The following is a 57,236-nucleotide window of genomic DNA, read 5'->3' as shown; positions in this document are numbered from 1 at the left end:
GTTGCTTTACGGTTTTAAAGTAACTTGTTTTCGTTTTGAATCAAACGAAATGCCCAAATACCAAAGCCCGTACCGACAAGTCCGAGACAGCCCATTACCAACCAATTGGCATTATATCCAAAATCCTGAATGATTTGCATTCCCACTTTAGAACTGATCATGTGGGCTACACTGAAACTCATGGTATAAATGGCCATGTATCGTCCCACGTGTCCCTTAGGTGCGCGGCTCAGCGTAACCGAGTTTGAAAACGGAAATGAAAACATTTCTCCGAAGGTCATAAAAATCATCATCACAATCAGTATGCCTGCCCAGCCGGTCACCAGCATCAAAAAGAGACTGACCGCCATGAGGAAACAGCCGGTGTAAGTTAGCTTAACTTTGCTGATGCCTTTACGTTCTACAAAACTGACAATGGGCATTTCCAAGAAGAAAATCAGCAAGCCATTCATGGTCAGTAACAATCCTGTTTGGAATTCGGTGAGATGGAAATGCTCTCCCTGGTAGAGTGGAATAGCGGTAAATACCTGAAAGAAAAGAATACCGGTCACCAAGCAGGTCACCTGGAAAATCCAGAAAGGCTTGTCTTTAAATACCGAGACCGGCTTCCCGTCTGCCATATGTTCCTGATGGGGTAGAGGGCTTTGTTTTTTTTCTTTTACCTTCATCCAAAAAATAAGAATAGCTAGAATACAGGTGGCACCGTCAGCCCAAAACAAACCGCGGTACCCTATGCCCATAATAATTAAACCGCCCAAGGCCGGTCCGGCGGCAAACCCCAAATTTACAGCCAATCGAACCAAAGTCAGTGCTCTTGTTCGATTTTCGGGTTTGGCATAGGCTCCAAGAGAAACAAACATTGCAGGGCGAAACATATCGGCTATTACCATCAATCCAAACATTGCAAAGCACAATCCGTAAAAGCTGGTTACAAATTCGATTAAAAATAAAAGAATACCCGTGGTCAGCAGACTGAAAATCATGATGCGGTAAAAACCTATTTTATCAGAGAGTTTTCCTCCCAACCATGATCCGATGAGGGAACCGATTCCAAAACACAGCATCACCCAGCCCACCTGACTGTAGGTAAAATGCAGGTCTTCCCGTAAATATTTGGATAAGAAAGGCAGTACCATAGTACCGGCCCGATTGATAAAAGTGATGATGGTGAGTATCCAAATCTCCCTTGAAAATCCTCGGAAGTTGTTGATATAACGTTGAAAAGCGGTCGTGAGCATGATTGATGATTGATTGCTGCAAAGGTAACAAACCTAAACGGCTCTGTGTGTTGCTTTTTCTTGTATTTTTGTTAAAAAAAACGATGAGAAAACTACACCTCGTTTGGGCCTTACTGTTTTTTTGTTTGGCTTCGGCACAAGACAAAAAAGATACCGCTGCGGCTTTTAAATTTCAAGAGGAATTGAATAAAGAGTTTGCTGATAAAACGACATCCCCTTTGACTGATGAGGATTTAAAAACTTTTAAAGCGCTTCATTTTTACCCGGTTACCGAGCAATTTATAGTCACGGCTAGATTTACCAAAGCCCAAAATGAGAAGGTTTTTGAGATGAAAACCTCTACCACACGTCTTCCAAAATACATTAAATACGGCGAGCTGGAATTTACCCTCGAAGGGAGAGTATTCAAGCTCAATGTTTATCAAAATATTGAGTTAATTAAAAAAGAAGGCTATGCAGATTATCTTTTTCTTCCTTTTTCTGATTTGACCTGTGGGAAAGAAAGCTACATCGGCGGGCGTTATATAGATATGCATATTCCTCAATCCGATACGGAGGTCATTGATTTTAATATGGCTTACAATCCGTATTGTGCCTACAATCACAAATACTCCTGCCCGATAGTGCCTTTGGAAAATGATTTGGATATTGCCATTTTGGCGGGGGTGAAAAAGTTTCACGACTAATGTCTTACTACAATCTCCATACGCACAAGTATACCGGCAATCCAGATGTGATAGAGTTGGTTAATCAATATCCGTGGGAGTTTGATGCTACTATACCCCAATATTCTATAGGGATTCATCCATGGTATATTGATGAAGTACGTTTGGAGCTTGATTTGAAAATCATAGCCGAAAAATTAGCCTTGCCCGAATGTTTGGCATTGGGTGAATGTGGATTAGACAAAAGAATTACTGTCCCTATGGCATTACAGACTCGGGTTTTTGAAGAACAAATTGTTTTGGCTCAGGAATTTCAAAAACCATTAGTGCTGCATTTGGTTGCGGCATATGATGAACTTATAGCCATTAAAAAAAGGTTTCAGATTACGGTTCCCATTATATTACACGGATTTTCCAAAAATGAGCAGGTTGCCCGACAACTGTTGGATAATGGTTTCTATTTGTCTTTTGGAAAATACCTGTTACGTAATCCGGAACTTAAATCGGCTTTTCTGTCTGTTCCTGACGACCGCTTTTTTCTGGAAACCGATACCTTGGAAGAAGCTTTGACGGAAGTCTATGAATTAGCTGCTCTTTATAAGGGAATAACCGTGAATGCTTTACAAGACAGAGTAGCGCAGAATTGGACGAAAATTTTTAACCCTATCGTGTAAAAATGATGTAGAAATGCTTAGCGCGGTCATTGCTGATTTTTGTTTACTTTTGCAGCTTATTTTTTAGTCTAAATCTAATTTATTTAAGAATCTAATAATGGCGCAGTGGCAGGAAAGAGCGGAGCTTTTATTTAAGAGCGAAGGATTAAACAATTTGAAAAATGCCAACGTATTGGTTGTTGGACTAGGAGGGGTCGGTTCTTTTGCTGCCGAGTTTTTGGCTCGGGCCGGTGTTGGTACTATGACCATAGTAGACGGAGATGTAGTTGATATAACCAATATTAACCGACAGTTACCGGCTTTGCATTCTACAGTGGGACTTCCTAAAGCAGAATTGATGGCTGCCCGTCTGATGGATATTAATCCGGAACTCAACCTTACGGTGTTGCAGGAATTTCTCTCGCCCGAAAGAGCCTATGAATTAGTGACTCCTGAATACGATTATGTACTGGATTGTATCGACAGTGTAACACCTAAACTCAATCTAATCATAGCCGCCAAACGCAAACATGTTAAAGTAATCAGCAATATGGGCGCCGGCGGTAAATATGAGGCTTCTAAAGTACGAGTGACTGATATTCGTCATACCGATTATTGTCCGTTGGCGAAAGTTATTCGTAAACGACTTAAAAAAGAAGGGATTTCCAAAGGGATAAAAGTGGTGTATTCTTATGAAAGACCTGATGAGAGCAGTATTAAAACTACCGACGGGAAAAATTACAAAAAGTCATTCTATGGTACCAACAGTTGGATGCCTTGTCTTTTCGGACTTCATGCCGCAGAAACTGTTGTAAAACATTTGTTGAAAAAGCAAAAATAAATGGAGCCCTCCGAAAGACCTCGAATTCAATTGCAACTCAGTATAGCTGATAAGATTGTTGAAGTTCTGGCTATTTTACTTTTACTGTTTTTTTGGATTTACACTCTGAAACAGTACAGTAACTTACCGGATATAATTCCTACTCACTTTAGTGGTGATGGAACCGTTGATGGTTATGGTGTCAAACAAACCATGTTTATTATGCTGTTCATTGCCACCGGTTTGTTTGTTATGCTTACTGTTTTTAGCCGTTATCCGCACAAGTTCAATTATATGACGGTTATTACCGAAGCGAATGCCTTAACTCAATACACTCTTTCTACCCGTATGTTACGTGTGATGAAGCTTTCTGTTACCCTCGTTTTTTTAGCTCTCGATTTCAAAACGATAGAGACGGCCCATGGCCATGCAGATTCTCTGGGAGGTTGGTTTATGTTATTGATTATGGGCCTCATTTTTGTTCCTCTATTTTACTTTCTAATTCAATTTTCCAAAAACAGCTAACGTGATACAAACTGTAATTTTCGATATGGATGGTGTTATTGTTGATACCGAACCCGTACATCATTTCGCCTATGCACAACATTTCAAGCAGTTGGGAATCAACGTAACTCCTGAAATGTATGCTTCTTTTACCGGCAGTTCTACTAAAAATATTTATGCTTTTATTAAAGCACATTTTGGTTTGTCAGAAGAAGTACAAACTTTGGTTGAAGGTAAGCGCCGTCTTTTTAACCAAGCTTTTGATGATAAAGAAGATTTGTTCCTATTGGAAGGCGTGGAAGGTTTAATACAAGAGTTGTATGATAATGGAATGCAGTTAGTGCTGGCTTCTTCTTCGGCTAATGAAACGATAGACCGCATTTTTACCCGCTTCCAACTCCATCCGTATTTTAGCTATAAAGTATCGGGGGAGGACTTTCCGGAGTCGAAACCGCATCCTGCGATATTCCAACAAGCGGCTTTTTTGGCTCAAACTCCTGTGGAAAATTGCCTTGTAATTGAAGATAGTACAAATGGTATCAAAGCAGCCAAAGCTGCCGGGATTTACTGTATAGGTTATGACAGTGTAAATTCAAAACTACAAGATTACTCTTTGGCAGACCAAGTAATCACTCATTTTAATGAATTGAATTACCATAAAATTGTAAACATCAAGGGTTCTTAAAGTCGACCTCTGAATTCTAAAAAAGAATCAACCAACAGCCTGCTTGTAAACAACCAAACATTTTTCTCGTGCTGTTTTATGATCTACTATCGGTTTGGGATAAGCTGCTGTAAGCAGTTCAGGAACCCATTTTTTGATGTAGATTAAATCTTTGTCAAACTTTTTAATCTGCTCAGTCGGATTGAATATTCTGAAATAGGGAGCGGCGTCCACACCACTTCCGGCTGCCCACTGCCAATTTCCTACATTGCTGGCTTGTTCGTAGTCCAATAATTTATTGGCAAAGTAAGCTTCTCCCCAGCGCCAGTCAATGAGTAAGTGTTTGCACAAAAAACTGGCGACAATCATGCGCACCCGATTGTGCATGTGTCCGGTGGCGTTGAGTTCGCGCATGCCGGCATCTACAAAAGGATAGCCGGTTTTCCCTTCACACCATTTTTGAAACAGTACTTCATTGTTTTCCCATGATATGGCATCGTATTTTGGCCGGAAGCTTTTGTTGACAGTATGCGGAAAATGCCAAAGAATCTGCATGAAAAACTCGCGCCAGATTAGTTCTTTTAAAAAAGTTTCGTTCCGACTTTTAGAGGCTTTTGCCACAATTTTACGAATGGAAACAGCGCCGAAACGTAGGTGAACTCCAAGTAACGATGTTTTATTGAGTGCCGGAAAATTGCGCGTAGCCTCATAATTCTCTATCAGTGAATCAGAGGTGTCATACGACATTACCTTGATTTCTGAAGGAATAAATCCAATGTCATTAAGCTTTAGAAAAGGATAGGTGTGGGTAGAAAAATTAGCTATATATTTTTCTGAATCATAGTCAGCTATTTGCGTTTTCTTGAAATTCTCTTTCCATTTATTTGCATATGGGGTATAGACAACATAAGGTGTTCCGTCGTCTTTGACTACTTCACTTTTTTCAAATATAACTTGGTCTTTGCTGGTTTTGAAGGCAATATTATTTTTTTTGAATAAATGATACATCTCCAAATCCCGCTTTCGGGCATACGGTTCGTAATCATGATTCGTATATACCGTTTTAATATTGTGTGTGGTAATTAATTTTTCAAATACCTCTAAAGGTTTGCCATAGAATACCGCCAATGATTTTCCGTTCTCTTGTAATCGACTTTGTATTTTCTCTAATTGTTCACTAATAAAAGTAACCCGAGCATCATCTTTTGATAATTGGGATAGTATCGTTTCGTCAAAAATGAACACAGGCAATACGGGTTCGCCGCTTTGTAAAGCGTGAAAAAGTCCCACATTATCTTCTAAACGCAAATCGCGTCGAAACCAAAATACATTCATTTTTATTTGAATTATGTATTCACTAATAGAGTAGACATTCCCCCGTCGACATGGAAAACCTGCCCGGATATCCAACTGCTTTTATCACTTAACAAGAATGAGGCCATTTGTGCTACATCTTCTGTTGTTCCCACTCGTTTGAGCGGATGGCGCTGTGCCGATTTTTCTCTTTTTTCTTCAGAGCTCAAAAACTTTTCCGCCAGTGGGGTATCGGTCAAGGACGGTGCAATCACATTTACGCGAATTTTCGGTGCGTATTCGGCTGCCAGTGCTTTCGCAAAACCTTCGACGGCACCTTTGGCTGAAGCCACACTGGTATGAAACGGCATTCCCATGCTGGCTGCTACTGAGCTAAACAAAACAATACTCGATTGCTCTGATGCAGTCAAATTGGGTAATACTGTTTGAATCACTTTTACTAAACTGAAGAAATTAATCTGCATATCGGCTTCAAACGCTTCCGTTTTTAAAGCTTTGAAAGGTCGCAGATTTATACTTCCCGGGCAATATACTAAGCCGTCTATTACAGATGGAAGCAAGGAAGTATCTAAGGATCCTGAGACAGCATCGAACGTGATGTGAGTGACTTTTAATTCGGCTAAATTTTCATTTGATCTCGATGCTACAAATACATTATTTTCTTTTTGTAACTCAAGAGAAAGTGCTAAACCAATACCATAAGAACCCCCTATTAAAAGTATGTTTTTCATTTTGTTAGCTTTTAAATTCTCCGAATAATTTTATTAGTTTTTTTTGACGATACTCAAAGATTTCTTTGAGTTTGGGTTGTACCAAAAAAGGATGTAGCCATTGACCCAAAAGTCCCATAGGTATCTTATAATGAACGATATCTTCCATTTCTACACCGCCGGGAATTGCTCTCAAAAAATGTTTGTGATGCCAAAATGCATAAGGACCAAATCGCTGTTCATCAACAAAGTGCTTTTTATCCACTACATGGGTGATTTCTGTTACCCATTTGACTGGGATTCCCCAAACCGGTGTTACTATGTACTCAATAATCTGACCGGAAAACATTGGCCTGTCATCACCAGAAAGGGTTTTAAAACCCATGTAATCAGGCGTGATCTCTTTTAAGTTTTTTGGATCGGACAGAAATTCCCATGCCGTTTCAATACTGATAGGGAGGTTTTGCTTCAACTGTAATGTGTATATTTTCATAGTGTAAAAATACAAAAATGTTTAATAATTTTCATATAAGATTAAACAAAATATATTTAAGTTATTCTTAACATCCGTCAATTCATACTATTTGTAAATTTGGTCAACATCTAAAAACCCTTAACAATGAGAAAAATTATTTTTGTGATAGCAACGTTGATTGCTAATTTTGTGCTTCATGCTCAGGTCAAAACACCACAGGCCAGTCCGCATTCAGTATTGACCCAAGTGGTTGGATTGACCGAAGTGACCGTAGATTATTCCAGACCCAGTGCTAAAGGCAGAGTCGTTTTTGGTGATTTAGTTCCTTTTGGGAAACTTTGGAGAACGGGTGCCAACGCTAATACTACAGTTACTTTCAGCGATGATGTGGTAATTAAAGGAACGACTTTAAAGAAAGGTAAATATGCTTTGTATACAACACCCAAGGCCGATATGTGGGAAGTGATTTTTTATTCTGATACCGACAATTGGGGAACTCCTGAGAATTGGAACGTAAACAAAGTGGCATATACAACGAATGTAGATCCTATGACACTTGGAAATGCTGTTGAATCATTTACCATTTCCATCAATAATTTGACTAATGATAGTGCTACTTTAGATATCGCTTGGGAGAAAACCATGGTATCCCTGAAGTTTGAAGTACCTACACAAAAAACTGCTATGGCAACTATAGAAAAAACTTTGGCGGGACCTACTGCCGGTGATTACTTTGCTGCCGGACAATACTTGTATCAGTCTAACGGCGATATGAGCAAGGCACTAGAATATGTGAATAAGGCTGTTGCTATGGTTAAAGCCGGAGAAGAAGTGCCATTTTGGCAATTGCGTACGAAATCATTAATTCAGGCTAAATTAGGAGACAAAGCTGCGGCTATTGAAACGGCTAAAGCTTCTTTGGCCGGAGCCATTAAGGCTAAAAATGATGATTATGCTAAAATGAACAATGATAGCATTAAAGAATGGAGTAAAAAATAAACGTCCAAATTCTTAATTTAATTCAACCGCAAATTCTAATGGATTTGCGGTTTTTTTATGCGATTGCTTTTTCTTTAGTGGTAAAAAACATTTGCAACAGCATCGATAAGAGTACTGTTAATGTAGCTCCAATGAAATTTAACCACAGGTATCCCAGTTTTTCCTGTCCGGTTGGGTAAATATGAATGGTATAATAATATATAACAAAGATGGTTAATTGGCTGATTACCGCACTGCAAAAGATGGCATTGGCTTTGACATATTTGATATAAAAACCGACCAAAAATACACCTAAAACGGTTCCGTAGAAAATAGACCCCACAATATTAACTAACTGAATTAAATTTTCAAACAGGGTTCCAACACAGGCGAAAAGAATAGCGATTACGCCCCAAAGTAACGTGAAATATTTGGTGGCATTTACAAAATGCTTTTCTGATTTTTCACCTTTGACATTACGTTTATAGATATCAATGGCGGTGGTGGATGCCAAAGCGGTCAATCCCGAAGCAGAAGAAGACATGGCGGCCGAGAAAATTACTGCCAATAAAAGGCCTATCAAACCTGACGGGAGATAATGGAGTATGAAATAGATGAAGACATAATCTTTGTCATTTGTTTCGGCTTTTCCGTCTACTTTTTCGATGATTTCTTTGGCCTGATCACGCAAATCTTTTTCTTTTCCGGAAAGTGAAATCAGTTTTTTTCTCAGGATGGGATTGTCGTAATTTTGATTTAAGTGATCAATATAGAGTAAATTGAACTCCTTTTTTTCTTCGGAGAGTTCGGCTAATTGTTTTTCGAGTACATGGTATTTTGCAGCGTATTGTGATTTTTCGACACTATTTTGATTTATTGGATTGAAATGCAGCGGCACCGGGTTGAATTGGAAAAATACAAATACCATTACTCCGGTCAAAAGGATGAAGAACTGCATAGGTACTTTTAGGAAGCCGTTCATGATAAGTCCCATTTGACTTTCTTTGTCTGATTTTCCTGAAAGATAGCGGCCCACCTGTGATTGATCAGTACCAAAATAGGAGAGCATCAGGAAGAACCCTCCGGTAATTCCGCTCCAAAAGGTATAACGGTTTTCCGGATCAAAAGAAAAATCCAGGATGTTCATTTTCCCGTTGGCACCGGCTATATGCAAGGCATTGGAAAAAGTCATGTCATTAGGCAACAAATGTAAAATCAGGAAAAAGGTGATGAACATTCCGCTCATGATGATAAACATCTGTTGTTTTTGGGTTACGTTTACCGCTTTAGTCCCACCTGCAAAGGTGTAAATGATTACCAGAATTCCAATGATAACATTCAGTAACGTCAGATTCCAACCTAAAATAGAAGACAATATAATAGCCGGGGCATAGATGGTTAATCCGGTTCCGAGTCCTCTTTGTATGAGGAATAAAACAGCGGTAAAGGAACGGGTTTTTAAATCAAACCTTTTTTCTAAATATTCATAGGCTGTGAATACTTTCAGTTTGTGATAGATAGGTATAAATGTGATGGAAATGACCACCATGGCTATAGGCAAACCAAAATAAAACTGTACAAATCCCATGCCGTCGTGATACGCCTGTCCTGGAGTAGATAAGAAAGTGATTGCACTAGCCTGAGTTGCCATTACCGATAAACCGACCGTCCACCAAGGCGTTTCTTTATTAGCCAAAATATAGTCCTCTACGTTTTGACTTCCTTTGGTTTTTTGAACTCCATAGATGACAATAAACAATAAGGTTACCGATAAAACAATCCAGTCCAGTTGTTGCATATTAAAAGAATAATTGCATTAAAATAAAAAAGATGATAATGTAGACGATATTCATAATGAGTACCCAAGTATAGCTGTTTTTCCAGACCGATTTTTTTGTTTCCATACTATTTTCCTATTGCTAACATGTTGGCTAATAATCGGAACGCCCCCGGAACGCCTTCGGGTAATTCCCTGAAAAAACTCAGCCCGGTATAAATATAATGCCCTTTACCATATTTGGCGATGAGCAAAGCTCCGTTTTTAGGTGTTTCTCCTTTATCATTGGCTGAAAGGATAGGAGAGAAGTTTGAATCCCATTCGCTTGGATAATATAGACCTTGTTCCTGTTTCCAACCTTTAAAATCTTCAACGGTAATTTTGTTTGGATAGTTTAAAACCGGGTGTTTTGGGTTTAAAAAGCGGACTTCAGCCTGCTCTTCGGTTACCCTGTCTCGTGATATTTTCAATGGAAACGGAGCGATGTCTTTGGTTACCAAATCATCGGTGGTATTGTATTGTACAATCAGAGTTTTACCATTTTTGACAAAATCCAATAAAAAATGTTGTTTAAAGGCTAATGTGTTTACGACGTTATAGGCCCTGATTCCGGTCATGACAACATCAAAGCCGGCTAATTTTTCAAGAGTGATTTCCTCCGGTTTGATGAGGCTTACTTCGTAGCCCATTTGAGTCAGGCTCTTTGGGACTTCATCGCCCGCACCCATAATATAGGCGATTTTTTCGTTCTTTGTTTTAATTTTTAAGCGAATGCCCCGGGCTTCGGCAGGTTTCAATACCATTTGCTTATAAATATGCGGATAATTAATGTCGGTTTTATTTTTGTCATAAATCTTACCATCAATCGTTACGATGCTTTTAATGGTTATTTCGCTGGCTTCTTGAGACGGTGTGATGCTGAACACAGCCATAACTTCCTGGTCTTTTTTGTCAATAGAGAATGGAATTTCAGACGGTATAACTTCCCAGCCTTGCGGCAGTTCCAGTTTAACATTTCCGGTGATATTGTCTTTCCCTGCTTTTACTTTTACTGTTACTGTTTTGCTACGGTCATTGTTAAATATGTATACTTTCTCTGCAATAGAAGAAGTAGCCACCGGAACAATATCAAAGGGTTGATATACTTCACCTTTCACATCATCATTGTATTTGTAGACTACGTTTTTAAGAAAAGGAATGCTGACTCCATTGATCTCCATTATAAAAGTCACACTCACTTGTCGTAACACATCAGGAATCCCTATGTTTTGTTGGTCGTCTACGCGATACATGCCCACAGTTCCGGTTTGATTCAACCAGTAGGGATTGGTATACTCAATGTCATTAGGCAGTACTAATTCAATGGTTCGGGTTATTGCTTTGTTATCAGGCAAAGGTGTAATCTCCATCGAATTCATGGTATTGGGAACTGTTATTATTGCGTTCCATGATATAGGCACGTTACATCGGTTAGTGGCTTCTAATTTGACCTTTATCGTACTTCCGGGCGTGGCTTCCTGTACATCGGCAACGGCTTCTAAATACAATCCCGCACAAGCACTGATGATTTTTTTAATTTCTTCTGATTTAATCTCTCTCCAATGTGTATCTGTTAGTTTCTGAATCAAATCATACGCTTTGACTAAATCAGGCAGGGAAGCTGAAGGATTTTTAAAATCAAAATTTTTCTCCACACCTGAGAGTAAATCCCCAATAGGTTTTCCACCTGCAATGCGATTCCAACTGGTATCTATACCGTCAAAAATATTATTTTTGGATGCCGGAGTTTCTCCTTTTAAAAATTCTAAATATTCGATATCATCCCCTCGGGTTCCTGTAGACCCAAATCCTTGTGATTGATGGCGACTACGGCTGAGCGCGGCAATTTCCTGATTGGATTTGCCTAAGTCTGAATAATAAGTACCTATTTGCAGTGGAATCAGATTCGTTTTATCGGCGGCATCAAATTTTTCTTTACTGCCGTAAAACCACCATGAGGTATTGAAAAATAAGCGTTTGGGTTGCCAGGGTTTTACGTATAATAATTGATTAGGAAATACCGAGGGATCATTTACCTTGTCAAAAGCTTCAACACTCAGCATTGCAGAAGAAGTGTGATGTCCGTGAGTAGTTCCCGGAGAACGATGGTCAAACCGGTTAATAATTACATCGGGTTGGAATTTTCGGATGGCCCATACGACATCACTTAAGACCTGATTTTTGTCCCAAATCTGTAAAGTTTCCTCCGGATTTTTAGAGAAACCGAAGTCATTCGCTCGGGAAAAAAACTGTTCTCCACCATCAATTTTTCGGGCTTCAATTAATTCCTGTGTTCGGATAACGCCTAATAATTCCCTCAACTCCGAACCAATCAGATTTTGTCCTCCGTCACCTCGGGTTAGCGATAAATAACCAGTACGAGCTTTGCTGTTATTTGATAAATAGGCAATTAAACGAGTGTTTTCATCATCGGGGTGAGCAGCAATATAGAGCACTGAACCCAAGAAATTCAATTTTTGAATCTGATGGTAAATTTCCACCGCATTTGGTTTTGCCGGTTGTTGAGCCCTACCACTAAAGCTCATTAAAAATAAAAAGAAGGCAAACAGAGAGTAGCTTTTTTGCATGTTATTTACGTTGTAAGTGCAATAGCTTCAAATATACAGATTAAATAAAAAGTTTGATTTTATTTAATTTGATTTTAACGAAATATTAGGGCAAAAAAAAACCACTTTATTAAAGCAGTTTTTCAAGTTGTAAAATTTAAAATTTATTCGGTACCACCAATAGTAGCATAGGTGAATCGTCCTTTTGAATTATAGGGGTAGCTTTTTTTGTGGAGTGGAAGCAACTGCATCGGATTTTCATCGTCAAAATTGTTGATGACAACATGAGCTTTGTTATACAATGAATAACCGCCATAGTTTTCCGGAAGTTCAGGAGCAGAAGTCCATTCTCCTTTTTCTTTATAATAAAAAACCATTTTAAGATTGTCAAAATACGCTTCCAAATTAGGATAGTAATAATAGCGTATGTAACAGTTGGTCTTTTTGTCAATAGGTAAAGACTCTTTTTTTACAGAAGCTTGCTGAGCTAATAAAGCATTGGTAAACAATGCTATAAACAGCGCGATAATGATTTTAGTCGGTTTCATGTTTTTGTAGATTTGGGATTAACAAAAATATTTGTCGGCATTCTCAACATAAATTCGATACAAATATATACAAAGAATTTATTATTAATCAGTTAAGTTGTCAATTTTGTCGATGAAATGCATTAATTTAACATAATGATAAGAATTTTTTTAACATTAATACGTTGACTTTAAGAGTGTTACGAAGTTTTTTAACGAATAAAAAAAGCAAAGAAATTACTCTTTGCTTTTTACTATGATTGAAATCTTCTATTTTTTTCCTCTACCGTGTCCGTGGCCGTTACCTCTGCCATTACCATTATGATTTCCGTTGTCATGACCATTTCTTTTCCAATGTCCGTTCCCTTTGTATTTTACCTTGTGAACGTGATATAATTCATAAGGTCTGTTTCCTCTGTAATCAGTCAAATAAACAGTTCGTCCGTGGTATAAATCATATCCTCTGTAACGAGGCGGCAGCGCAGCAGCTCGACACCATCTGCCATTACTGAAATAAATGTAGGCTCTTCCGGGAACATCATAATAGACCTCGATGTCAGGAAGGTAATAATAATGTACTTCCACCGGAGCTTCCGGAGCCCAAACGGGAGGAGTACCGATGTTAACGTTTACCGAGACTTGTGCCTTACCACTCAATGAGACCGAAAAAAGGGCTGCGATTAAAATTAACTTTGTTGTTCTCATAATGTCTAATTTTAGATTGAAAGCCATATTAATTTAATACAACGTTCAATCGGTTACTATAATTTTTGTTTTTGTATAAGTCAAAGTTACACAGTCAACAGGCTTGCAGTGTTATATGATTTTCCGGAAAAATTATATAATTAGAATTTAATCAGTAAATTCTGTGTCATCAAATCTCGGTTTGATAATTGAAATTCCCTTTTGCAGCAAGAGATTATTAGGATAAGTGATGCGTTCTCCTTTGTCATTTTTCAGGTAAACATGAAAGGCTTTAATATCTTCAATTTCAGCTTGAATGGGAAAGTCTTTGTCGTGGACAATTATGATGTCACCAATTCGGAAAGGAAAAAAGAAGAACAATATAATACCGGAAGTGATATTGCTGAGTATTGACCATTGCGCAAACATGGCAACGCCCACTACGGTAGTTACTGATGATAAGGTTAACAAGATGTCCTTTTTTTGTACACCCCAAATCACAATTATTCCTACCAATGTCATGATGTTAATCAGGAGGTGAATGTATTTGATGACCAAATTGGTTCGGTGCTCCATGATGGAAGAGAGCTTGGCGTAACGCCTGATGAACTTAGCAATAATAATTCGAAGGAAAATAACCAGAATTAAAAGGACCAGAGTAGCAATTACTTCTTTAGTCAGATGAGAGAAGAAATTCATGGTGTTAGAATTAATTAAACAGTACTGTCATTGGTTGTTGAATTTTCAGATTCTTCACTTTTCGGAATTTCGTTACTGAAATTGATTGTGGAGGTTGAATTGTCGTAATTATAACTTGGAATTCTGATTTTGTGCCATTCGAAAGTTTTGGGTAAATCATCACCAAGCACATAACCCCAAGGTTCTAATGCATCAATTCGATCAAAAATGACTTTAAAAATAGCAATAATCGGTATGGCTAAAAACATACCGGTAATGCCTCCCAAGACATTCCCAATGATGATTCCTACTATGGAAACTAGAGCATTGATTTGAACTTTGGAATTGACAAATAACGGTACCAATACATTGTTGTCAATAAACTGTACAATGATATTTACAATAATTACTCCGATGATGACAGACAAATCGGTAGAGCCGGTGAGTGAAACCACTATAGTGAGTGCACCCGCAAATAAAATACCGATGTAAGGAATCATATTAAGGATTCCGGTAATGATTCCCAATAAAATAAAATACTGCACTCCTATAAGATAAAGTCCAAGTGTAGTAAGCACTGATACTGCAACCATTTCAAACAGCAATCCTACCACATAACTCTGTACAGCTACTTTGATTTGCACCAATATTTCGCGCAGTTTCTGATGGTGTTCCGGTTTGTATAATTTGATTAAGAAATTGATAAAAAGATTTTGGTACAACAAAAACAAAAATGTATAAATGGGAATGAGTGTCAGATTCAGTACCACATCTGTAAACGAACTCAATGTACTGCCTACAATCTGCTTGCCGGTTTTGATACTGTCTATTTTGGCACTGTCCAGAATTTCGTTCTGTTCTTTACGACTCAAATTAAAGTTATCTTTAATCAGATTTTGGAGGTGTTCGTAATGATAATATAAATTGTCCTTTATTTTATCCCAATCGCTGGCCATATTGGTAACTTGGAGTGAAATAAAATAGAAGATTCCTAAAAAAATTAATACAAACAAGGTAATAGCAAAGACCACCGCAATAAAGTAGGGAAAGCGCAGTTTTTTATTTAAAAAGGCCACGACCGGACGCAAGATGATGGCAAAAAGTAATGATAACATTAACGGAAAAATGATATCCTGTCCGAAGTAAACAATAACAAACAATCCCATCAGACAAACTAATATGGCGGCTAATCGGATAAAAAAAGGAAGTTTCACAATTTCAGTCATATGTCTGCTATTTTACTGAAAGGTACTGTTTTTTTTAATTCCCGCTGAAATAATCGTGTAAATAGCGATAGACTTTTTCAGTGGGTAAGCCCACCACATTGGTATAAGAGCCTTCAATTTTGGAAATACCCACTAATCCTATCCATTCCTGAATTCCGTAAGCACCGGCTTTATCAAACGGCTTGTAATTCTCTAAATAATAGTGGATTGCTTCATCAGTGAGGAGATTGAAGGTTACCTTGGTCACATCAAAAATAATCTCTGTTTTTTGCCTTGTTTTGAAGCAAACAGAAGTTATAACTTCATGTGTTTCATCAGACAAAGACTTTAGTATGAGAAAAGCATCATTGTAATCTTTAGGTTTTCCCAAAGCTTTATTGTTGAGCCAAACGATGGTGTCACTCGTTATCAGTAAATCATTTTCCAAAAGCTCCTCAGCGAAAGCATTTGCTTTTAATTCGGCCAGATAATTGGTGATTTCAACCCCTTGTAGGTTTTCCGGATAGATTTCTTCAATGTCTTTTAATCGAATTTCAAATGCCAAATCCAAATCCTTGAAAAACTGTTGTCTTCGTGGTGAGCCCGAAGCCAAGATGATGTTATAGGATTTTAGCTTTTGGCTAAGCATGGTATCTTATGTTTAAATTGATTACCGAAACGGAAAGGATTCCGAAAAAAATGACCCATTTCAGTAGGTTACTCAACATGTGAAACTCTTTTTTGTGTTGGGCATTCCATATTTTGACAATGAAAAAAATCATGGGAGCTACTACAAAAAGCAAACAGTAAATTACCGCATAATACAATTGGTTGTTCATCAGGTATTCATTGATATACCAGAGTAAAATTACTGTAGCAACCACACCTAATCCGAAAACAATTTTGGCTGTTCGGCTTATGCCAAGTGCTATAGGAAGCGTATTCATACCTTGGTTGTAATCGCCATCAACATCTTCCAGATCTTTAACAATTTCCCGTATAAAATTAAGGATAAAAGCAAAAATTGCATAATCCATAAGGAGTGAAAAATAGACTCCCATTTCTTTTTGATTGGTTTCGAAAGTCAAGGGAAGCAAGTCGTATACGCCGACTATTAAAATGCTTATGGCCAAAATCAAGGCTACTATAGCATTGCCTACCAAAAGCATACGCTTAAAAGTAGTGGCATATAAGTAAAGTAATGTAACGATAATGATAAAAATACCGGCAAAAGTTGGTTTTTGAATCAAATTTGAAAGATAAAATCCAATGCCAACTCCCGTAACGTTCATTACAAAATACAAATTGTATCCCATGGCTTCCGAAATACTTTTCCCGATGATAACTCTTTCGGGTTTGTTGTCTGCATCCGTTTCCAAATCCATGATGTCATTGATAATATAGCCAGCTCCGGCAATTAAAATTGTGGAAAGTATCAATAAGCCGTATTGCCAATCATTCAGAAACAAATAAATCGCCTGATGTTTTAAAAACCCGAAGCGAAGAATTAGCTGCATAAAAGCTAAGAGTAAAAGGTTTTGGTATCGTATAAGTTTTAAAAAGTTCATTCTTCTTTGTATTAAAATCTAAAATCAGTCGTGTTTTCCGTTATAGTACATATGCCATTTGCCTTGTACCTTCATTACTTGTTCAATCATTTCCCTCACCGCACCTTTGCCTCCTTTTTTATGCGAAATGTATTTGGAAATTGCCTTGATTTCCGGACTGGCATCTTGTGGGCAAACCGGCATACCTACCAACTGCATCACATGAAAATCGGGAATGTCGTCACCCATGTACAGCACTTCTTCGGGATTGATATTATAGAGCTCTGTATATTCTTTAAAGGTTTCTACTTTATCAGGTGAGGCCAAATGGATGTCGGTAATTCCTAAATTTCTCAGTCGTATGCGTACTCCTTCGTTGTTGCCTCCTGAAATGATACAGACATTATAGCCACTTTCTACTGCCGCTTTCATGGCAAAACCATCTCGGATGTTCATAATACGAAGCATTTCTCCGGTAGGGGTTATGTGTACCGAACTGTCGGTGAGTACACCGTCTACATCAAATATAAAAGTGGTAATGTTGTTTAGTACTTCTTTATAGCTTTTTCCCATTATCAATAATAGATTTTGTTAGCAATTTATAGATTTCTTTTTGATTTTCATCAGTCAAAAAATTCAGGTGTGTATTGATGGTTTGTGTATCGTGTCGTTTAGCCGGACCCGTTTGAGCTTCCTGTGGTGAAAGCGTCATAATTTTATTAGCAGTCTCCTGAATAAGCGGTTTTAAAATCTCGAATGGCAATTGGTTTCCTTTGCATATTTCGTTACCCATTTGGTACAAATGATTGACAAAATTTGATACAAAAACCGCAGCCACATGCAATGCCTTTCGTTGTTCGGAGTTTATGGCGTAAACCGAGTTTGAAATCGTCTTCGCCACAGTTTCGAGTATTTGATAATCGCTCTGATTGGCAGCTTCCAAACAAATAGGTATAGTTTTAAAATCAACCGCTTTGGATTTGGAAAAGGTTTGTAAAGGATAAAAGACTCCCCGTCGTGAATGGTTTTGTAAAGCATTCATGGCCACACTGCCCGAAGTATGAACGACCAGTTGATTTCCAAGAATCAGTTGCTGTGATACCTCTTTAATAGCGTCATCAGTAACTGCTATAATTGTGATATCAGTTTCTTGTAATTTTGAAAAATTGCTGATGATTTTTTCGGTCGGAATCAAATGGGAAACAGATTCGATTTTTCTGGAAAAAACTTGAACTAATTCAATATCAGCAGTTGTGCTGAAGGCTTGAATCAGATGTTGGGCGACATTTCCGGAACCAATAATTGACACTCGAATCATGCCGCTAAATTATCGAAAATTAATTTCACTTTTTATTTTAAATCAAAGATTCTCACAACTCTTAAAAAAGTATTAAAACCCAAAATAAATGCAGTTGAAATCTATTTATTTACGCTATTTTTGTAGCTCTTTTAAAAAAAAATTCCAACTTCTATGGAAAAAAAGATATACGCTTTTTTATTCTCTACACGATTAATGGCGGTTTTGTTTCTGGGTTTTGCCGTAGCCATGGCAGCCGGTACTTTCATTGAAAGCAAATACAATACGGATACAGCCCGAATTCTGATTTATAATGCCTGGTGGTTTGAAGGAATCATGTTGTTTTTTGTGATTAATTTCATCGGAAACATCAAACGATACCAACTCTACAAAAAAGAAAAATGGGCCACATTGTTGTTGCATTTGGCCTTTATTTTTATCATCGTTGGGGCTTTTATTACCCGTTACATCAGCTATGAAGGGATGATGCCCATTCGGGAAGGAGCCGTTTCCAATCAGGTGTATTCCGACAAATGTTATTTGACAGTCTTTGTAGACGGGGATTACCAAGGGAAATTAATGCGTCGTATTTTTGAGAAACCGATGTTGCTTTCACCCGCAACTACCAATGATTTTTCGATAAATGAAAAATTTGCGGATATCCCGTTTGAAATAGAATACAAGGACTTTCTTCTGGATGCCAAAGAAACCATCAAGGAAGATGAAAAAGGGGAGGTGTATCTGAAATTAGTTGAGTCAGGTGGAGGCATGCGTCATGAACACATGCTTAAAGAGGGAGATATTCAAGACATTCACAATGTGCTTTTTGCTTTGAACAAACCAACCAAAGGCGCCATTAATATTGATACAAAAAACAATACAATAACCTCTCCGTTTGACGGTCAGTTCATGCGAATGGCTGACAAATTGCAAGGCAAAGTGACCAAAGATTCTGTTCAGCCTTTGATGTACCGTTCGTTGTACAATGTTGGAGGAGCACAATTCGTAATTCCGGATCAACCTAAAAAAGGAATAAAAACCTTTGAATCGAGCGGGAATTATAAAAATAAAAAAGGGGAGGATGTTCTCATTCTGAAAGTAAGAACAGGTGGTAAAGAAGAAGAAATTACACTCAATGGATCCAAAGGCAAACCGGGTGAACCTAAAGTAATTAAAATAGGGAAACTCGAATTCACTCTAAGCTATGGCAGCAAAGTATACACACTTCCGTTCAGCATCAAACTAAACGATTTCATAGCTCAAAAATACCCGGGAACCGATAAGAGTTTTTCTTCGTTTGAAAGTAAGGTAACAGTACAAGATCCCGAAAAAAGCTTCGATGCCCGTATTTATATGAACCACATTTTAGACCATAAAGGGTTTCGTTTTTTCCAAGCTTCTTTTGATCCGGACGAAAAAGGAACGGTGCTTTCAGTCAATCATGATTTCTGGGGTACCACCATTACTTACATCGGATATTTTATTTTATTCTTTTGTTTGATGGCTATCATGTTTGTCAAAAAGTCACGCTTTGCCGACTTAAAACGCAAGTTAGATAATGTGAAAAAGAAGAAAGCCAAATTATTGTCTTTGGTCATTCTGTTCGTTTCGTTTAACAGTTTGGGTCAAAATCATGGGACTCATGCTAACAAAGGTTTGCCGACCCAAAAACAGATTGATTCGATTTTGAAAAAATATACCGTTCCCGAGAAACAGGCTGCCGCGTTTGGTCGTATGGTGATTCAGGACGAGGGCGGAAGAATGAAACCTATCAATACATTTTCTTCGGAATTGTTGCGAAAAGTAAGTCACAGTAATACCTATCAGGGAATGAATTCGGATCAGGCATTTATTTCGATGACACAGTTTCCTACGGTATGGTTTGAAACGCCTCTGATTTATATCAAAAGCGGTAACGACAGTATCCGAAAAATATTAGGGATTCCGGCAGATGCCAAATACGCTACTTTCCGTTCCTGCTTTGACGAAAGAGGTAATTACAAGCTGTCACCCTATTTGGATGATGCTTATAAGGCAGCCAATCCCAATCAGTTTGAAAAAGACTTTGTGGAAACCGATAAGAAAGTCAATTTGTTGAACGCTGCTTTGAGCGGAAAAATATTAAGAATTTTTCCAATTCCCTACGACAGCAATAACAAATGGGTTTCGTATTTAGAAATAGAGCATGCTACAGGTACCGCATTGGATACTATTAAAAATGCATTACCACTGTATCTCGATGAGTTGATGAAAGCCACACAAAATCATAACTACACCATGGCGAATACCCTTCTGATGGGGATGAATAATTACCAAAAGAAATTTGGTAAAGCCGTACGTCCTTCCGATGAAAAAATCAATTATGAGATTTTGTATAACCATTATGATGTGTTTCAAAAGCTGCCTTATGGATATTTGACTGCAGCTGCATTAATGTTTGTCCTGGTTATCATCCAAATTTTTAAAGACCGAAAAGTGTTGCGCATTGCCATCAATGGGATACACATTGTTATCGGATTGCTTTTTGTATTACATACTGCAGGCTTAATTGCCCGATGGTATATTTCCGGTCACGCTCCGTGGAGTAATGCCTATGAGGCAATTGTATATGTGGCTTGGGCCACGATGTTCTTCGGATTGGCTTTTGATCGAAAGTCAAAACTTACCGTAGCATCGTCAGCTTTTGTTACCGCCATGATTTTAACGGCGGCTTATGCCAATTGGATAGATCCGGAAATTGCCAACCTGCAGCCGGTATTGAATTCGTACTGGTTAATGATTCACGTGGCGGTTATTGTGGCCAGTTACGGACCTTTTGCATTGGGTGCTATTTTAGGATTTGTAGCCTTGGTATTAATCTTTTTCACCAATGAAAAGAATAAAGAGCGAATGGAATTGAATATCAAAGAGATTACCTATATCAATGAAATGTCTTTGACTATCGGACTCATCATGTTGACGATTGGTAACTTTCTCGGTGGGCAATGGGCTAATGAGAGTTGGGGGCGCTATTGGGGTTGGGATCCGAAAGAAACATGGGCATTAATTAGTATTATGGTGTATGCTTTTGTCATTCATGCAAGATTTGTCCCTTCCTTGCGAAACAAATGGATTTTTAATTTAATGGCAATGTATGCTTTTGTTTCCATTTTGTTCACCTATTACGGAGTGAACTTTCACTTAGTCGGACTGCATTCCTACGCCAGTGGTGAAGCCAAATCATTAAGTTGGATATGGGAAACTTTGGGAGGCATGACCTTAGTTGGTTTGTTGGCTTACCCGAAATATCGAAAACATTATAAAAGAAAATAACTAAAAAAGGTTCACAATTCGTGAACCTTTTTTAGTATCAAGTGAGAGTACTTATACTTTTCCTAAAGTATACAATTGTTCCATAGTTGGTGCTGCACTACCACCTGCAGGCTCCAGAGTAATACCGAAGGCTTCGGCTCCACTGGTTTTATCCACAGCAAATACTTTACTGGTGCTGGCTTCGAAATTAGTTAATAGTCCAATGCTGGTTGGAGTTAACGCCGGTTTTAATTTCAGAGACCAAATTTGATATACCTTGCCTTTTGGTGGTTCCGGTAATCCGCTGGCATCGACGTAAACTACTTGAGTTTGTTGGTTCCAATAAATCTTAGCTTTAGCATTAGGAGCTGCTGCCTGTCCGCCCAGGGTGATTACAGTGTTATTTTCATCCCGAATAACATTTAACACTGTTTCGGTGGATTTATTCTTGTTTTCTAAGGTTACTACTGTTTCCTGTAGTTTTGATTTTTGTTCTTCAATGATTTTAATTTGGTTGTTGTTTTCATTTAATTTTGAATATTGTAAACCAATACCAATCAACAAGGCAACGGACGCTGCCCAACCAATGTAAGTAGACCAGTTATTTCGGGTTTTTAAATCTACCACTTTGCCGTGTTTCAGTTCCAGTCGGGTCTTGATTTTTTCAAACTGACTGTGAGAAAGGAAAGGAGAAAAACTACTGGAGAGATTGACAATTGCCTTTTCTATAGCTATAATTTCTTCTTTCACTTCAGGGTGTTTGAAAGCCATAGCCGTAACTTCATCGTTTTCAGTTTCGCTGAGCAAACCGTATACGTAGAGTTCCAAAATTCCGGATTCGATATAGTCTTTAGTTTCCATTTACTTTTAAATAATTACGTAGGTCATTCATACACATTCTGTTTTGGGTTTTAACCGTTCCTAACGGAATGGCTAATTCTTCAGAAGCTTCCTGTTGGGTAAATCCTTTAAAGAACAAGAGATCAATCAGCTGAATGCATTTTGGTTTAAGTTTTTTTACAAACTCTCTTATTCCGATACTATCTATTAGGTGGGTTAACTTGTTGCTGTCATCCAACAGATGTACGAAATTATCAGAGGACAGGTTTTTTTGACTATTGTTGAATCCTTTTGACCGCAACTTATCAATAGCTGTATTTCGAGCGATGTTGAGCATCCAAGTGTATAGACGCCCTTTGCTTTGATTGTAAGTGTCAATGTTTTTCCAAATTTTCACAAAGACTTCTTGAAGCACATCTTCTGCCTCTTCGCGGTCTTTAATTAAATTGGTAATAATGGCAAACAGGCTTTTTGAATACATATCATAAAGCTGATTAAATGCCCTTTCTTCCTTTTGTAAAAGCAAGGGCAATAGTTCTTCTTGTGTCATACCTAATAAGTTTAATTAAGGTAAAAGTAGAAATCTTTTCATGGAAAAGCTACAATTAAGTTTCTTTTAAAAGAATTAACAATTGTTCAATTTACTACTGAATTTATTTTGTAAATACTTTTGTTACAGTAAAATTTCAGTGTTTTTCAGGAAAAAGTCTATTTGATTTTATGGAATGAAAAAGCAATGTATTGCTTATTTTGAGAATGATCACTGACCCTGCATTTTTAACAAAACATTATGAATCAACGCTTAGGGAAAAATAGTTTCGATTTGTTTCAATAGCAGAGTTAGGGAAGAGTCTTGCTATGAGATTGTTCATTTTGTTTTGGTTGGTAGAAAATAATTTTCTACTTGTTTGTTGGGAACTCAGCGATTGATTTAGTCGCTGAGTTCTTTTTTTAGTAAAACTTTAGGATATGTATAACGACAAACCATTTCGGAATTTGTAATTTTATAAAAAATAAAAAGTATGAAAAAAATCTTCCTGATCAGTTGCAGCGTCTTTCTATTATGGAGCTGCCAAAACAGTGCACAAACAAAACCGGTTACTACCACTCAAGAAAAAAGGAATACTATGAATACAGATGTTAAAACAGAAACCATTTACCAGTTTAAGGTAACGGATCTTTATGGCAAACCATTTGATTTTGCCAGTTTAAAAGGCAAAAAGATATTAGTAGTTAATACTGCTTCGGAATGCGGTTTGACTCCGCAATACAAAGATTTGGAAGCAATTTATGAGAAATACAAAGACAAAAATTTTGTGATTGTCGGGTTTCCTGCCAATAATTTCGGGTCGCAAGAACCCGGGAGTAATGAACAGATAGCTCAATTTTGTCAATTGAATTACGGCGTAACCTTTCCTATGATGAGTAAAATCTCGGTGAAAGGAAAAGACCAACACGAAATTTATCAATTTCTGACTGAGAAAAGCAGAAATGGATTGCAGGACAGTGAGGTAGAATGGAATTTTCAAAAATATTTAATCAATGAAAGAGGAGAGTTGGTTAAAGTGCTTTCACCAAGAGTCTTGCCGACCGACCCTGAAATTGTGAATTGGATTAACGGAAAATAGACTTTATTATCCTTTATACTATGCAACCTGATGAAGTATTTCATCAGGTTTTTTATTGATATTTTATCGACGAACGTCACTGCTGTCGTGATTTAAAGAGTTTTTTTTCCTTTAAACGATTTTTAAATTATTGCTGCCAAATAGTTAATAGCTTTGGATTAACAATAAATGCCACAACAGCCTATTTATGAAAGATATATTTAATCCTATCTACAGACAAGATTACTTAGAAGGATACACATACGGTCAAGACCCCTACGCAAAATTTGATACTAAAACCAAAAATGAAGCTTTTAATGATGGTTTCCATCAAGGGCGATTAAACTATGAAAGCATGAACGGGAGTGTCAGGTTTGGAATACCGCAGCTCATCGTAACAAACAAAGTGCTTGAAGATTTTTTGTTGGCCGGAATGCTCGGCATGAGTATCAGTGCTGAAGGATATTCCCCTTTTCAAATTGATGTCATCCAGAAATGGTACCAAAGCGGGGTAGAAAAATATGATGCCAACCAAAGTATCTATCTCTTAGCTATCTTAGAACAAAACGGAATAGAAATAATTTAATTCCTCTTACTCAATTACATAACCCAATTTTTAAAACCTGATGTCCCTACATCAGGTTTTTTTTATAGTGTACAGATTACTCACTTTTTGAAAGGAGAAGGTAGTGGGACAAATTCTTTTTCTCCCGGTATTTTGGGAAATCTTTGAGCAGCCCAGTCCAGTTTGGCTTGTTCAATAACAGCTTTGTCGGTGTGAACAAAATTCCAATAAATAAAATGTTCTTCAGGAAACGGCTCACCTCCAAAAAGATATAGTGTCGTATTTGCACCCATTTCAAAAGCACAAAGCGAACTTTCTTTAGCTACTAATAGCTGTTTGGTTCCATAAATATTCCCGTCATTTTTGATTGTTCCATCTAAAATATAAAGAGCACTTTCGCCAAAAATCTGATGACCTATTTCCAATACAGTTTGTTTAGTACTTTTGATTTCAATACAATACAGAGGGCTGTAAACCGGAACCGGAGCCGTTTTGCCAAATGCAGTTCCGGCTATGAGTTTAAAAGTGGCACCGTCTTGTTCCCAAGTGGGTAAATCTGGAGCTTCAATATGAGCAAAAGAAGGCTCCATATTTTCCAACGCTTTAGGAAGTGCCGCCCAAATTTGCAATCCGTGGAGCTGTTTGTCCGTATGCCTTAAATACTCGGGTGTCCGTTCTGAATGTACGATGCCTTTTCCGGCTGTCATCCAGTTGACGGCCCCCGGTTTAATTTCGATTTCAGTACCCAAGCTGTCTCGGTGCATGATGGCGCCTTCAGACAAATAGGTTAGGGTAGAAAGCCCAATGTGCGGATGTGGAGGAACATCCATGTTTTGATAGTCTTTTAATTGAGCCGGCCCCATATGGTCAATAAAGACAAACGGGCCTACGGCTCTTTTTTCCCGAAAAGGCAACAGACGCCCTACCAAAAAGTTTCCGATATCGGCTGCGCGTTCCTCTATAATCATTCCGATATTTGACATAATTGCAATGGTTTTAAAAAGAAGTACTAAGGTACAATTTCTCCGTTCATAAAAAAAGCCACTCTGATTGTAGAATGGCTTTGTCAAACAAAATAGTCTAACCAATTATTGTTTGATCATTTGTATTTCGGCGTTTAATTTAATTTCTTCTCCCACCAAAACGCCACCGGTTTCCAAGGCGGCATTCCAGGTTAAACCAAATTCTTTACGGTTGATTTTTCCGCTCACGGACAAACCGATTTTCGTATTCCCCCAAGGGTCTTTCATTAGACCGCTGTATTCGGTTTCCAGCGTGATGTTTTTAGTCACGTCTTTGATTGTTAAATCACCACTGATTTGGTACAATCCTTCGTTTACTTTTGTTACAGAAGTGCTTTTGAATGTAAGTTTTGAAAAGTTCTCTACATCAAAAAAGTCAGCGCTGCGCAAATGATTATCGCGGTCGTCATTCCCGGTGTTGATAGAATTTACTTCTGCGCCGAAGTTGATTACTGAAGTTTCAAAAGCATCGTCTTCGTTTTCGATAGCCGCATCAAACAAATTGAACTTTCCTGAAACGTTAGTAAACATCATGTGTTTTACTTTAAAACCTATTTCTGAATGTGTTGGGTCGATTGCCCAGGTTGATTTTGCCATGATTTTTATTTTTTAAATTTATTTTATTTTTAAATACATGACAAAGTTATGGTGGGTATGACTCTCTGGCACTTAACCTAGATTAAGAAATCTAAAAATGGAAGTATACCTTTAAAGTTCCTGAAAAAAAGACATTCAAAAAGACAAAAGGGAAGAAGGTGACTCATTCCAGTATCAACTGCATGAAAACAGAATGCAACCAGCGATTAAACTTGTAACCGCTTTCCCGAATAGTGCCAACAGTTTTGAATCCGAATTGTTCATGAAAAACGATGCTGCTTGTGTTTTCTGCATCGATGACTCCTATCATGGTGTGCAGTTTTTGTTGTTTAGCTAAAGTAATCAAGGATTCCATAAGGTGTCTGCCAATTCCTTTCCCGTGTTCATTCGGCATCACGTACACCGAATGTTCAACGGTGAATTTGTATGCTTCACGGAAACGGAATTCGCTGTAATAACCAAAACCCACCAAGCGGTCATCAATAGTAGCCACTATAATAGGGAATCCTTTGTTGAGTTTGTCTTCAAAAATAGCGTGCTGTTGTTCAAACGTGCGTGGTGTATAGTCATACAAAGCCGTCGAATTGGCGATGTAATAATTTAATATCGCCACTATGGGTTCCACATCTTCGGGACGGTAAGGTCTTATAACTGTTTTTGTCATATCAGAATTAAAAGTTAAATTTAAAAAATAACTTTGAACCTTTGTACCTTTGTTTTTTTGAAATCCAAAATAAATGATCTATCCCAAAATACCTCTGGCTCAAAGCATCATTGAGATATGCAACGCCAAAGGAGTTCATGATATCGTAATTTCTCCTGGCTCCCGGAATGCCCCTTTAACTATAGGATTTACCAATAATCCGAATTTTCGTTGTTACAGCATAGCTGATGAGCGTTGTGCCGCCTTTTTTGCTTTGGGTATTGCACAACAAATTCAGAAACCGGTAGCCGTGGTTTGTACTTCAGGATCGGCCTTGCTCAATTATTATCCGGCTTTTGCTGAAGCATTTTACAGTCAGATTCCGTTTGTGGTAATTTCCGCAGACCGTCCTCATGACAAAATTGACATTGGCGATGGGCAAACCATTCGGCAGGAAAATGTGTTTGTTAACCATTCGCTTTACAATGCTAATCTCCTCGAAGAAGCGTCCGAAGAAAATGATGTTTTTATCAATGAAGCCATTAATGTTGCTGTAGCTCACAAAGGTCCGGTACATATCAATGTTCCGTTTGAAGAACCTTTATACGAAACTACAACTAAACTGGCCGTAGATGTAAATGTTACCAACATATTTAAAGTTCAACGCAACGTGAGGGTGGAAGACATTATTGCCTTTTCTACGTTGTGGAATCACAGTCAGAAGATTTTGATTTTGGTAGGCGAATGCGCTCCAAATACGATCGAAAAAAAATGGCTGGATCAGTTGGCTGCTTTTCCTTCGGTAGTGGTCATGACCGAAACCACTTCCAACCTGCATCATGCCTCTTTCATTAATAACATAGATACACTGATTACTCCTTTTTCGGCGACCGAATTCAGCGAATTGCAACCGCGAATTTTGATCACTTTTGGAGGAATGATTGTGTCTAAAAGAATAAAAGCCTTTCTCCGAAAATACAAACCAAGACATCATTGGCATATTGATGAATTGAGAGCCTATGATACTTTTGGGATTTTGACCAAACATTTCCATGTTACTCCAAATCATTTTTTTGAACAGTTTCTGCCTTTTGTAAAACCGATAGAAAGTGGTTATAAATCTTATTTCGAATCTATTATGAGATTGCGAAAAGAGAAGCACAGCCAATACCTATCCAAAGTACCTTTCTCTGATATAAAAGCGTTTGAAATTGTACTGTCGGCTTTACCTGAAAACATTCAGTTGCAAATCAGTAACAGTGCAGCCATTCGTTATGCTCAGTTGTTTGATATCGATCAATCCATTGAAGTCTTTTGTAACCGAGGCACGAGCGGTATTGATGGAAGCACTTCCACTGCTATCGGCGCGGCGGTGGGAAGTGGTAAACCGACCGTTTTAATCACCGGTGATATCAGCTTTTTGTATGACAGTAACGCCCTATGGAACAATTATATTCCGAAGAACTTCAAGATTATTTTAGTGAATAATGGGGGCGGCGGTATTTTCAGAATTCTACCCGGTCATCAGGAAAACGAAACGTTTCATACTTATTTTGAAACTTCCCATTGTTTAACAGCGCAGCATTTGGCCAAAATGTACCGATTTGATTATGCCACTGCCAGCGATGCGCAGTCGTTGACCAAAGGACTGAAACAATTATTCCGCCAGAATGAGCAACCGATGATACTCGAAATATTTACTCCAACGCGTGACAATAATAAACTCCTGTCGCAATATTTCAGGGAATTAGTATAAATTTATACATTTACCAAAACCAATTCAGCTTTGAGTAGTACCAATAAACTAAAGATATTCAACGATCCGATTTACGGGTTCATTACCATTCCCAATTCGTTGATTTACGATTTGATTCAGCATCCTTATTTTCAACGCCTTCGTCGCATTTCTCAAATGGGATTATCGTATCTGGTCTATCCCGGTGCGCATCATACCCGTTTTCACCATGCATTAGGTGCCATGCACATGATGCAAAAAGCAGTCGAAGTTCTGCGCTTTAAGGAAGTGAACATTTCCAAAGAAGAAGAGAGTGCACTGTACATTGCGATCCTTTTACACGACATCGGGCACGGGCCCTTTTCACATGCCATGGAACACAGTATCGTAGAAGAGGTGAATCATGAAGCCATTTCGCTGCTGTTTATGAATAAACTAAACGAAGCCTTTGGCGGCCAGTTAAGTTTGGCCATACAGGTTTTTAAAGGAGAATACCATCGCAAGTTCATGTTGCAGCTGATTTCCAGCCAACTGGATATGGATCGCATGGATTACCTGAAGCGTGACAGTTTTTATTCGGGTGTGGCAGAAGGCAACATCAATTCCGACCGTTTAATTCAAATGATGAATGTGGTGGATGATGTGTTGGTGATGGAAGAGAAAGGCATCTACTCCATAGAAAAATTCCTGATGGCACGACGTCTGATGTATTGGCAGGCCTATTTGCACAAAACCAGCCTGGTAGCTGAGCTGACCTTAACCAAGACATTACAGAGAGCCAAAGAACTTTTTCACAAAGGAGTTGCTGTCGACTGCAGCAAACCTTTGAAATACTTTATGGAACACAAAGTCACTTTGGAAAGTTTCTCTACAGCTGATTTGGATACTTTTGCGCAACTGGATGATTTTGATATCATCAGTGCTTTGAAAAGTTGGCAGTTTCATGATGATTTTATCCTGAGCAGTTTGAGTAAAATGATTATCAACCGTGATTTATCCAAAGTAAAACTGAACAGCGAGAAATTCCCCGCCGAAGTTTTGGAGGAAATGACCGCTCGTTTTGTCAAAGAACATCACATCACTCAGCAGGAAGCCAAGTATTTTATTTTTAAAGGCAAGATCAAAAATCAGGCGTACAGCAAAGAAGCAGAGCCAATCCGTATATTGAAGAAAGACCGTTCGATAGAAGATGTGGTAGAAGCTTCCGATCAATTGAATTTGAAAGCGTTGTCCAAACCGGTGACGAAGTATTATATATGTTTTCCAAAACAACTTGCGGAAAATTAACATTAAAAATGATTTTTTTATACTTTTGTGCCAATGAAATTTACAGCAGCTCAAATAGCAGGAATTCTGGAAGGCGAAGTGGTGGGAAACCCGGAAGCCGAAGTATTCAAATTAGCTAAGATAGAAGAAGGAACCGAAGGTTCGCTGACGTTTTTGGCCAACCCTAAGTATGTAAATTACATTTATACTACCGACGCTACTATCACCATTGTTAATCATTCTTTTGAACCCGAACAAGCGCTTAAGACTACTTTAATCAAAGTGGAAGATGCGTATCAGTCGTTTTCCAAATTGTTGGAATACTACAATCAAGTCAAATTAATGAAGTCAGGAATAGAACAACCTTCTGTGATTTCGGAAAATGTGACTTACGGAGCGAATCTCTATTTGGGAAGCTTCAGTTATGTGGGTAAAAATGTGGTCATTGGAAATGATGTAAAAATATATCCGAATTGTTTTATTGGTGATAATGTGACGATAGGTGACAATACCATTTTGTTTGCCGGAGTGAAAATCTATTCAGAATCCGTCATAGGAGCGAATTGCACAATGCATTCCGGAGCCATTATCGGTTCAGACGGTTTTGGTTTTGCACCAACCGAAGCAGGAACTTATAATAAGATACCACAAATTGGGAATGTCATTTTGGAAGATTATGTTGATGTGGGAGCTTCAACCACCATTGACAGAGCTACATTGGGCTCTACCATTATCCGAAAAGGCGTTAAATTGGACAATCATATTCAGATTGCCCATAACGTGGAAATAGGCGAGCATACCGTGATTGCAGCTCAAACCGGAGTGGCTGGTTCCACCAAAATCGGAAGTCATTGTATGATTGGCGGACAGGTGGGTATCGCAGGACATTTGACCATAGGGAATCATGTTCGGGTGCAAGCACAATCGGGAATCGGAAAAAACATAGCCGACGGAGAAGTAATACAAGGCTCACCTGCCTTTAATTATGGCGATTACAGCAAATCCTATGTACATTTCAGAAATTTGCCTAAAATTGTTGCCGATTTGGAAGAATTGAAGAAGAACAATACTAATACAAACTAAACTAAAATAAGCATACTCATGGTTAAACAAAAAACCATCCAGAACGAAATTTCACTTACGGGCGTTGGACTTCACACGGGAAAAGAAGTCAAGATGACTTTTAAGCCGGCACCGATTAACAACGGTTATACTTTTGTGAGAGTAGATTTAGAAGGAAGTCCGGTGATTGAAGCGGATGCTAATTATGTAGTGAATACCCAAAGAGGTACCAATTTGGAAAAATTAGGCGTTAAAATACAAACTTCAGAACACGTACTTGCTGCTTTTGTGGGCTGTGATGTAGATAATGTGATTATCGAATTAAACGAATCCGAGCCACCTATCATGGATGGTTCTTCTAAGTTTTTTGTAGAAGCCATTGAAAAAGCCGGTATCGTAGAGCAAGATGCACCGCGTAACTATTATGTGGTTAAGGAAGTAATTTCTTTTATGGATGAAGCCACCGGAAGTGAAATTTTGGTGATGCCCGCTGACGATTACCAAGTGACGGCTATGGTCGACTTTGGAACCAAAGTAGTAGGTACTCAAAACGCCACCATGAAGAACATTTCAGAATTTAAAACTGAAATTGCCGATGCCCGAACTTTTAGTTTTTTACATGAGTTGGAAACGCTATTGGATAACGGTTTAATCAAAGGAGGAGACCTGAACAACGCCATAGTATATGTTGACAAAGAGATTTCACCTAAAACCATGGAGAACCTTAAAGTGGCTTTCGGTAAAGAACACATTTCGGTTAAGCCTAACGGTATCCTGGATAACTTAACACTGCATTATCCAAATGAAGCGGCACGCCACAAACTGTTGGATGTGGTAGGTGATTTGGCATTGATTGGAACGCGTATTAAAGGAAAAGTGATTGCCAACAAACCGGGACATTTTGTGAACACGCAGTTTGCCAAAAAAATGTCTAAAATCATCAAGATAGAACAACGAAATCAAATTCCGGTGTATGATTTACACAAGGAGCCTTTGATGGATATCAACAAGATCATGACCATGCTGCCTCACCGTCCGCCGTTTTTATTGGTAGACAAAATCATAGAAATGAGTGATGAGCATGTGGTAGGATTGAAAAATGTGACCATGAATGAAGATTTCTTCGTGGGGCATTTTCCGGGAGCACCGGTAATGCCGGGCGTTTTGATTGTAGAAGCCATGGCACAAACCGGTGGTATCTTAATCTTAAGTTCGGTTCCGGATCCTGAAAACTATTTGACGTATTTTATGAAAATCGATAATGTAAAATTCAAGCACAAAGTGTTGCCGGGAGATACATTGGTTTTCAAATGTGACCTGATTTCTCCAATCCGACGTGGTATTTGCCATATGCAGGCCAATGCGTATGCGAATGGAAAGTTAGTCGCCGAAGCTGAATTAATGGCGCAAATTGCCAAAAAAAATTAAACAGATACTTATGAATCAACCGTTAGCTTATGTGCATCCGGGCGCTAAAATCGCCAAGAATGTTGTTATAGAACCTTTTACTACGATTCACAATAATGTTGTCATCGGAGATGGAACTTGGATAGGTTCCAACGTAACCATTATGGAAGGAGCTCGTATCGGGAAAAATTGTAACATCTTCCCAGGAGCAGTTATTGCTGCCGTACCTCAGGATTTGAAATTCGGAGGAGAAGAATCCCTTGCAGTAATTGGTGACAATGTTACCATCAGAGAGTGTGTGACCATTAACAGAGGAACGATTGCCTCGGGTCAAACCAAAATCGGAAACAATTGTTTGATTATGGCTACCGCTCACATTGCCCACGATTGCCATATTGGTGATAATGCCATCATTGTAAACGGTGTGGCTTTGGCCGGACACGTGATTGTAGGCAACTATGCCATCATTGGAGGTTTGGCTGCGATTCACCAGTTCATCCATATTGGGGACCACGCGATGATTTCCGGAGGGTCTTTAGTACGTAAAGATGTACCGCCTTATACTAAAGCCGCTAAAGAGCCTCTTTCTTATGTAGGGATCAACTCGGTTGGATTGAGAAGAAGAGGATTTACTTCCGAAAAAATCAGAGAAATACAAGATATTTACAGAATATTGTATCAAAAAAATTACAATACGTCTCAAGCTATGGGCATTATTGAAGCGGAAATGGCTGCTTCGCCGGAACGCGACGAGATTTTAGATTTCATCCGAAACTCTTCAAGAGGAATCATGAAAGGGTACTCAGGTTCTTACTAAACAGAAAATGAATTAGAGAATAAAAAATAAATTAAAACAAACTACAATGGCATCTACATCAGATATTAGAAACGGATTATGCATTAAGTTCAACCACGATATTTATAAAATTATCGAATTCCTTCACGTAAAACCGGGGAAAGGACCGGCTTTCGTAAGAACCAAATTAAAAAGTTTAACCAACGGAAAAGTATTGGACAATACCTTTTCGGCTGGGCACAAAATAGATGTGGTTCGCGTTGAAACGCATACATTCCAATTTTTATATTCCGAAGGAAATGATTTTCACTTTATGAATACGGAGTCTTACGAACAAATTACCTTAAACAGAGACGTGTTGGACGCTCCGGATTTGTTAAAAGAAGGAACCAATGTAATGGTGCAAATCAATACCGAAACCGATATGCCATTGTCAGTAGATATGCCGGCTTCTATCATTTTAGAGGTTACTTATACTGAGCCGGGTGTGAAAGGAAATACGGCTACTAACGCCACCAAACCGGCCAAAGTAGAAACCGGTGCTGCAGTCAATGTTCCTTTGTTTATTAATGAAGGAGACAAAATCAAAATTGATACTGCCAGCGGTAAATATATGGAAAGAGTTTAATCCAGTCAGCAGTATGCAATGGTCAGTATGCAGAAATTAGTCAATACTGAGCACTGAAAACTGAACACTAAAATATGAAGTTCCCAAGAATCCATACTTTAAAAGAAATTGCAGCAATCATCGGATGCCAATACGTTGGTCCCGATGATTTTGCTGTTTATGGCATGAACGAAATTCATGTGGTTACGCCCGGTGATATCGTTTTTGTGGATCATCCCAAGTATTACGATAAGGCGTTGCAATCGGCGGCTACTATTGTTTTAATCAACAAAGAAGTCGAGTGTCCGGAAGGGAAGGCTTTGTTGATTTCGGACGATCCTTTCCGCGATTTTAATACCCTGACCAAGCATTTCCGCCCTTTTGTAGCGGCCAATGTAAGCATTGCAGCTTCGGCTGTTATCGGAGCAGGAACGGTGATTCAGCCCAATTGCTTTATAGGGCACAATGTCACTATCGGTAAAAACTGTTTGCTGCACGCCAATGTGATTGTGTATGACAATAGTGTTATCGGGGATAATGTGATCATTCATTCGGGTACGGTTTTAGGTGCCGACGCCTTTTATTATAAAAAACGTCCGGAAGGTTTTGACCAATTGCTTTCGGGTGGGAGAGTGGTAATTGAGGATAATGTGGGCATCGGAGCGCTTTGTACTATTGACAAAGGAGTTACCGGTGATACCACCATCGGCGCGGGAACCAAAATTGACAATCAGGTGCACGTGGGGCACGATACCGTTATCGGTAAGAAGTGTTTGATTGCTTCACAAACCGGAATCGCCGGTTGTGTAGTGATTGAAGATGAAGTTACCCTTTGGGGTCAGGTAGGAACTACCAGCGGAATTACTATTGGTGCCAAGGCAGTGGTTTTGGGGCAAACCGGCGTAACCAAATCAATTGAAGGCGGTAAGAGTTACTTTGGAACACCGGTTGAAGAATCGCGTGAAAAACTAAAGCAACTGGCCAACGTTAAAAGGATACCGGATATTCTTAATAAATTAAAATAAACTATGAGCGCTAAAGACATCGTTCAAAATTTTTACAAATCAGATGTGTTACTGGAAACCGACACCGTAAACGCATTTTTACACCCCGAAGTGGTTTTGGAATGGCACAGTACCAAGGGGTTTCTCAAACTGAATCACGATGAAATTATCGGACTGGCCAATGAACTGAGTAAGGCTTATGTCCGCTCGAAATCACGCATTTCTCATATTACGGAAGAAGGCAATACGGTTGCGGTACGGTATTCTCATTATGTAAAAACTATGGAAAATCCGAGAGAAGAAATGCTCTTGGCTCATTTTATGGTCATTTGGGAATTGAAAGACAACAAGCTTTATCGCGGGTATCAAATGAGTCAGCTATAACAAATTTGCAAAAAACTAACGGCTAATTACCAATTACTAATTACTATTTTCTACTTTTGCAACACAAAAAATAAACACCAATAAACAAACACAAACATGAGCGTTTTAGTTAATAAAAATTCAAAAATAATAGTTCAGGGATTTACAGGAAGCGAAGGAACTTTCCATGCTTCACAAATGATTGAATACGGTACCAATGTAGTCGGAGGGGTGACGCCGGGAAAAGGGGGCACTACCCATTTGGACCGTCCGGTTTATAATACAGTAAAAGATGCCGTAGAGCAAGCCGGAGCTGATACCACCATTATTTTTGTACCGCCGGCATTTGCTGCCGATGCGATTATGGAAGCTGCTGATGCCGGTATCAAAGTTATCATCACGATTACAGAAGGTATTCCGGTAGCGGATATGATCAAAGCGTATAATTTTATTAAAGGTAAAGACTGTCGTTTGGTAGGACCTAACTGTCCGGGTGTGATTACTCCGGGAGAAGCCAAAGTAGGGATTATGCCGGGCTTTGTTTTCAAAAAAGGAAACGTAGGGATTGTGTCTAAATCAGGAACATTGACTTATGAAGCGGCTGACCAAGTGGTAAAACAAGGGATGGGAATCACTACTGCCATCGGTATCGGTGGAGACCCAATCATTGGAACGACTACTAAAGAAGCGGTAGAATTATTAATGAACGATCCTGAAACAGAGTGTATCATCATGATTGGTGAAATCGGGGGTCAGTTAGAAGTTGATGCTGCCCGTTGGATTAAAGAAGACGGCAACCGCAAACCGGTTATCGGATTTATTGCCGGAGAAACTGCTCCGAAAGGAAGAACGATGGGTCACGCCGGTGCGATTGTAGGTGGTGCTGATGATACAGCAGAAGCAAAAAAACGCATCATGAGAGAAAACGGCATTCATGTGGTAGACTCTCCTGCTGAGATTGGTAAGAAAGTAAAAGAAGTGATGGGATAATCCCATTACCAAGATGTTAAATATAGAGCCTCACACTTTGTGAGGCTTTTTTGTTTAAAAAAATTCTTATATTTGAGATAAAAACTCTGCTATGAAAAAACACTACACTTTTTTTGCGTTATTTTTTATTGTTTTGGTTGGGAAAGCCCAAAATGTATCCTTTACAGATCCGGATTTAAAAGCAATACTACTTCTTGCATCCCCGGAATTACCTATAGCAAAGGATCTTTCAGATAATTTTTTTAAGATAGATGCTAATAATGACGGAGAAATACAGCTTTCAGAGGCTTTGCAAGTCAGTTATATTGATTTGCATGTTATTTCAGAAATTGAAGACATGAATGGGATAGAAAATTTCACCAACCTTAAAACATTACTGGCATCTAATAATGTAGCTGTAGTAAATTTAAATGGCTTGGTTAACCTTGAAACTTTTGATTGTACAAACAACCAATTGACAGCATTGGATGTCTCAGGGTTGCCCAACTTGAAAACTTTAAATTGTAGTTGGGGAGATATAGCTTCATTAAATTTTACTGGCTTGACGCACCTTGAGACCATTAATGCCTATGATAATGATTTAACTTTATTGGATGTGAGCGGTTTAACTAGTCTGCATACCCTAAATTGTTCTGAAAATAACATAACATCATTAAATTTAGGTGGATTGTCTCAACTTCAGGAAGTGTACTGTAATAACAATCAACTGACCGGTTTAGATACAACCGGTTTGACTAACCTTCAAATCTTACAGTGCTCTTCAAATTTAATGTCAACATTAAACGTTAGCAGTTTGTCTCAATTAACTAGTTTAGGTTGCGGAAACAACCAACTCACTTCGTTGAATTTGAATGGCCTCAGTAATCTTTCATCGATCGATTGTAACCAAAACCAACTGACAGCATTGGATCTGACGGGCCTGACCCAACTTACAGGAATCTATTGTTCACACAACCAATTGACTTCGCTGGATGTCAGTGCACTAAGTCAATTGGAAGGCTTGTTATGTTCTGATAACCAGCTCACTTCATTGGATGTTTCGGGCTTGAGTCACATGACCGCCTTAGAATGTGCTTATAACCAATTGACTACTCTAAATGTAGCCGACTTACCGCTTTTAAGTACCCTTAACGCTAACAACAATCAAATTGCTTCCTTAGATGTAGCAGACTCAGTTAACCTCCAATCCTTTTTGTGCAATGATAATTTATTGACTTCATTAGATGTGACTAGCTGTCATTCCTTGTCAGATTTATTATGCAACAATAATATTTTAACTACGCTCCTCATCAAGAACGGTACTTTTGAAAATATTAATCTCTCAGGGAACCCAACGCTTCAATATATTTGTACTGATGAAGGCTTTGAGACCGAAACTGTTCAAATGATGACTGCCAGTTTGCCTAACTGCCATGTCAATTCCTATTGTAGTTTTACACCCGGAGGAACATTTTATACTATTCAAGGAAATGCGCACTATGATGGTAATAACAATGGATGCGATGTAAGTGATTCTAATTATCCTAATTTAAAACTCTCTTTTTCGGATGGCATCAATACAGGAAATTTAATAGTAGATACCTCCGGATCGTATCACTATGATGTACAAGTTGGTACGCAAACGGTAACCCCGGTTTTAGAGAATCCTGCTTATTTTACCGTTACGCCAGCTTCAGCAACCGTTGATTTTCCAACGACTACCAGTCCGTTTGTTCAGAATTTCTGTGTGTCAGCCAACGGAACGCACCCTGATTTGGAGGTTACTTTACTGCCAGCTGCTGCAGCCCGTCCCGGTTTTGATGCTAGTTATATAATCATTTATAAAAACAAAGGGACCTCAGTACAAAGCGGAACCGTTGCACTTTCTTTTGATGATTCTAAATTGGATTTGGTTTCTGCTGCACCAACAAATACCAGTTCTTCAATTAATGAGATAGTATGGGCTTTTTCAAACCTTCAACCGTTTGAAACCAGAGAAATTATGATTACAATGAATATCAATTCGCCAACCGAAACCCCTGCTGTTAATGGCGGTGATGTTTTGCCATATACCGCTTCGGTAAACGGCGCTACCGATGAAACCCCAACAGATAACACATCAACATTGAATCAAATAGTCGTAAATTCCTTTGATCCAAACGACAAAACTTGTTTGGAAGGAAATACCATTGCTCCTGATATGATTGGCAAGTATGTGCATTATACGATTCGCTTTGAAAATACCGGAACGTTTCCGGCACAAAATATCGTGGTAGCCGATGTGATTGATGCGGCTAAGTTTGACCTTTCTACTTTAGTACCTCTAAGCAGCAGCCACGAATTCTTCACCAGAATCAATGGCAATAAAGCCGAATTCATTTTTGAGAACATCAACCTGCCGTTTGATGATGCCAACAACGACGGGTATGTAGCCTTTAAAATCAAAACCAAACCAACATTAGTAATAGGCGATACGTTTAGCAATACCGCAAATATTTATTTTGATTATAATTTCCCGATAGTTACCAATACCGCTACTACAATCATCGCTGCTTTAGGATCTCAGGATTTTGATTTCAATACCATGGTTAGTTTATCTCCGGTACCGACTAAAAATCTATTGACGATTACTACTAAACAAAAGCTAGTGATAAGCTCAATAAGTATATACAACACATTGGGGCAATTGGTGCAGGTGAATACCAATCCGAATGAAACGATTGATGTTTCGGAATTAAAACCAGGAAGTTATTGTCTCAAGATTGTCAGCGATAAAGGAACGACGAGCACTAAGTTTATTAAAGAATAGAGAAAAAGCCCCGAGGAATCGGGGCTTTTTTATTTTACCTCAGCAATAGCCAAAACCAGTAATAATCTTGGCACTTTTTTTGTTTGTAATAAATAAATTGCAACAAACTCAATTGTTATAAAGAAAAATGTTAATGATGGCAAAGAAAGAGAACCTCAGAAAAAAATTGAACCTTACGCAGGCTGATATGGCGATGATTTTAAATATCAGCCGCAGTCAATGGGCGCTTTATGAATTAGGGCTTCGGGATTTATCCGCAGCGGCTTTGATAAGGCTGAATCAAATAGAAAACTTTTTTTTAACGAAAGATGTTGACCTGTCGAAACACGCCGGGAAATTTGAAGAACAGGAACGGATAAAAGCAAAATGGCTTGCTTGGGCTGTAAAGGAAAATGAATACCGGCAGCTGACAGACCGACTAAAAAGGGACTTTGAGGCGGTTATGGACCAACTTACTCTTATTGATTTTCTTTCTGAGCCGGCAGATGAAAAAGACGCGTTGCATCCCGGAGCAATAGCAATTCTAAAAGAAAAGGCATACAAAGCTTTCGATAAGAACAGCCCGCTTCAATTATTGAAATTAGAATTACAGCAGAAGAAACTGCAACAGGAGTCAGTGTTGCTTAATGCCTCATTGAAGGGACCCGTGCAGTAGGATAAGAGCTTTGCTGTTACTGAATTGTATTTTTTACTTTTTATCTTACAAAGTTTTTTTGTATATCTTTGACCTTCAAACTTATTTTATGAAAAATCTTTACGCTCTACTGGTTGTTGTATTATCAGGATTTGTTGGTCATGCTCAAATTGTCAACATACCCGATACTAATTTTAAAGCTCGGCTTATTGCTCTTGGAGTAGATTCCAGTGGTAATGGGCAAATAGAGCAGGAGGAAGCACTTGCTGTTACTAGCTTGGACGTTTCTGAATCATCGATATGGGATTTAACAGGAATAGGGACTTTTCTTAACCTTACCTATTTGAATTGTAAAGGTAATGTCCTCTCGTCATTAAACGTTTCAGATTTAGTAACGCTTCATCAATTGGATTGCAGTGCTAATCAATTGGTAAACTTAAATGTCAGTGGTTTATATCAACTCCTTAACTTGAATTGCTCAAATAACAATCTCAGTTCAATCAATGTAACCGGAACAAGTCTTCAGTATTTGAATTGTAATAATAATCAACTACAAACATTAAATGTTGACGGATTGGCTTCTATGATTCAATTAAAATGCGAAAGCAATCAAATTAGCTCTTTAGATGTTAGTAGCTTGCATAACATTAATTCTTTATATTGTAGCGGCAATAACCTGACGGCATTAGATACTAGTGCACTGGTAAACCTCTCCCTTGTATTCTGTTACAATAATCAGCTATCCACCTTAAATTTAGGGCCAAGTATTCAGGTTTTACTTTGTTATAGCAATTCATTAACATCATTGGATTTTAGTAATTCGCCCCATATCACTGATTTGAGATGTTCTGAAAATCAGCTATCCACTTTAAACTTGGCGGGTTTAACAAACCTTCAAAAATTATATTGTTACTTAAATCAACTTACCACCCTCGATGTGAGCGGATCACCAAACCTTCAGACACTACACTGTTATCAGAACCAACTTACCTCACTAAATATAAGTGGGTTAGTAAATCTTCAGTCTTTGCTATGCGATAATAATCAGCTTACCTCATTAAATCTTAATGGGTTATCAAATCTTACTTATTTGCGTTGTTCCCATAATCAAATACCAACCTTAAACCTGAGCGGATTGGTTAATCTTCAAACCTTCGAATGCCAATACAATCAACTTACAAACATTGATGTTAGTAACCTGACGAATCTTGCTAATTTTAACTGTAGTTATAATGCTATTCCAACTTTAGCGTTAAGCAACTTAACTCAGCTTAACAATTTATCTTGTGAGGGGCTGTTAATTAATACCCTTAATGTAGAGGGTGCTAATAATCTTTCCTATTTATCAGCTTTAAATAATTATAGTCTTACCACTGTGTTTATGAAAAACGGTTCAAACGAATCTAATGGTATCAATTTAGGAGGTAATCCAAACTTGCAATATGTGTGTGCTGATGAGTCTCAGATCATGACAATTCAAAGCTTACTGACTCTCTATGGCTACACCAACTGCCATACGAATTCCTACTGTAGTTTTACACCTGGCGGAACATTTTATACCATTCAGGGAAATAATCGCTGCGATGGTAATAACAACGGCTGTGATGTTAACGATTACAATTATCCCAATTTAAAATTATCTTTTTCGGATGGTATCAATGCCGGAAATTTAATAGCAGATACCACCGGATCGTATCACTATGATGTACAGGCCGGTACGCAAACGGTAACCCCTGTTTTAGAGAATTCTTCTTATTTTATAGTTTCACCTGCTTCAACAACCATTGATTTCCCAACGGTTACCAGCCCGTTTGTTCAGAATTTTTGTTTGTCGGCCAACGGAACGCACAATGACTTGGAAGTGACGCTGCTACCAACTACAGCAGCCCGTCCCGGTTTTGATGCTACGTATAAAATCATTTATAAAAACAAAGGAACTAATGCACAAAACGGCACTGTAAACCTTGTATTTAATGATGCCATAGTAGACGTTGTTTCAGCATCGCCAATTCCATCAACTGCAACAACAAATAACCTGAGTTGGAGTTTTAGTGGCTTATTGCCATTTGAAACCAGAGAAATTATGATTACAATGAATGTGAATTCGCCTGTTGAAACCCCTGCTGTTAATGGCGGTGATGTTTTACCATATACCGCCACGGTAAACGGCGCTACCGATGAAACCCCAACAGATAATACGTCAACATTGAATCAAATAGTCGTAAATTCCTTTGATCCAAACGACAAAACTTGTTTGGAAGGAAATACCATTGCTCCTGATATGATTGGCAAGTATGTGCATTATATGATTCGCTTTGAAAATACCGGAACGTTTCCGGCACAAAATATCGTGGTAGTCGATGTGATTGATGCGACTAAGTTTGACCTTTCTACTTTAGTACCTCTAAGCAGCAGCCACGAATTCTTCACCAGAATCAAGGACAATAAAGCCGAATTCATTTTTGAGAACATCAACCTACCGTTCGATGATGCCAACAACGACGGTTATGTAGCCTTTAAAATCAAAACCAAACCGACATTAGTGTTGGGTGATACTTTCAGTAACACAGCGAATATTTATTTTGACTATAATTTCCCGATAGTCACCAATACCGCGACCACAACTATTGCCGCTTTAGGAAGTCAGGATTTTGAGTTTAGTACCCTGTTTAGTTTATCACCCGTTCCGACGAAAAATAATTTGACGATTACTACTAAACAAAAGCTAGTGATAAGCTCAATAAGTATCTACAACACTTTGGGGCAATTGGTGCAGGTGAACACCAATCCCAATGAAACCATAGATGTTTCTGGATTAAAATCAGGAAGTTATTGTCTCAAGATTGTCAGCGATAAAGGAACGACGAGCAGTAAGTTTGTTAAAGAGTAAGCCAATTATTCTATATAAAAAGCCCCTCAACTGAGGGGCTTTTCGTTTTAATTAGGGAAGGGATTAGACCATTTGGCGTCGATATATACGTTGGTACCCGAGAGTGTTTTCAAAAATGCCATCATGGCATTAACCTCTTGAGCCGTGAGATTGAGTTTTTGTCCATTGCCTCCCGGGCGTAATTTTGGGTCTAAGGCTACTGCATTACCCGGTGCAATGTTGATGTTGCCATAGTGGCCAATAACGGTTTGCAAATCGGTAAATACTCCTGTGTGCATCAGCGGGCCGTTGAGCGTACCATCTGTTTTTACAATATCGCGCAACGAAGGAGCACGGGTAACGCTAACATCAATGCCGGTACCGTTCAAAACACCAATGATGCCGTTATTCCCCGAATTGGGTGCAATATCAAATTCAGGTGCCGCATGACAACCGGCACAACCTAAACCTCCACCGGTTCGGTTACCGGTAGCATCAAACTGTGGTGGCGCTAAAAACAGTTGTTTTCCTTGGTTTTCCTGATTGGTGAAATTAGGAAAAGGCTGCCCATCATTCGCAACCTGTGGTTGGGAACGACCAATATCATATTTGCTGTCAAAGGATTGGATACTGCGCACAAACTGAGCCAGTGCTAACTGTATTTTACTTTCGGTAATTTCTTCAGTCCCGTAAACAAATTTAAATAGTTCTTTATAATAGCCCAATTGACTGAGCTTGGTCACTAAATTGCTGAAATCTTCATCGCCATTGGTTCCGCTGTAGCCCATTTCAGTATGATTGCGAATGGGTTGGGTGGTTTGAATTTCCAGGGAAGCCGCGCGTTCGTCCCAAAAGAACTTGCTTTCGTTGGCAAATCGGGTATTGATCAAACGCATGGTATGTCTTGCCGTAGTACCGTTGACTCCGTTGCTGGCCACCTGGGTGTCGCTGAAGGCATTGGCCTGCTGGTGACAACTGGCACAGGAAATGGTATTGTTGGACGATAAATTTTTGTCATAAAACAAAACTCTCCCCAAGGTCGCTCCCTTATCTGTGATGGGATTGGCCATACCATTATCTTTGGTAATGTAGGTAGGAATGGTTTGGTTGGCATAGTTGGCCAAATGCTCTAAATCAATACTGCTGCCGAAAGTAGCTTTTACATTGGCGTAAGGGTCTACATAATCGTCAGTTTTGCTGCATGACCATAGCGAGGCAATGGCCAAAAAGGAGATCCACTTTGTTTTCATAAGTTATTTGGTTACGATGATTTTATAGGTTTTGGCGTTTTCTTGCTGTCCGATTTTTAGAAAATAGATGCCGTTGTTTACGGACTTTAAATCAAAAACACACAAGGTACTGCCTTGGAGGATTTCATTGGCTTGAATTAGTTTACCCAATTCATCCACCAATTGAACCGGTACATTTTCCGTCATCATATCGGTTTGTATGGCTACAAAATCCTGTGCCGGGTTGGGATATACTTTTATGTGTAAGGCGGAGGCATCAAAATCAGTTGTTGCCAAAGTATATTGGGTCGTAGGTTCGCTGATGGTTGTGACTTTTGCGGCAGTTTTATTCCCATAAAATGTCGGTCCAACGGCATAAGGATAAGCCGAATTGTGATTGGTATCCACGGTGGCAAAATAGCAATAGGTTCCCGATGGATATTCCGGGGTTACACAAAATCTCCCATTGTGAACATCCAAATAGCTTGGGTCAGACGGATGTGCTACATATTCATAATCTTCTCTGAAATAACCCAACGGATAGGTGGTACTCACCGGTGGTCCGTCTAACACATCCGTGCCATCAGCCCATACGGTTCGGGTGGTGATGTTGCGCAACTGATAGCTCGATTTCATACGGACAATACCTCCGGTACCATCGGTATTGGCGTATCCGTAGGCCCCATAAATAGGGTAACCGTCGTAAGCAAAACCAATCAGCGGAGAGTGTTCTGACGGATTGATGACATACAATCCATCTGACGGATAGGTATCGCAAATGGTTGAAATAACGGCTAAATCCAAGTTGAAAGCACTTGGGTTTTGGTGGTGGTGGTAGTTCCCCATAGCCGGATGGGCTTTGGCACAATCAAATCCGCCTTTTTCGGCCACTACCGCATCGCGATTCCATTTGCCGTCGCCTGTACAAGGGGGTTGAATAGGACCACCACATAAAGAGTTGGTTGCATTTTTCCAGGATACTCCATCGCGGTAATCAAATAAAGCGACTCCATTGATGAACAATCCAATGTTACCTCCGGTAGTGGCTGTAGGCGTTCCGGTATTGGGAGTGGGATTTAAAGGAAATTTAAAGATGGCTCCGTTTTGTGTCGTGGCCAATGACGGATTTCCGTCCAGAAAAGGACCGGTAATGTACGCCGGAATGCAATTGGTTGTAATGTATGCCCAGTTGGTCGAGTATTGCACCGACTGAACATTCGCTGCTACAGCATCTGTAATAGGAGTGGAGTTGCCCGATACATAATGGCGTCCGGTAATGCCGGTAGTGTTACGCAACCATTTGGTAATGGCCGGATTGGTTTGTGAAAACATCACTCCGGTAGTCATAAACAGACTGAGAAGAAAAACTCGTTTCATAATGGGTTGATTGGTTAGTAAAGGGTTAGACGAAAGAACTTTATGTTTCTTGCGGAGATGAATGTGAATTTATTCCGGGCGATGATCACGCGGTCTATCAGGAGCAAAAATGCGGGCCAATTCCTCTGTCAACTCATTGAATTTCTCCATTTGATCAGGATGGCATATTTTTTTGATGTCTTCAAAATGTTTGAAATGGGTTTGCTCAATCTGCTTTTGAACCGAATTTAAAACGGTAATCAAACTGTCTTTGGTTTGCACATTCACTTCAGAATTTGCCAATAGTGCGTACAATTCTTTTTTGGTTTGACGAATTGTTTTGTCCAGTCGTTTGATTTCGCTCTGATGCCAACGGATTATTTTATCGTACTCTTTTTGCTGAGCAGCATCCAAATGCAATTTCTCTGTGATGATTTCCCTGGGTTTCGGATGTTCCATCCCTCCGGGTGGAGGCGGACGATGTCCTTTCGGGCCGCTGATAAACAGGAAACCTAAAGTTCCTATGTTGAGCAGTAATAATCCAATGACACTGATTGTTAATAGTCTTGTCTTTTCCATTTTTATTGGTATAACTGATTGCTTTGATTTAAAGTGGTTTCAAAATAGGCTGTGGAGGTGTCTGAATTTTGTTGCGATTTAGAGGTTCTCAACAAAGTAAAATTCAAGAATATCAGAACAAGTATTGAAGCAGCCACTAACCATACAGTTTGTGGTGAAACGGTATCCTGTTGTTTAATTTTTTCCTGGATTTTAGAAAACAACGTTTCGCTGGGCGCCACCGCTTGCATGCCGTTGGTGCTGTCGAGTATGTTTTGTATCCATTTTTCGGTTTCCATATGCTTATAGACGAAGGTTTTTATTTTTTCTTGCGGTACTCTGTAAATTTTTCAGCTAATTTCTCCTGAAGAGATGCTTTGGCCCTGAAAACCAATGATTCTACTGAGGAAAGACTGAGCTGCATAATCTCGGCAATTTCAGGATTGCTTAGGCCATCGAGTTTGGATAACAAAAAAACGGTCTTTTGGTTTTCGGTTAAGGTGTTGATGACTTCAAAAAGAATTTTGGCCTCTTCTTGTTTTTCCATTAAAATACCGGGATGTTCAAAATTGGATGTATTGAGGTATTCCTGCTCGTTCTGACTTTTTTTGCCGAAAATAAAAAAGCGTTTCTGACTGTTTTTCTTTTTGATAAAGTCTAAAGACTGATTGATGGCAATCCGGTAAATCCAGGTTTTATGGGAAGACTTTTGATTGAAGGTTTCCAAGGAATGATAGACTTTGACAAAGACATCCTGCGTGATTTCTTCGGCATCTTCGGTGTTTTGCACATAATTCAATGCCACATTGAACACGAGCAGGTGGTACTCGCGGTAGAGTTTTTCAAAATGGCTTTGGTTTTCAATCATTTGGTTCGTGTTGGCTGCTTTGACATGCAAGTATAGCAAAGGTTTAAATACAAATGATTTTTTGGTGCGTATAAATTATGCTATATTTGACCATTCATAAAATTATCAAACTAACTTTTTACACTTATGAAATTATTAGAAGGAAAAGTAGCCATTATTACCGGTGCGAGTAGAGGAATAGGAAGTGGTATTGCCAAAGTTTTTGCCCAACACGGCGCTAATGTGGCTTTTACTTACAGCTCGTCAGCTGAATCGGCTATGGTGTTAGAAAACGAATTATCGGCCTTGGGTATCAAAGCCAAAGGATACAAATCCAATGCTGCAGATTTTAATGAAGCGCAAAAATTGGTAGATGATGTGATGGCGGAATTCGGCAATGTGGATGTATTAATCAATAACGCCGGAATTACCAAAGATAACCTTTTGATGCGTATGAGCGAAGAAGATTTTGATAAAGTTATTGAAATCAACCTGAAGTCTGTTTTTAATATGACTAAGGCGGTTCAAAAAATTATGTTGAAAAACCGAAAAGGATCTATCGTTAATATGAGTTCGGTGGTAGGCGTGAAAGGAAATGCCGGTCAGGCCAACTATGCTGCGTCAAAAGCGGGTATGATTGGGTTTACCAAATCCGTAGCTTTAGAATTAGGTTCGAGAAATATTCGTTGCAATGCTATTGCGCCGGGCTTTATTGAAACCGAAATGACCGCTAAGTTGAATGAAGACGTAGTACAAGGTTGGAGAGACTCTATTCCGTTAAAACGCGGTGGTACTCCGGAAGATGTAGCTAATGCCTGTTTGTTCTTCGCTTCAGACATGAGCGCTTACGTTTCGGGACAAGTATTGAATGTTTGCGGAGGAATGCTTACTTAGTAGGCAGTGGTCAATGGTCAGTTGGCAGTAAAGTTTCTTTGTAAAATACATTTTCAATTATGACATTTCAAGACTTATTGGCTTATCAAAAATCATTTGAATTAGCTATGCGTATTTTTGAAATTTCTAAGTCTTTTCCAAAAGAAGAAACCTATTCCTTAACTGATCAAATCAGGCGTTCATCAAGAAGCGTTCCTGCCAATATTGCTGAAGCTTACCGAAAAAAAATTTATCCGAAAAGTTTTCATAGCAAACTAACAGATAGTGATGCTGAAAATTCGGAAACTCAAGTTTGGTTAGAATTTGCTTTAAAATGCAATTACATAAATCAAATAGATTATAACGAACTAGTTGCTTATAACATAGAAGTTGGAAAACTTATTAATTATATGATATTAAATCCTAATAAGTTTGGCGTAAAAACTGACCACTGATCACTGACCACTAAAACATATGAATACAAACACTATTTTATTGGTATTGCTTTCCTTAGGAGTAGCGTTTGCATTATCATTTTATCACTATTTATATAAAGTCAAAAGCAGGTCAAAAGTAACTTTGCTTTTGACTTTTTTGCGTTTTTTCAGCATCTTCGGACTCTTGTTGTTGTTAATCAATCCGATTATTTCGCGCAAGACAGTCGAAACCATGAAAACGCCGTTACCTATAGTGCTTGACAATTCGGCTTCCATCAAAGATTTGAAGGCGGATAAGTCGGCCATGGAAGTGTTTCAAAAACTATCGGAAAACAAGGAATTGGCCGATAAGTTTGACGTGCAGACGTATCAGTTTGCTACAGATTTTACGCCTTCGGACACGATTGATTTTAAAGGAAAACAAACCAACATTGATGTGGTGGCCAAGAACGTAAAGAGCGTCTATAAAAACCAGCATTTTCCAACGGTTTTAATTTCAGACGGGAATCAAACTTCTGGCGAAGATTATGTGTTTGGCTTTAATCCCGACAATAAGGTTTATCCAGTAGTGGTGGGGGATACCACGACGTATCTGGATTTGAAAGTGACCCAACTCAATGTGAATAAATACGCCTTTCATAAAAACAAATTTCCTGTAGAAGTCTTCCTGAATTACGCCGGCACCAAAAACATCAATGCAACGTTTAAGATTACACAAGGCAATTCGGTTTTGAACGAGCAGACGGTTGCTTTTTCTCCTTCCAAAAAATCAGCCACATTGAATGTGCTTTTGCCTGCTGATAAAGTAGGACTGCAAATCATGAAAGCTGTCATCTCTTCAAAAGAACCGGAAAAAAACAGCTACAACAACACCAAGAATTTTGCCGTGGAAGTCATTGACCAAAAAACGGAAGTCGCTTTGATTTCCGCCATGGCACATCCTGATTTGGGCGCTATCAAACGCAGTATCGAATCTAATGCACAAAGAAAAGTAACAATTGTTAAACCTGATGATATCAAATCATTAACCGATTATAATATTTTAATACTATATCAGCCGACGGCTGCATTCAAATCGGTTTTTGATCAAAATCAAAATGCGAAAGTCAACACCTGGATCATTACCGGAAACGATACGGATTATACCTTCCTGAATCAAAATCAGAAGCTATTCACGTTTCGAATGAGTGGACAGAAGGAAAATTACCTGGCGGCTTTTGACAGTCAGTTTAATTTGTTTGCCTTAGACAATATCGGGTTTGAACGGTTTCCGCCTTTGGAGAATCCGTTTGGGACGATTACCGCTGCCGGGAATGTCAATACGCTGTTGTCTTCCAACATTCACAATATTGCAACCAACCAGCCTTTGTTGACTTTTTCAGAAGAGCAAGGCAGAAGAAGTGCCTTTTTATTCGGAGAGAATATTTGGAAGTGGCGCGCGGAAACCTTTGTAAACAAAAAGAGCTTTGCTGATTTTGATATTTTCTTAGATAAAACCATACAGTACCTGGCTTCTAATAATACGCGTAAGTCTTTGGTTGTAGAGCATGAACGCTTTTATAATTCGGGGGAAGGCATTGAAATTACGGCACAATATTTCAACAAGAACTATGAGCTGGATGAAAAGGCGCGTTTGACCATATCGGTAACGAATACCAAAACCAAGCAGGTAAAAAACTATGATTTGCTCCGAACCTCCAATGCTTTTAAAGTAAACCTGGACGGATTGACGGCAGGGCATTACAGTTTCACGGTAAAAGAATTGAACTCCAATTCCGCCTACAGCAGTAGCTTTGACGTATTGGATTTTGATATCGAAAAGCAATTTGTGAATCCGGACTGGAATAAATTGAGCCAATTGGCATCGCAAACCAAAGGCCAAGCCTTTTTGTCCAATCAGGCAGATGCTTTAATCAAGCAACTATTGGCGGACGACAGTTACAAAGCTGTTCAGAAAACCATAGTTAAGAAATCTCCTTTAATTGATTGGATTTGGTTATTGGTCTTGATTGCCGTCTCTCTGGCAAGCGAGTGGTTTATTCGCAAATACAACGGATTGTTATAAAACAAAAAAGCGAAAGAATGATTCTTTCGCTTTTTTTATTCGATCAAACAGATAGATTACTGAATATTCTCCGCTCTGAAGGTGCCTTCTGTTACGGTGATGGTATTCCCGTCTCCATCCGGTGAAGTAAAAGAAAAAGTTCCTTTGATTACATTGGCATTCACTTCTGTAATGGTCATGCTTCCTGAGGCATCCTGAGAAGAAATACTGTTGTCAAAGTCGCTGTAACCGGCTCCGTACGAGTTTACGTTGGACGGCTCTTCAGTGATGGTGTGCGTTCCTACTGTTACACCAAGAGGCATCCACAAACTCACGGTTTCCTGATGAGTGTCATTGTTATCACTGATGGCAGTGATGGCTTTAGACAATGAATTACCTACCATAGGGTCAGTACAGGTAAATTGTACCCCGTTGATTTTACATTTCAAGTAAAAGGTAGTTTCTCCTGAATCACCGCTGCTGCTACTGGAGCTGCAATTTACCATTAAGGTTGCAGTGATAGCCAATACTAAAATGGCAATTGATTTTTGAATTAATTTCATAATGGTTTTTTTAAAATGTCGTCAAATATAGTTTTTTCATTCTATCAAATGGAAAATAATTGTGTTTTAACATGTTATCGCGTCGCATTTGCCCAAAGTATTGGCCTAACACCATTATTTTTTTCTAAGTGCTATTACCCCGCCTAAGTAGGCCATAGGAATATAAGCTCCTACCACATCTACGATGGTAAACCATAGTGGAGAAGGGAGCATTACAACGTTCATAATACCGCCTATGAGGAAAAAAAATCCCACGGCTAGTGCCGGACCTGTCTTTTTGGAGATGACTGCGGCTATAAAAGCGCCTAATAGGGTTCCTAAGGCATGGGCCAGGAACGGCATCAGAAAATGTTTGGGTTCCATAAGAGCCATCGCGGCTTTGAGTCCTTCCATGGTCGTCAAATCTGCTCCTTCGGGTGGCGGGATGATTTTTCCGCTGACCATTATAATGGCCATGTTGAGCGCTCCGCCAATCAGAAGCCCGATGATGACGGCCAGGATGTTTTTGAGTGTTTGGTTCATATTGTTGTTGGTTTGGTTACAGGTTTCTCGATGCAATAGGATAGGGATACAACCCTATCATTGGGTTAAAAATAGTAAAAAAAACGAGAGCCTGTATTTTAAGGCTTTACCCCAACACCGCTTTTGCTTTTCTGCCATTGCTCTACAAGCAGCACTATAGCGATGCCAAGAATGTAAGTTAATATATCCAACCAACTGAACGATGATCCGATGACAATGCGGGCGATTTTGTATTCGGACAACCCCAAAAGTTCGACTCCGTTTAGGTATTGAAGTGTTTCAATTGAAAAGGAAAATAAAAGCGTGTAAAGTGCTGTTTGTTTAGAACTTAATGTAGTAAAGGTTTTTACAAAGCAATAGATGAGAATCACCACCAATACATCTCCCATGTAGGGCCTTATGTATGTATCGTGTACGTAAAGCGCAATCAGCACTTCGGTGACAAAGAGGCAAAGGGTAAGCAGGAAATACCGGGGGTGAAAACGAAACATTTAATCGATGATTTGCGTGAACACCGTTACCGAAACACTGTATTTGATGAGTTCGCCACTGGCCGTAACGCCACGACCGCCCATGCCTTTGCCGTAGGATTCAAATTCATAGGAGTTGCCGCGGGTGTTGCCACTATCATTGGGACTTCTGTCAGACTCCATGTAAATGATTTTACCTGTTTTCACTTCGCTGGCTTTGGCCAATCGGTTGGTGGTTTCTATGGCGTCTACCACAGCCAGTTCCTGTGCTTTCTTAATCAATTCCTGCGCTCCGGTGTTGAAATAGGTGATGCGTTCTATTTTATTGAATTTTGTTTTGAGTAACTCTTCGGTAAAGTCCTGCATCCGTTTTAAATCCTTGAGGGTAAAGATGAGTTTTTGTGTGGATTCAAAGCCGAGAAAAATGTCTTTGTTGAGTTTCTCATCCCAGCGGTTGGATTTGCCGGTAGCGATTAAGCTTGTTTTGATATCCAGGGTGTCGGCGACATATTTACGGACAATCTTTAACACTTCAGCCGTAGTGGCCTGGTTGTCATTAATAGCCTCCCGCAATGTGGGCTTGACGTGCTTGAAGCTGATAGTAATTAGAGCGGCATTGGGAAAAGCGGTGGTGGTGCCTACACCAACAGCGCTGATTTTAGGAACATTGTTTTGTTCTCGTTGCGCGAAGCCAATAGTACAAAACAACAACGACAGGAATGCGATACATCCGTTTTTCATATAGTTAGGGTTTTAGAGTGTTACGTATATAACGCAAAAAAGCCTCAAGTAGTATCTTGAGGCTTTTATTTTAGCATGATAGTTCGATAACTCTATTCTTTAACTACTTTATAGTTCCAGGTTTGTCCGTTGCTTTCCATGCGAATCATATAGATGCCGGATGCCTGATTGCTCAATGAAATTTGTTCGTTCACCAAACTGCTGTATTGGTTGCTGTAGACGCTTCTTCCCATGACGTCGTATACCTTTAGGGATACTTTATCCAGCGGTGTGTTTTTTACCGCAATGGTAAAAATACCGCTCGTTGGGTTGGGATATACCGCAAACGCAGTTGTTTCAAACTGTGGCGTGCCCAATAATTGTCCGCCGGCGTCCAAATACAAAAAGGCAAAAGCCTGATAGTATTGGTTGGCGATGTTTAAGTCGTGGACGACCAAAGTGTTTTCGTCGTTTTTATTCTCGGCAGAGCTGCTCCAGTTGTGGGAACCTAACAATACCAAAGGATCTGAAGTGGCGTTGAAATTATCTACCACCATAAACTTATGGTGCATCACCCCGCTGTTGGTAAATTTTACGACATGACCGGGTGTTAAGGCGGCCTGAAGGGTATTGAATTGGTTTCCGCTTGGATTTTGAGTGTCTGTCACGATGTTGATATTGGTCAACCCCGAATTGTACTTGGCGGTCAACGCGCTGCTGATGTCGGTGCGGGTGAGTACCATGGTGGCTATATTGATATCGCTGTTGGCTGAATTGATTGCGTCAATAATTTTACTATTGGTACCGTCACTTGGACTGAAATAGCTGTCGATGGTTTTTCCGCCAATGATGTAATGGTGGGGGGTGTTATCGATTTTATAAGGACCGAATTCCGAAACAACGGTGTCAGGGGTGGCGGTACTGCTGCCCCACATTTCTTCAAACTCTATCTTGTAGCCCTGAGCCAAGGCCTGGTCCTGTATCATGATGGCACTGTTGCGGTCGGGGCCGTCAATTTGCACTACGGTCCAGTTGGTTGAACCGGTCCACACGTAAGGTTTGTTCGGGTCGCTGTTGTCGGCATCAAAGATGACAAACTTGTTGTGCATGATGCCGTAGCTGGAACTGGTGGGACTTGCCAATTTAGGAATAGCGGGATTCAACAGCGGAATCATGTTGCTGCTGGTACTGCCGTCATAGATTAAACGCACCTGAACGCCTCGATTGTAGGCGGCGTTAATAGCGCCTGCGATACCGGTGTCGCTGCTGGGTGAAGAAGAATTGTAGATGGCAATATCCAATGTGCTTTGGCAGGCATTGATATAGCTGATGAGCATGTCGTCTAAGGTGTCGGCTAAGTTGATCGCGGGTTGTATTTGTGCGTAGCTTGTATTGACGGTGTGGTTAAAATACACGTTTATCGTTCCGGTGGATTGGGAAGACATGGCCACGTAGGTGGTTTTGGGTGTATTGTTTTTGCCCTCGGCCAATTGATACTCTATTTTAATAATTTCTGCCGGATTCAATTGGTCGAACACGTAAGCGTTTCCTTGTTTGTAAAAGGCCACCGGGGCTTTGGTCTTGGCGTTTACCGCTTTTGTGATGCTACCCGAAGCATAGTCTGCGTTGAATTGCAACACGATGCCGCTCTTTTGGTACACCAAAGAGTATTCCTTATCTTTTATGGTTTGTTGTCCGTGAGCAGACAACACAGCAAAGGCTATCATCGCGATAGCCAGCCTTTTGAAATGCTTTATCATTAATGTGGTATTTGCTACAAAAGTAGTTAAAAAGGTTCAGATGGTTTTCTTTTTTAACACGGAAGCTTACATTTTGTCGGAAGTATGAGGCATTTATGGCTAAATGGTAACCGAAAACGGGTTTTAATGCGATTGATGGCTTTTGCGTCTGAAGGCCAAGAGTTGGAGGCGGAAGTAATCGTATAGGAGGGCAATTAATAAGATAAAAGAGGCCACAAACAGCGTTTTCATTTGGTAGGATTGGTATAGCAACCCGCCGCCGATGCATCCGATAAAGAAAAAGATGATGATGGAGAAACGTAGGTAAATGCTGGTTCTGAGGCGTTTTACTTCTTCGGTCTTTTTGTAGAAAAAAAGTTGGGAGAGTTCTATGCCTAAATCAGTGAAGAGGCCGGTGAGGTGAGTGGTTCTTACGGTGGATTGCGAAATTTTGGTTACCAGTGCATTTTGTACCCCCATGGCAAAGAGCATGGCAAAGGCAATGATTTTTGCTGAGGAAGCGGTGACGGGGTTTGTGGTTCCGTAATAGCCCACGGCGATGAGCACGGTCATTTCAATAAGTACCGGGAGAATGTGGGCGGAATGCGGGCGGCGTCTGAGCAACCATTCGGCCAGGAGGTTGGCGGTAAAGGAACCCAATAAAAAGAAGAGTATGAAAACCAAAAAGGTGAGTGCCGCTGCGTAGTCTTTTTGTAAAAACTCTTCGGCAAAAAAGGCAAAATGCCCGGTGACGTTGGTGGTAAGGGTTTTGAGGGCGAGTACTCCGGTAATGTTAACCATACCCGCCACTAAGGACAATAAAGTCGCTAAGCGCAGGTTGTGAATGAAAGTTCTGTTTTTTCCGTGGTGCCGAAACATAGGATAAAGATACTGAAAAAAAGGACAGTTGTGCTGTGGGTTTTCAATTTAACAAAACGGTAGCACGTGTTTGAACGGACAGGCTGAAAAAAGGATTTGAAGTTTTGGATGCTTTTATAGAAGATAGTATAGGCTACAGCAGGAAACGGATAGGCTATAACAGGAAATGAATAGCTTACAGTAAGAAACGGATTGACTATAGGAGGAAATGCATGGATTATAGCAGGAAACGGATAGGCTACAGTAGGAAATGTATAGGTTACAGCAGGAAACGGATAGGCTATAGTGCGAAATGGATAGCTTACAGCAAGAAGCAGATGGGCTACAAGAGGAAATGATAAAAAAACAGTCTTACCGAAGCGGGATTACCGATTTTTATTTGCGGGAAATCGTCTTTTGATGTCGTTTTTTGACAGAAAAAAGGTTATGATAATTTGTAAGTGGCTGTTTACAAGTAATTTGGTTTTTAGTAAAAGTAAGATTTTATTGTATATAATTTATTACAGCCCTAATTTCTGATGTTTTAATTGCTTGATTTTGAATGAAATGCGGGATTTGATGATAATATAATAAAAGTGTATTTTCTGTCATTTTTTGCTTGTTTTGTAGGAAATTGTTTTTATAACTTTGGGACGGAAGTGGCGCCTAAATCACTGTAGTTTAATCAATTAAAAGTAAAAGTTATGAATCAAATGCAAGAGCGCAAGCGCTCTATGTACTATGTTGTTGAAGATTATTTGGCAACAGTACCCGCGGCTACGATAGCCAGTATGCCTGAGTTTGAGGCCAAGTTTACTGTATTTATGAATGTGGTAGATAAAATAAGAACACAAAGTGAAAGCCAGACGACTAACCGTATAGGTTACCGAATGGTAAAAGATGATTTGAAGCTTGATATGACTAAGAAAGCCATAGATGTGGCTTCAAGGGTGAAAGCGTATGCCATTAATACTAATGATGTGGTATTGCGTGAGGAAATGTACCAGCGCATTAGTAACCTGTACAAACGACCGGACACGGTTTGTGCTGATATTTGCCAGTTTATTTACAATAAAGGGCAGTTGCTCCTGACGGCACTTGCTGCTTATGGTGTGACTAATGAGCTGCTGGATGCTCTGAACGACAGTATAGGGGCTTATACCTCGTATATTCCTAAACCGAGAGCGGGGATTGTGGAACGCAAGCAGGCTACCGAGGAGATGATGCGATTGTTTAAAGCAAGTGATGCTACGCTTAGCAGTTTAGATGCTTTGATAACGATGCTTCAGTTTACGGATAAGGAAGTTTATGATGCTTATTTTTCAAGTCGGAAAATTATCAGACCGAGCTATCGTACTATAGCTTTGAAAGGTATTATTACCGATGCCGAGGGGTTGCCTTTGAGTAAGGTGGATGTTCGTGTGGACGGTACTTCCATTATTAGAAAAACATCGAGTAGGGGTGGTTTTGAAATAAAGGATTTGGATAGTGGTACTTATACCGTGGTTTTACAAAAAGCCGGTTATGCAGCCACCACAACGGAAGTTGCTATTACCGCTACGGAACGAACGGTAGTTACCGTTGTCATGGAACCAGAAGGTGGAACTGATAAAGATGTTGCTTAGTTTACAAAAACCACGCTAAGGGCACCCTGCGAAGGGTGCTCTTTTTTTTTGTATTGCAATTTTTTGTGAAAGCATGATCATCTTCCGCATAAAAACCTTGGTAAAAAGTTTGTTTAATGATTTGTAATCTTTTTTTACTATTTTTGATAACCAGATAAGCGAAACAAACATTCGCTTATACACTCAAAACAAGGTAGCTTGGCGACTGTTTATGGCGCCTATATACGAGTTAGCAGTAATTCTTAAACAACATCGCAAATGAGAAGAAGATTTTATGCATTTCGATATCTAATATCAGAAAGTGATCAACTTAATTTATTTGGAGAAGAACTCACCAAAGAGCAAATTATTATCGACATTCTAAATAGATTGGAAAAGGATAGAAAAACTATTTGGTCCAACGCTTCAAAAAAATACTTATTTGCAGGCGTAGAAAAACACAAAGAAAATCTGTTTTTTGTAAAGTTTGCAAGAGAATCAAATAATACAGTCTACATTGAAGATGAAGATGATATTATGAAAACAAAAATTCTTGAAGCTCGCTATATATATTTAATAATTGATACCGATTATCAAGTAATATTAATTGAACAGAATAAATCAATTTTCCAAAATTTTAAAACCGTCACAGGATTGCTTTCTAAATATTTTAATGAGGGTTTGGTCAATCATTTTTATCGTTTAAATATTTATCCTTTGGCAACTAAATATACTTTTTGGCATCAAGTTGAAAATGCTGATAGTATTTATCAACTTGTATTGAAACTTAATGCTCCAAATATGGCATTTTTTGCTGACCGCCATACACAGAGGATATTAAAAATTATAAAAGCTGAAACGAATAACGAGCAACTTGACATCGCTCTCAAAAACACAGATGGGAAACTCGAAATTAAGAGAAGTGGAATTGGAAGATGGATTGATTATGTTAGAGAAATAGGAGGTAAATATATTATGAAGTTTAAAG

56 protein-coding genes (1 of these 56 cut by a window edge) are annotated in these 57,236 nt (G+C 39.1%); 26 read left to right on the top strand and 30 right to left on the bottom strand.

From position 1 onward, the window contains the following. Positions 1–14 precede the first annotated feature (14 nt). Complete coding sequence (locus ACSVH6_RS06130; protein ID WP_438076590.1) at positions 15–1,238, bottom strand: MDR family MFS transporter; 1,224 nt, start codon at positions 1,236–1,238, stop codon at positions 15–17. Positions 1,239–1,321: 83 nt separating this feature from the next. Between ACSVH6_RS06130 and ACSVH6_RS06125 the strand changes: the two genes are divergently transcribed. The 5 genes from ACSVH6_RS06125 (at position 1,322) to ACSVH6_RS06105 (ending at position 4,565) form a co-directional block, all read left to right on the top strand. Next, positions 1,322–1,924, top strand: a complete 603-nt coding sequence (locus ACSVH6_RS06125) for a DUF1684 domain-containing protein (RefSeq protein WP_438076588.1) — start codon at positions 1,322–1,324, stop codon at positions 1,922–1,924. Continuing rightward, positions 1,924–2,577 (top strand): TatD family hydrolase, encoded by a 654-nt coding sequence (locus tag ACSVH6_RS06120; protein ID WP_438076587.1) that lies wholly within the window; start codon positions 1,924–1,926, stop codon positions 2,575–2,577. The genes ACSVH6_RS06125 and ACSVH6_RS06120 overlap by 1 nt, the downstream gene beginning before the upstream one ends. Positions 2,578–2,674: 97 nt before the next feature. After that, the gene (locus ACSVH6_RS06115) at positions 2,675–3,397 is read left to right on the top strand and encodes a tRNA threonylcarbamoyladenosine dehydratase (RefSeq protein ID WP_438076585.1); all 723 of its coding nucleotides are present in this window, start codon (positions 2,675–2,677) and stop codon (positions 3,395–3,397) included. After that, positions 3,398–3,901 (top strand): DUF1648 domain-containing protein, encoded by a 504-nt coding sequence (locus tag ACSVH6_RS06110; protein ID WP_438076583.1) that lies wholly within the window; start codon positions 3,398–3,400, stop codon positions 3,899–3,901. A 1-nt stretch (position 3,902) separates the two neighbouring features. Continuing rightward, on the top strand, positions 3,903–4,565 hold the full coding sequence (locus ACSVH6_RS06105; protein ID WP_438076581.1) for an HAD family hydrolase: 663 nt from the start codon (positions 3,903–3,905) through the stop codon (positions 4,563–4,565). Positions 4,566–4,592: 27 nt separating this feature from the next. On the opposite strand, the gene ACSVH6_RS06100 is transcribed toward ACSVH6_RS06105, so the two are convergent. Genes ACSVH6_RS06100 through ACSVH6_RS06090 form a run of 3 tightly spaced genes read right to left on the bottom strand, consistent with a single transcriptional unit; the run spans position 4,593 to position 7,061 of the window. Next, the gene (locus tag ACSVH6_RS06100) at positions 4,593–5,879 is read right to left on the bottom strand and encodes a cryptochrome/photolyase family protein (RefSeq protein ID WP_438076579.1); all 1,287 of its coding nucleotides are present in this window, start codon (positions 5,877–5,879) and stop codon (positions 4,593–4,595) included. 11 nt (positions 5,880–5,890) lie between these two features. Continuing rightward, positions 5,891–6,589: an SDR family NAD(P)-dependent oxidoreductase gene (locus ACSVH6_RS06095; RefSeq protein ID WP_438076578.1), complete on the bottom strand. Its 699-nt coding sequence runs from the start codon at positions 6,587–6,589 to the stop codon at positions 5,891–5,893. Positions 6,590–6,593: 4 nt separating this feature from the next. Continuing rightward, the gene (locus tag ACSVH6_RS06090; protein ID WP_438076576.1) at positions 6,594–7,061 is read right to left on the bottom strand and encodes an SRPBCC family protein; all 468 of its coding nucleotides are present in this window, start codon (positions 7,059–7,061) and stop codon (positions 6,594–6,596) included. A 126-nt stretch (positions 7,062–7,187) separates the two neighbouring features. On the opposite strand from ACSVH6_RS06090, the gene ACSVH6_RS06085 reads away from it, so the two are divergent. Then, entirely contained in the window at positions 7,188–8,042 is an 855-nt protein-coding gene (locus ACSVH6_RS06085) for a DUF2911 domain-containing protein (RefSeq protein WP_438076574.1), read from the top strand. A 55-nt stretch (positions 8,043–8,097) separates the two neighbouring features. Here the strand turns inward: ACSVH6_RS06085 and ACSVH6_RS06080 are convergent, their stop codons facing one another. The 10 genes from ACSVH6_RS06080 to ACSVH6_RS06035 form a co-directional block, all read right to left on the bottom strand. Beyond that, positions 8,098–9,819, bottom strand: coding sequence for a sodium:solute symporter (locus ACSVH6_RS06080; protein ID WP_438076572.1), 1,722 nt, complete (start codon positions 9,817–9,819; stop codon positions 8,098–8,100). A 107-nt stretch (positions 9,820–9,926) separates the two neighbouring features. Further along, entirely contained in the window at positions 9,927–12,425 is a 2,499-nt protein-coding gene (locus tag ACSVH6_RS06075; RefSeq protein ID WP_438076570.1) for a PIG-L family deacetylase, read from the bottom strand. A gap of 143 nt (positions 12,426–12,568) precedes the next feature. Further along, positions 12,569–12,952, bottom strand: a complete 384-nt coding sequence (locus ACSVH6_RS06070; RefSeq protein ID WP_438076568.1) for a hypothetical protein — start codon at positions 12,950–12,952, stop codon at positions 12,569–12,571. A 249-nt stretch (positions 12,953–13,201) separates the two neighbouring features. Beyond that, a complete protein-coding gene (locus ACSVH6_RS06065; RefSeq protein WP_438076566.1) occupies positions 13,202–13,636 on the bottom strand; it encodes a hypothetical protein in 435 nt (144 codons plus the stop codon). A 147-nt stretch (positions 13,637–13,783) separates the two neighbouring features. Further along, a complete protein-coding gene (locus ACSVH6_RS06060; protein WP_438076564.1) occupies positions 13,784–14,314 on the bottom strand; it encodes a mechanosensitive ion channel domain-containing protein in 531 nt (176 codons plus the stop codon). Positions 14,315–14,328: 14 nt separating this feature from the next. Beyond that, a complete protein-coding gene (locus tag ACSVH6_RS06055; RefSeq protein WP_438076562.1) occupies positions 14,329–15,519 on the bottom strand; it encodes an AI-2E family transporter in 1,191 nt (396 codons plus the stop codon). 34 nt (positions 15,520–15,553) lie between these two features. Then, positions 15,554–16,147 carry a Maf-like protein gene (locus tag ACSVH6_RS06050; RefSeq protein ID WP_438076560.1) on the bottom strand — a complete coding sequence of 198 codons (594 nt, stop codon included), beginning with the start codon at positions 16,145–16,147 and terminating at the stop codon, positions 15,554–15,556. Next, a complete protein-coding gene (locus tag ACSVH6_RS06045) occupies positions 16,140–17,066 on the bottom strand; it encodes a geranylgeranylglycerol-phosphate geranylgeranyltransferase (RefSeq protein WP_438076558.1) in 927 nt (308 codons plus the stop codon). The genes ACSVH6_RS06050 and ACSVH6_RS06045 overlap by 8 nt, the downstream gene beginning before the upstream one ends. Positions 17,067–17,090: 24 nt before the next feature. After that, positions 17,091–17,618 carry a KdsC family phosphatase gene (locus ACSVH6_RS06040; protein ID WP_438076556.1) on the bottom strand — a complete coding sequence of 176 codons (528 nt, stop codon included), beginning with the start codon at positions 17,616–17,618 and terminating at the stop codon, positions 17,091–17,093. After that, on the bottom strand, positions 17,602–18,363 hold the full coding sequence (locus ACSVH6_RS06035) for a Rossmann-like and DUF2520 domain-containing protein (RefSeq protein WP_438076554.1): 762 nt from the start codon (positions 18,361–18,363) through the stop codon (positions 17,602–17,604). Before ACSVH6_RS06035 ends, ACSVH6_RS06040 begins: the two co-directional genes overlap by 17 nt. A 153-nt stretch (positions 18,364–18,516) precedes the next feature. Here ACSVH6_RS06035 and ccsA point away from each other — a divergent pair, with 153 nt between their 5' ends. Next, complete coding sequence (gene ccsA, locus ACSVH6_RS06030) at positions 18,517–21,654, top strand: cytochrome c biogenesis protein CcsA (RefSeq protein ID WP_438076552.1); 3,138 nt, start codon at positions 18,517–18,519, stop codon at positions 21,652–21,654. 51 nt (positions 21,655–21,705) lie between these two features. Here the strand turns inward: ccsA and ACSVH6_RS06025 are convergent, their stop codons facing one another. Beyond that, positions 21,706–22,494, bottom strand: a complete 789-nt coding sequence (locus tag ACSVH6_RS06025) for an anti-sigma factor (protein ID WP_438076550.1) — start codon at positions 22,492–22,494, stop codon at positions 21,706–21,708. Beyond that, the gene (locus ACSVH6_RS06020) at positions 22,484–23,023 is read right to left on the bottom strand and encodes an RNA polymerase sigma factor (protein WP_438076548.1); all 540 of its coding nucleotides are present in this window, start codon (positions 23,021–23,023) and stop codon (positions 22,484–22,486) included. The genes ACSVH6_RS06025 and ACSVH6_RS06020 overlap by 11 nt, the downstream gene beginning before the upstream one ends. A 472-nt stretch (positions 23,024–23,495) precedes the next feature. On the opposite strand from ACSVH6_RS06020, the gene ACSVH6_RS06015 reads away from it, so the two are divergent. Both ACSVH6_RS06015 and ACSVH6_RS06010 read left to right on the top strand, forming a co-directional pair. Next, a complete protein-coding gene (locus ACSVH6_RS06015; protein WP_438076546.1) occupies positions 23,496–24,101 on the top strand; it encodes a glutathione peroxidase in 606 nt (201 codons plus the stop codon). A gap of 187 nt (positions 24,102–24,288) precedes the next feature. Further along, positions 24,289–24,666: a hypothetical protein gene (locus ACSVH6_RS06010; RefSeq protein WP_438076544.1), complete on the top strand. Its 378-nt coding sequence runs from the start codon at positions 24,289–24,291 to the stop codon at positions 24,664–24,666. Between the two features lie 80 nt (positions 24,667–24,746). Here the strand turns inward: ACSVH6_RS06010 and ACSVH6_RS06005 are convergent, their stop codons facing one another. From ACSVH6_RS06005 to ACSVH6_RS05995, 3 genes are all read right to left on the bottom strand, one after another. Continuing rightward, positions 24,747–25,628 carry a pirin family protein gene (locus ACSVH6_RS06005; RefSeq protein ID WP_438076542.1) on the bottom strand — a complete coding sequence of 294 codons (882 nt, stop codon included), beginning with the start codon at positions 25,626–25,628 and terminating at the stop codon, positions 24,747–24,749. A gap of 105 nt (positions 25,629–25,733) precedes the next feature. Beyond that, positions 25,734–26,264 carry a YceI family protein gene (locus tag ACSVH6_RS06000; protein ID WP_438076540.1) on the bottom strand — a complete coding sequence of 177 codons (531 nt, stop codon included), beginning with the start codon at positions 26,262–26,264 and terminating at the stop codon, positions 25,734–25,736. Positions 26,265–26,427: 163 nt separating this feature from the next. Beyond that, positions 26,428–26,928: an N-acetyltransferase family protein gene (locus ACSVH6_RS05995; protein WP_438076538.1), complete on the bottom strand. Its 501-nt coding sequence runs from the start codon at positions 26,926–26,928 to the stop codon at positions 26,428–26,430. A 73-nt stretch (positions 26,929–27,001) separates the two neighbouring features. Between ACSVH6_RS05995 and menD the strand changes: the two genes are divergently transcribed. The 12 genes from menD to ACSVH6_RS05935 all read left to right on the top strand — a co-directional run bounded on the left by menD (position 27,002) and on the right by ACSVH6_RS05935 (position 42,449). Next, positions 27,002–28,663 (top strand): 2-succinyl-5-enolpyruvyl-6-hydroxy-3-cyclohexene-1-carboxylic-acid synthase, encoded by a 1,662-nt coding sequence (gene menD / locus ACSVH6_RS05990; protein ID WP_438076536.1) that lies wholly within the window; start codon positions 27,002–27,004, stop codon positions 28,661–28,663. A 30-nt stretch (positions 28,664–28,693) separates the two neighbouring features. After that, positions 28,694–29,929 carry an HD domain-containing protein gene (locus tag ACSVH6_RS05985; protein WP_438076534.1) on the top strand — a complete coding sequence of 412 codons (1,236 nt, stop codon included), beginning with the start codon at positions 28,694–28,696 and terminating at the stop codon, positions 29,927–29,929. A 33-nt stretch (positions 29,930–29,962) separates the two neighbouring features. Further along, the gene (lpxD, locus tag ACSVH6_RS05980) at positions 29,963–30,991 is read left to right on the top strand and encodes a UDP-3-O-(3-hydroxymyristoyl)glucosamine N-acyltransferase (protein WP_438076532.1); all 1,029 of its coding nucleotides are present in this window, start codon (positions 29,963–29,965) and stop codon (positions 30,989–30,991) included. A gap of 18 nt (positions 30,992–31,009) precedes the next feature. Next, the gene (locus ACSVH6_RS05975) at positions 31,010–32,398 is read left to right on the top strand and encodes a bifunctional UDP-3-O-[3-hydroxymyristoyl] N-acetylglucosamine deacetylase/3-hydroxyacyl-ACP dehydratase (protein WP_438076530.1); all 1,389 of its coding nucleotides are present in this window, start codon (positions 31,010–31,012) and stop codon (positions 32,396–32,398) included. A 10-nt stretch (positions 32,399–32,408) separates the two neighbouring features. Next, positions 32,409–33,194 (top strand): acyl-ACP--UDP-N-acetylglucosamine O-acyltransferase, encoded by a 786-nt coding sequence (lpxA, locus tag ACSVH6_RS05970; RefSeq protein ID WP_131475521.1) that lies wholly within the window; start codon positions 32,409–32,411, stop codon positions 33,192–33,194. 46 nt (positions 33,195–33,240) lie between these two features. Then, entirely contained in the window at positions 33,241–33,801 is a 561-nt protein-coding gene (gene efp / locus ACSVH6_RS05965) for an elongation factor P (RefSeq protein WP_438076528.1), read from the top strand. A 74-nt stretch (positions 33,802–33,875) separates the two neighbouring features. Continuing rightward, positions 33,876–34,805 (top strand): UDP-3-O-(3-hydroxymyristoyl)glucosamine N-acyltransferase, encoded by a 930-nt coding sequence (locus ACSVH6_RS05960; protein ID WP_438076526.1) that lies wholly within the window; start codon positions 33,876–33,878, stop codon positions 34,803–34,805. Between the two features lie 3 nt (positions 34,806–34,808). Beyond that, positions 34,809–35,168 (top strand): nuclear transport factor 2 family protein, encoded by a 360-nt coding sequence (locus ACSVH6_RS05955; RefSeq protein WP_438076524.1) that lies wholly within the window; start codon positions 34,809–34,811, stop codon positions 35,166–35,168. A 96-nt stretch (positions 35,169–35,264) separates the two neighbouring features. After that, positions 35,265–36,137: a succinate--CoA ligase subunit alpha gene (gene sucD, locus ACSVH6_RS05950; RefSeq protein WP_438076522.1), complete on the top strand. Its 873-nt coding sequence runs from the start codon at positions 35,265–35,267 to the stop codon at positions 36,135–36,137. Between the two features lie 91 nt (positions 36,138–36,228). Beyond that, positions 36,229–38,925, top strand: a complete 2,697-nt coding sequence (locus ACSVH6_RS05945; protein WP_438076520.1) for a DUF7619 domain-containing protein — start codon at positions 36,229–36,231, stop codon at positions 38,923–38,925. A gap of 133 nt (positions 38,926–39,058) precedes the next feature. Further along, positions 39,059–39,580 (top strand): helix-turn-helix domain-containing protein, encoded by a 522-nt coding sequence (locus ACSVH6_RS05940; RefSeq protein WP_438076518.1) that lies wholly within the window; start codon positions 39,059–39,061, stop codon positions 39,578–39,580. 88 nt (positions 39,581–39,668) lie between these two features. Further along, on the top strand, positions 39,669–42,449 hold the full coding sequence (locus ACSVH6_RS05935; RefSeq protein WP_438076516.1) for a DUF7619 domain-containing protein: 2,781 nt from the start codon (positions 39,669–39,671) through the stop codon (positions 42,447–42,449). Between the two features lie 47 nt (positions 42,450–42,496). Here ACSVH6_RS05935 and ACSVH6_RS05930 read toward each other — a convergent pair whose 3' ends face one another. The 5 genes from ACSVH6_RS05930 to ACSVH6_RS05910 form a co-directional block, all read right to left on the bottom strand. Next, entirely contained in the window at positions 42,497–43,678 is a 1,182-nt protein-coding gene (locus ACSVH6_RS05930) for a cytochrome-c peroxidase (RefSeq protein ID WP_438076515.1), read from the bottom strand. A gap of 3 nt (positions 43,679–43,681) precedes the next feature. Further along, positions 43,682–45,034, bottom strand: coding sequence for a YHYH protein (locus ACSVH6_RS05925; protein ID WP_438076513.1), 1,353 nt, complete (start codon positions 45,032–45,034; stop codon positions 43,682–43,684). Positions 45,035–45,103: 69 nt separating this feature from the next. Next, on the bottom strand, positions 45,104–45,592 hold the full coding sequence (locus ACSVH6_RS05920; RefSeq protein WP_438076512.1) for a Spy/CpxP family protein refolding chaperone: 489 nt from the start codon (positions 45,590–45,592) through the stop codon (positions 45,104–45,106). Positions 45,593–45,594: 2 nt separating this feature from the next. Beyond that, positions 45,595–45,870, bottom strand: coding sequence for a hypothetical protein (locus ACSVH6_RS05915; RefSeq protein WP_438076511.1), 276 nt, complete (start codon positions 45,868–45,870; stop codon positions 45,595–45,597). A 20-nt stretch (positions 45,871–45,890) separates the two neighbouring features. Then, a complete protein-coding gene (locus ACSVH6_RS05910) occupies positions 45,891–46,439 on the bottom strand; it encodes an RNA polymerase sigma factor (RefSeq protein ID WP_438076509.1) in 549 nt (182 codons plus the stop codon). 126 nt (positions 46,440–46,565) lie between these two features. Between ACSVH6_RS05910 and fabG the strand changes: the two genes are divergently transcribed. Genes fabG through ACSVH6_RS05895 form a run of 3 tightly spaced genes read left to right on the top strand, consistent with a single transcriptional unit; the run spans position 46,566 to position 49,793 of the window. Further along, on the top strand, positions 46,566–47,312 hold the full coding sequence (fabG, locus tag ACSVH6_RS05905) for a 3-oxoacyl-[acyl-carrier-protein] reductase (RefSeq protein WP_438076507.1): 747 nt from the start codon (positions 46,566–46,568) through the stop codon (positions 47,310–47,312). 59 nt (positions 47,313–47,371) lie between these two features. Next, positions 47,372–47,746 (top strand): four helix bundle protein, encoded by a 375-nt coding sequence (locus ACSVH6_RS05900; RefSeq protein WP_438076505.1) that lies wholly within the window; start codon positions 47,372–47,374, stop codon positions 47,744–47,746. Between the two features lie 19 nt (positions 47,747–47,765). After that, on the top strand, positions 47,766–49,793 hold the full coding sequence (locus tag ACSVH6_RS05895; protein ID WP_438076503.1) for a hypothetical protein: 2,028 nt from the start codon (positions 47,766–47,768) through the stop codon (positions 49,791–49,793). A gap of 56 nt (positions 49,794–49,849) precedes the next feature. Here the strand turns inward: ACSVH6_RS05895 and ACSVH6_RS05890 are convergent, their stop codons facing one another. From ACSVH6_RS05890 to ACSVH6_RS05865, 6 genes are all read right to left on the bottom strand, one after another. Continuing rightward, the gene (locus ACSVH6_RS05890) at positions 49,850–50,335 is read right to left on the bottom strand and encodes a DUF6252 family protein (protein ID WP_438076501.1); all 486 of its coding nucleotides are present in this window, start codon (positions 50,333–50,335) and stop codon (positions 49,850–49,852) included. A 114-nt stretch (positions 50,336–50,449) separates the two neighbouring features. Further along, positions 50,450–50,857 (bottom strand): hypothetical protein, encoded by a 408-nt coding sequence (locus ACSVH6_RS05885; RefSeq protein WP_438076499.1) that lies wholly within the window; start codon positions 50,855–50,857, stop codon positions 50,450–50,452. A gap of 98 nt (positions 50,858–50,955) precedes the next feature. Continuing rightward, the gene (locus tag ACSVH6_RS05880; RefSeq protein WP_438076497.1) at positions 50,956–51,348 is read right to left on the bottom strand and encodes a DUF2809 domain-containing protein; all 393 of its coding nucleotides are present in this window, start codon (positions 51,346–51,348) and stop codon (positions 50,956–50,958) included. Continuing rightward, positions 51,349–52,068 (bottom strand): SIMPL domain-containing protein, encoded by a 720-nt coding sequence (locus ACSVH6_RS05875; RefSeq protein WP_438076495.1) that lies wholly within the window; start codon positions 52,066–52,068, stop codon positions 51,349–51,351. Between the two features lie 92 nt (positions 52,069–52,160). Then, positions 52,161–53,807 carry a phospholipase D-like domain-containing protein gene (locus ACSVH6_RS05870; RefSeq protein ID WP_438076493.1) on the bottom strand — a complete coding sequence of 549 codons (1,647 nt, stop codon included), beginning with the start codon at positions 53,805–53,807 and terminating at the stop codon, positions 52,161–52,163. Between the two features lie 123 nt (positions 53,808–53,930). Continuing rightward, positions 53,931–54,665, bottom strand: a complete 735-nt coding sequence (locus ACSVH6_RS05865) for a YoaK family protein (protein WP_438076492.1) — start codon at positions 54,663–54,665, stop codon at positions 53,931–53,933. A gap of 683 nt (positions 54,666–55,348) precedes the next feature. Between ACSVH6_RS05865 and ACSVH6_RS05860 the strand changes: the two genes are divergently transcribed. Both ACSVH6_RS05860 and ACSVH6_RS05855 read left to right on the top strand, forming a co-directional pair. Then, positions 55,349–56,269, top strand: coding sequence for a carboxypeptidase-like regulatory domain-containing protein (locus tag ACSVH6_RS05860; RefSeq protein WP_438076490.1), 921 nt, complete (start codon positions 55,349–55,351; stop codon positions 56,267–56,269). A gap of 258 nt (positions 56,270–56,527) precedes the next feature. Further along, positions 56,528–57,236 carry the 5' portion of a hypothetical protein gene (locus tag ACSVH6_RS05855; protein WP_438076488.1) on the top strand. It continues 152 nt past the right edge of the window, so the window shows 709 of its 861 coding nt (coding positions 1–709); its start codon is at positions 56,528–56,530; the stop codon falls past the right edge of the window.

The sequence above is a fragment of the Flavobacterium sp. XGLA_31 genome (genome assembly GCF_051547105.1).
Taxonomy (GTDB): Bacteria; Bacteroidota; Bacteroidia; order Flavobacteriales; family Flavobacteriaceae; genus Flavobacterium.
Note: the sequence above shows the minus strand (reverse complement) of the source record. Positions and strands in the feature narration are given on the sequence as shown.

What these genes read in the sequence shown, in the direction of transcription:
- efp (WP_438076528.1), top strand. Translation starts at nt 33,241, where the DNA reads ATGGCATCTACATCAGATATTAGAAACGGATTATGCATTAAGTTCAAC.
- ACSVH6_RS06040 (WP_438076556.1), bottom strand. Translation starts at nt 17,618, where the DNA reads ATGGGAAAAAGCTATAAAGAAGTACTAAACAACATTACCACTTTTATA.
- ACSVH6_RS05915 (WP_438076511.1), bottom strand. Translation starts at nt 45,870, where the DNA reads ATGGAAACCGAAAAATGGATACAAAACATACTCGACAGCACCAACGGC.
- ACSVH6_RS06080 (WP_438076572.1), bottom strand. Translation starts at nt 9,819, where the DNA reads ATGCAACAACTGGACTGGATTGTTTTATCGGTAACCTTATTGTTTATT.
- ACSVH6_RS06025 (WP_438076550.1), bottom strand. Translation starts at nt 22,494, where the DNA reads ATGGAAACTAAAGACTATATCGAATCCGGAATTTTGGAACTCTACGTA.
- ACSVH6_RS05910 (WP_438076509.1), bottom strand. Translation starts at nt 46,439, where the DNA reads ATGATTGAAAACCAAAGCCATTTTGAAAAACTCTACCGCGAGTACCAC.
- ACSVH6_RS05930 (WP_438076515.1), bottom strand. Translation starts at nt 43,678, where the DNA reads ATGAAAACAAAGTGGATCTCCTTTTTGGCCATTGCCTCGCTATGGTCA.
- ACSVH6_RS05880 (WP_438076497.1), bottom strand. Translation starts at nt 51,348, where the DNA reads ATGTTTCGTTTTCACCCCCGGTATTTCCTGCTTACCCTTTGCCTCTTT.
- ACSVH6_RS06110 (WP_438076583.1), top strand. Translation starts at nt 3,398, where the DNA reads ATGGAGCCCTCCGAAAGACCTCGAATTCAATTGCAACTCAGTATAGCT.
- ACSVH6_RS06000 (WP_438076540.1), bottom strand. Translation starts at nt 26,264, where the DNA reads ATGGCAAAATCAACCTGGGCAATCGACCCAACACATTCAGAAATAGGT.
- ACSVH6_RS06010 (WP_438076544.1), top strand. Translation starts at nt 24,289, where the DNA reads ATGAAAGATATATTTAATCCTATCTACAGACAAGATTACTTAGAAGGA.
- ACSVH6_RS06115 (WP_438076585.1), top strand. Translation starts at nt 2,675, where the DNA reads ATGGCGCAGTGGCAGGAAAGAGCGGAGCTTTTATTTAAGAGCGAAGGA.
- ACSVH6_RS05895 (WP_438076503.1), top strand. Translation starts at nt 47,766, where the DNA reads ATGAATACAAACACTATTTTATTGGTATTGCTTTCCTTAGGAGTAGCG.
- ACSVH6_RS06045 (WP_438076558.1), bottom strand. Translation starts at nt 17,066, where the DNA reads ATGAACTTTTTAAAACTTATACGATACCAAAACCTTTTACTCTTAGCT.
- ACSVH6_RS05975 (WP_438076530.1), top strand. Translation starts at nt 31,010, where the DNA reads ATGGTTAAACAAAAAACCATCCAGAACGAAATTTCACTTACGGGCGTT.
- ACSVH6_RS05900 (WP_438076505.1), top strand. Translation starts at nt 47,372, where the DNA reads ATGACATTTCAAGACTTATTGGCTTATCAAAAATCATTTGAATTAGCT.
- ACSVH6_RS05890 (WP_438076501.1), bottom strand. Translation starts at nt 50,335, where the DNA reads ATGAAATTAATTCAAAAATCAATTGCCATTTTAGTATTGGCTATCACT.
- ACSVH6_RS06060 (WP_438076564.1), bottom strand. Translation starts at nt 14,314, where the DNA reads ATGAATTTCTTCTCTCATCTGACTAAAGAAGTAATTGCTACTCTGGTC.
- ACSVH6_RS05935 (WP_438076516.1), top strand. Translation starts at nt 39,669, where the DNA reads ATGAAAAATCTTTACGCTCTACTGGTTGTTGTATTATCAGGATTTGTT.
- ACSVH6_RS05940 (WP_438076518.1), top strand. Translation starts at nt 39,059, where the DNA reads ATGATGGCAAAGAAAGAGAACCTCAGAAAAAAATTGAACCTTACGCAG.
- ACSVH6_RS05995 (WP_438076538.1), bottom strand. Translation starts at nt 26,928, where the DNA reads ATGACAAAAACAGTTATAAGACCTTACCGTCCCGAAGATGTGGAACCC.
- ACSVH6_RS05870 (WP_438076493.1), bottom strand. Translation starts at nt 53,807, where the DNA reads ATGATAAAGCATTTCAAAAGGCTGGCTATCGCGATGATAGCCTTTGCT.
- ACSVH6_RS05865 (WP_438076492.1), bottom strand. Translation starts at nt 54,665, where the DNA reads ATGTTTCGGCACCACGGAAAAAACAGAACTTTCATTCACAACCTGCGC.
- lpxD (WP_438076532.1), top strand. Translation starts at nt 29,963, where the DNA reads ATGAAATTTACAGCAGCTCAAATAGCAGGAATTCTGGAAGGCGAAGTG.
- ACSVH6_RS06020 (WP_438076548.1), bottom strand. Translation starts at nt 23,023, where the DNA reads ATGACACAAGAAGAACTATTGCCCTTGCTTTTACAAAAGGAAGAAAGG.
- ACSVH6_RS06085 (WP_438076574.1), top strand. Translation starts at nt 7,188, where the DNA reads ATGAGAAAAATTATTTTTGTGATAGCAACGTTGATTGCTAATTTTGTG.
- ACSVH6_RS06015 (WP_438076546.1), top strand. Translation starts at nt 23,496, where the DNA reads ATGAAAAAAATCTTCCTGATCAGTTGCAGCGTCTTTCTATTATGGAGC.
- ACSVH6_RS05920 (WP_438076512.1), bottom strand. Translation starts at nt 45,592, where the DNA reads ATGGAAAAGACAAGACTATTAACAATCAGTGTCATTGGATTATTACTG.
- ACSVH6_RS05860 (WP_438076490.1), top strand. Translation starts at nt 55,349, where the DNA reads ATGAATCAAATGCAAGAGCGCAAGCGCTCTATGTACTATGTTGTTGAA.
- ACSVH6_RS06130 (WP_438076590.1), bottom strand. Translation starts at nt 1,238, where the DNA reads ATGCTCACGACCGCTTTTCAACGTTATATCAACAACTTCCGAGGATTT.
- fabG (WP_438076507.1), top strand. Translation starts at nt 46,566, where the DNA reads ATGAAATTATTAGAAGGAAAAGTAGCCATTATTACCGGTGCGAGTAGA.
- ACSVH6_RS06035 (WP_438076554.1), bottom strand. Translation starts at nt 18,363, where the DNA reads ATGATTCGAGTGTCAATTATTGGTTCCGGAAATGTCGCCCAACATCTG.
- ACSVH6_RS05925 (WP_438076513.1), bottom strand. Translation starts at nt 45,034, where the DNA reads ATGAAACGAGTTTTTCTTCTCAGTCTGTTTATGACTACCGGAGTGATG.
- ACSVH6_RS05945 (WP_438076520.1), top strand. Translation starts at nt 36,229, where the DNA reads ATGAAAAAACACTACACTTTTTTTGCGTTATTTTTTATTGTTTTGGTT.
- ACSVH6_RS06120 (WP_438076587.1), top strand. Translation starts at nt 1,924, where the DNA reads ATGTCTTACTACAATCTCCATACGCACAAGTATACCGGCAATCCAGAT.
- ACSVH6_RS06005 (WP_438076542.1), bottom strand. Translation starts at nt 25,628, where the DNA reads ATGTCAAATATCGGAATGATTATAGAGGAACGCGCAGCCGATATCGGA.
- ACSVH6_RS06070 (WP_438076568.1), bottom strand. Translation starts at nt 12,952, where the DNA reads ATGAAACCGACTAAAATCATTATCGCGCTGTTTATAGCATTGTTTACC.
- ACSVH6_RS06050 (WP_438076560.1), bottom strand. Translation starts at nt 16,147, where the DNA reads ATGCTTAGCCAAAAGCTAAAATCCTATAACATCATCTTGGCTTCGGGC.
- ACSVH6_RS05955 (WP_438076524.1), top strand. Translation starts at nt 34,809, where the DNA reads ATGAGCGCTAAAGACATCGTTCAAAATTTTTACAAATCAGATGTGTTA.
- ACSVH6_RS06055 (WP_438076562.1), bottom strand. Translation starts at nt 15,519, where the DNA reads ATGACTGAAATTGTGAAACTTCCTTTTTTTATCCGATTAGCCGCCATA.
- ACSVH6_RS06100 (WP_438076579.1), bottom strand. Translation starts at nt 5,879, where the DNA reads ATGAATGTATTTTGGTTTCGACGCGATTTGCGTTTAGAAGATAATGTG.
- sucD (WP_438076522.1), top strand. Translation starts at nt 35,265, where the DNA reads ATGAGCGTTTTAGTTAATAAAAATTCAAAAATAATAGTTCAGGGATTT.
- ACSVH6_RS05960 (WP_438076526.1), top strand. Translation starts at nt 33,876, where the DNA reads ATGAAGTTCCCAAGAATCCATACTTTAAAAGAAATTGCAGCAATCATC.
- lpxA (WP_131475521.1), top strand. Translation starts at nt 32,409, where the DNA reads ATGAATCAACCGTTAGCTTATGTGCATCCGGGCGCTAAAATCGCCAAG.
- ACSVH6_RS06075 (WP_438076570.1), bottom strand. Translation starts at nt 12,425, where the DNA reads ATGCAAAAAAGCTACTCTCTGTTTGCCTTCTTTTTATTTTTAATGAGC.
- menD (WP_438076536.1), top strand. Translation starts at nt 27,002, where the DNA reads ATGATCTATCCCAAAATACCTCTGGCTCAAAGCATCATTGAGATATGC.
- ACSVH6_RS06065 (WP_438076566.1), bottom strand. Translation starts at nt 13,636, where the DNA reads ATGAGAACAACAAAGTTAATTTTAATCGCAGCCCTTTTTTCGGTCTCA.
- ACSVH6_RS05885 (WP_438076499.1), bottom strand. Translation starts at nt 50,857, where the DNA reads ATGAACCAAACACTCAAAAACATCCTGGCCGTCATCATCGGGCTTCTG.
- ACSVH6_RS06125 (WP_438076588.1), top strand. Translation starts at nt 1,322, where the DNA reads ATGAGAAAACTACACCTCGTTTGGGCCTTACTGTTTTTTTGTTTGGCT.
- ACSVH6_RS06095 (WP_438076578.1), bottom strand. Translation starts at nt 6,589, where the DNA reads ATGAAAAACATACTTTTAATAGGGGGTTCTTATGGTATTGGTTTAGCA.
- ccsA (WP_438076552.1), top strand. Translation starts at nt 18,517, where the DNA reads ATGGAAAAAAAGATATACGCTTTTTTATTCTCTACACGATTAATGGCG.
- ACSVH6_RS05875 (WP_438076495.1), bottom strand. Translation starts at nt 52,068, where the DNA reads ATGAAAAACGGATGTATCGCATTCCTGTCGTTGTTGTTTTGTACTATT.
- ACSVH6_RS06090 (WP_438076576.1), bottom strand. Translation starts at nt 7,061, where the DNA reads ATGAAAATATACACATTACAGTTGAAGCAAAACCTCCCTATCAGTATT.